Source organism: Escherichia sp. 10290, from assembly GCF_030295155.1.
GTDB classification, from domain to species: domain Bacteria; phylum Pseudomonadota; class Gammaproteobacteria; order Enterobacterales; family Enterobacteriaceae; genus Escherichia; species Escherichia coli_F.
This window is the reverse complement of the sequence record NZ_AP025741.1, coordinates 1,550,233-1,607,903: the sequence shown is the minus strand read 5'-3', so window position 1 is coordinate 1,607,903 and position 57,671 is coordinate 1,550,233. Positions and strand designations below refer to the sequence as shown.

Sequence of the window (57,671 nt, the reverse complement as noted above, 5' to 3'; positions counted from 1 at the left end):
GCCTGGACTCCTTTGCCAGTGGCAAACTGAGCGGCTTTGACATGGGTTACAGCGGTATCCAGTTTGGTGGGGATAAACGTCTCTCTGATGAAATGCCGTTGTATGTCGGTCTGTATATTGGCTCAACACATGCATCGCCGGACTATAGCGGAGGCGACGGTACCGCACGTTCAGACTACATGGGAATGTACGCCAGTTACATGGCACACAACGGTTTTTACAGCGATCTCGTTGTAAAAGCATCGCACCAGAAAAATAGTTTCCACGTACTGGACAGTCAGAACAACGGCGTTAACGCCAACGGCACTGCGAATGGATTGAGCATCTCCCTGGAAGCCGGGCAGAGGTTCAACCTGACCCCTACTGGTTATGGGTTCTATATAGAGCCGCAAACCCAGCTCACATACAGCCACCAGAATGGGATGGCTATGAAGGCGAGTAATGGTCTCAATATACATCTGAATCACTACGAATCGCTGCTGGGGCGTGCCAGCATGATACTGGGATATGACATCACCGCAGGCAACAGCCAGCTGAATGTCTATGTGAAGACTGGCGCTATCCGCGAGTTTTCAGGGGATACCGAATATCTGTTGAACAACTCCCGGGAGAAGTACAGTTTCAAAGGTAATGGCTGGAATAACGGCGTGGGAGTCAGTGCACAGTATAACAAACAGCACACATTCTATCTCGAAGCGGATTACACGCAGGGTAACCTCTTTGATCAGAAGCAAGTCAACGGAGGATATCGCTTCAGCTTTTAAGTGCGGGATAGACAAGCCCTTAAACGATGCTGAAAATTTTTAGCGTGCGCCGGAATGAAATACAGATCACTCTGATGTATCAGAAATCGTCTCTGTCTTTCATACCCGGCGCTTAAACTGCCCTGCATCAATGCCATGTTGCTTCATTTTCCGCCACAGCGTAGTGCGGCCGATTCCAAGTAAAGCCGACATTTCCTGAATGCGACCGCCTGTGACCTGGGCTGCGTTAATAATTGCCTCTTTTTCAACTTCCGCAAATGACAGACTGGTGGAAAGGCGAGTGGCGCTGACATCATCTGTCGCCTGCTCGGTAAACAGATGTTCAGGTAAATCACTGACGCGAATGCGCCCGTTATCACTACTCAGAGCAAGATTCTCGATGACGCTGTAAAGTTCAAAATCGTTGCCTGGCCATGCACAAGAAACCAGGCGAGCGAGGGCATCGTCATCAATTTTCAGACGCGTAGAGAAGCGTTTTTCAAGACTGCGTAATTTGTTATTCACCAGCGCCGGAATGCTGCCACGCCGCATACGCAGAGGCGGGATGGTAATTTCAAATGCATGCAGCGCGTAATACAGCTGGCGACTAAAGCGATTTTGTTCCACCAGCATTGCCAGGTCCGCGGTCGTTGTGGCAATCACTTTGACATCAATTGGTATTAAACGCCGCGCATCCAGTCGCGTGATAACACCCTGCTTGATAACCTGAAGCAAAGCAGACTGTAACTCCACCGCCAGATATTCAATCTTTTCAAGAAACAGCGTGCCGCCGTGCGCCAGTTCCAGTCGACTCAGACGACCATTTTCATTGTCCGTGCGATCGCCGCCAATAAATTCTTCCGCCAGCGCCGCATCACCATATAACTCACAATTGACGGCGATATAAGGCCCCGCTGCACGCTCACTTTCATTATGAATTGCCTGACTTAGCAGTGCCTTGCCCACGCCCTCTTCTCCACAAAGCAGGACAGGAAAGCTACTGCGCGCCGCCTGGCGACCAAAATGAATCAAGCGGCGGGTTTGCGGATCGTCCTGTGGCATATGAGCGAAAGTATGGCTGACTTTTCCTAATTGACTGGTCATTAACTGCCGCATCTGTTCCACAGGATGGAGCAACAAAATAAAGCTGGTTCCCTGCGTTTCTATTATCGGTTTAAGGGTTATCACCGCATCAATAAACTGGTGCTGACTTTCAAAGGTTGCTTCTACGTGTTTGAGCGGATGTGCCTGTTTTATTGCTTGTTGCAATACGGCGGGTAACGTTAAGAGTTCAGTGATCGCCCTTCCCTGACTTGCCGTCGCGTCAAGGCGCAAGGCCCGCGCCGCCTGGGCATTGATAAATTGCAAATTACCCTGCTCGTCCCAGCTAATCACGCCATCATCCATACTTTCTAACAGGGCATTAAGTTGATTTAAATGACGGTTAGTTTCAGCGAGCAAACTGTCCGTCAGCAGTAAATTTCCGACCTCGCGTGCGATTGCCAACGTCAACGGCAAATCAGCTGCGGTAGTTTGCTCAACCGGACACGCCAGCGCTATTGTTCCCGTCAATCGGCCCTTGCTGTCAAACAACGGTGTTGCACAAAAGGCCCAGTTCCAGAGTGCCTGTTTGAAATGTTGATCGGCCATCGTTTTCACGGCCTGACCAGAGATAGCCGCTAACGATAGCGCACAGGTACCAATAATTCCCTCTGCGCAATACGTGCCGTCATTGAATCCCAGGACACTAAGCTGGTGCAGCGTTTGTGGATCACCAAAACGACTAAGGATGCAGGCGGTTTCATCAAGGATGAACAGTCCGCACGCCCGCGATTCCATATATTCCCAGGCATCTTCCAGCGCAGCCTGCCCGAGCGTCAGCATCGCTTTCTTACGCCGATAGATAGTAGCAAATGTCACGCCCTGGGCCTGGTGCGGTACGCTCCATGTCTCCCGTTTCATCAGTTTATTGCATCGCTCCCAGGAGGCTGCAATTAAGGGAGATATGCCCCGTTCATCGTTGTTAAAAGCGCCACTCATATCCCGCATCCTTTGTGACAAAAGGTGTTCCGGCTCGCAATTTTTAGTATTAAAACGCGTAAAAGTTTCAATATGGAACATTCATTAAAACATATGTTTCACCATGAAACATAATTTGGGCTAATTTTCTTTTCCCTTACCTGATGCACAATGGATTTATCGGCAGTCAGTGGTCGCCGTGTCGTTGAACATCATCCATGCCCTACCGTAATTGCTGGAGCAAGATAATGAAAAAATTGATCAATGATGTGCAAGACGTTCTGGACGAACAACTGGCGGGTCTGGCGAAAGCACATTCATCGCTGACACTGCATCAGGATCCGGTGTATGTCACCCGAGCTGATGCCCCCGTTGCAGGAAAAGTCGCCCTGCTGTCGGGCGGCGGCAGCGGACACGAACCGATGCACTGCGGTTATATCGGTCAGGGGATGCTTTCGGGGGCCTGTCCGGGCGAAATATTCACCTCACCGACGCCCGATAAAATTTTTGAATGCGCCATGCAAGTTGATGGCGGCGAAGGTGTACTGCTGATTATCAAAAATTACACCGGCGATATTCTTAACTTTGAAACAGCAACAGAATTACTGCACGATAGCGGCGTAAAAGTGACCACCGTGGTCATTGATGACGACGTTGCAGTAAAAGACAGTCTTTATACCGCTGGGCGGCGCGGCGTTGCCAACACCGTATTAATCGAAAAACTCGTAGGCGCAGCGGCAGAACGTGGCGACTCGCTGGAGGCTTGTGCACAACTGGGGCGTAAGTTGAACAATCAGGGCCATTCTATTGGTATCGCCCTCAATGCCTGTACCGTTCCTGCCGCGGGAAAACCTTCTTTTACGCTGGCAGATAATGAGATGGAGTTTGGCGTCGGCATTCATGGTGAGCCGGGTATTGACCGCCGCCCCTTCTCCTCCCTTGACCAAACCGTCGATGAAATGTTCGACACCCTGCTGGAAAATGGCACATACCACCGCACGCTCCGCTTCTGGGATTATCGACAAGGTAGCTGGCAGGAAGAGACGCAAACTAAACAACCGCTTCAGTCTGGCGATCGAGTAATTGCACTCGTCAACAATCTTGGTGCAACTCCGCTTTCTGAACTGTATGGCGTCTATAACCGCCTGGCCACGCGTTGCCAGCAAGCGGGCTTGACTATCGAGCGCAATTTAATCGGCGCGTATTGTACCTCACTGGACATGACCGGTTTTTCCATCACCTTACTGAAAGTTGATGACGAAACGCTGGCGTTATGGGACGCCCCGGTCCACACCCCGGCGCTTAACTGGGGTAAATAAGGAGATAACCATGTCACTGAGCAGAACTCAAATTGTTAACTGGCTCACTCGCTGTGGAGAAATTTTCAGCAAAGAGAGCGAGTATCTTACCGGACTGGATCGCGAAATTGGCGACGCTGACCACGGGCTAAATATGAACCGTGGCTTTAGCAAGGTGGTAGAAAAACTCCCTGCTATCGCAGATAAAGATATCGGTTTCATTCTCAAGAATACCGGCATGACGCTGCTTTCCAGCGTCGGTGGTGCCAGTGGTCCGCTGTTCGGTACTTTCTTTATCCGCGCCGCACAGGCGACACAGGCACGGCAAAGCCTGACGCTGGAAGAACTGTATCAGATGTTCCGCGATGGTGTAGACGGCGTAATCAGCCGCGGGAAAGCCGAACCTGGCGATAAAACTATGTGTGATGTCTGGGTGCCGGTGGTGGAATCGTTACGTCAGTCCAGCGAGCAAAATCTCTCTGTTCCGGTGGCGCTCGAAGCCGCCAGTAGCGTCGCTGAATCCGCTGCACAAAGTACGATTACGATGCAAGCCCGCAAAGGCCGCGCCAGTTATCTCGGTGAACGCAGTATTGGTCACCAGGATCCCGGCGCGACCTCCGTGATGTTTATGATGCAAATGCTGGCGTTAGCCGCAAAAGAGTAAGGAAATGGTGATGGTAAACCTGGTCATAGTTTCACATAGCGCCCGACTGGGAGAAGGTGTCGGTGAATTAGCCCGTCAGATGTTAATGAGTGATAGCTGTAAAATCGCCATTGCCGCGGGAATTGACGATCCCCAAAATCCCATTGGTACCGATGCCGTCAAAGTGATGGAGGCCATCGAGTCCGTTGCCGATGCCGACCATGTGCTGGTGATGATGGATATGGGTAGCGCATTATTGAGTGCTGAAACTGCACTGGAGTTGCTGGCCCCCGAGATCGCCGCAAAAGTACGTTTGTGTGCGGCACCGTTAGTCGAAGGTACACTGGCAGCAACAGTCAGCGCGGCCTCGGGAGCAGATATCGACAAAGTTATCTATGACGCCATGCATGCGCTGGAAGCCAAACGTGAACAACTGGGTTTACCGTCCTCCGACACCGAAATCGCTGACACATGTCCTCCGTACGATGAAGAAGCCCATTCTCTGGCCGTGGTCATTAAAAACCGTAACGGCCTTCATGTACGTCCGGCCTCCCGGCTGGTTTATACCTTATCGACATTTAATGCCGATATGTTGCTGGAGAAAAACGGTAAATGCGTCACGCCGGAGAGTATTAACCAGATCGCGCTACTACAAGTCCGCTATAACGATACGCTGCGCCTGATTGCGAAAGGGCCAGAAGCTGAAGAGGCGCTGGTTGCTTTCCGTCAGCTGGCTGAAGATAACTTTGGTGAAACGGAAGAAGTTGCTCCGCCTACTCAGCGGCCCATTCCGCCTGTTTCGGGTAAAGCCTTTTATTATCAACCAGTTTTATGTACGGTACAGGCAAAATCAACTCTGACCGTGGAAGAAGAACAAGAACGATTACGTCAGGCAATTGACTTCACGTTATTAGATCTGATGACGTTAACAGCGAAAGCAGAAGCGAGCGGGCTTGACGATATTGCCGCAATCTTTTCTGGTCACCATACACTGTTAGATGATCCAGAACTGCTGGCGGCGGCAAACGAATTTCTTCAGCATGAGCATTGCACAGCAGAATATGCCTGGCAGCACGTTCTTAAAGAACTAAGCCAGCAATACCAACAACTGGATGATGAATATTTACAGGCTCGCTATATCGATGTGGACGATCTTCTACATCGCACCCTAATCCACCTGACGCAAACGAAAGAAGAACTCCCGCAATTTAACTCGCCAACCATTTTACTGGCGGAGAACATTTATCCGTCTACGGTTCTGCAACTGGATCCGGCGGTTGTAAAAGGGATCTGCCTTAGCGCCGGAAGTCCGGTATCCCACAGCGCCCTAATCGCCCACGAACTGGGGATTGGCTGGATTTGCCAGCAGGGTGAGAAACTGTATGCGATACAACCTGAAGAAACGTTAACGCTGGACGTTAAAACGCAACGTTTCAGCCATCAGGGATAAACCACCGTTCGGATGGCATCGTTCTGATGCCATCCGGCAATTTACTCTGCTCTGATATTTTTTAACTACCTGTTATATTTTTTACCAAATCATGATGATTTTTTCTGCGCTAATCGCAAACCAAACGTCGCTGGCTGGCTAATAAACAGACTTTATTTAATTACTCTATTTCACCCTTATTTATCCCTTTAATCTCCTTTTCCAAAATGCCTGACAGTTCGCAGAATGAGATTTCGATCATGCAGTTAGTGCGATCCTGAACTAAGGTTTTCTGATACTTGAATACCGTTTTGTTCGGTTTCGCCCAAGGAGAATGATTGATGAAAGCCACCGCCCCTCCTCGCCCGCAAAAAATAGCGTTAATTCCCGCCTGCGTTTTGTTGTGTTTCGCTGCGCTAGCGGTGCAGGCAGAAGAAACGCCAGTAACGCCACAGCCGCCTGATATTTTGTTAGGGCCGCTGTTTAACGATGTGCAAAACGCCAAACTTTTTCCGGACCAAAAGACCTTTGCTGATGCCGTGCCGAACAGCGATCCGCTAATGATCCTTGCAGATTATCGAATGCAGCAAAACCAGAGCGGCTTTGATCTGCGCCATTTCGTTAACGTCAATTTCACTCTGCCGAAAGAGGGAGAGAAATATGTTCCGCCAGAAGGGCAGTCGCTGCGCGAACATATTGACGGACTTTGGCCTGTATTAACGCGTTCTACCGAAAACACCGAAAAATGGGATTCTCTGTTACCGCTGCCGGAACCTTATGTCGTGCCGGGCGGACGTTTTCGCGAGGTATATTACTGGGACAGTTACTTCACCATGTTAGGGCTTGCCGAAAGCGGTCACTGGGATAAAGTCGCGGATATGGTGGCCAATTTTGCTCATGAAATAGACACTTACGGGCATATTCCCAACGGCAACCGCAGTTACTATTTAAGCCGCTCGCAACCGCCATTCTTTGCCCTGATGGTAGAGTTACTGGCGCAGCATGAAGGCGATGCCGCGTTGAAGCAATACCTGCCGCAAATGCAAAAAGAATATGCTTACTGGATGGACGGTGTTGAAAACCTGCAAGCCGGACAACAGGAAAAACGCGTTGTAAAACTTCAGGATGGTACCCTTCTCAACCGCTACTGGGACGATCGCGATACGCCACGACCAGAGTCATGGGTGGAAGATATTGCCACCGCCAAAAGCAACCCGAACCGGCCTGCCACTGAAATTTACCGCGACCTGCGCTCTGCCGCTGCGTCTGGCTGGGATTTCAGCTCGCGCTGGATGGACAATCCGCAGCAGTTAAATACCTTACGCACCACCAGCATCGTACCGGTCGATCTGAACAGCCTGATGTTCAAAATGGAAAAAATCCTCGCCCGCGCCAGCAAAGCTGCCGGAGATAACGCGATGGCAAACCAGTACGAAACGCTGGCGAATGCCCGTCAAAAAGGGATCGAAAAATATCTGTGGAACGATCAACAAGGCTGGTATGCCGATTACGATCTGAAAAGTCATAAAGTGCGCAATCAGTTAACCGCTGCCGCCCTGTTCCCGCTGTACGTCAATGCGGCAGCGAAAGATCGCGCCAACAAAATGGCGACGGCGACGAAAACACATCTGCTGCAACCAGGCGGCCTGAACACCACGTCGGTGAAAAGTGGGCAACAATGGGATGCGCCAAACGGCTGGGCACCGTTGCAGTGGGTCGCGACAGAAGGATTACAAAACTACGGGCAAAAAGAGGTGGCGATGGACATTAGCTGGCACTTCCTTACCAATGTTCAGCACACCTATGACCGGGAGAAAAAGCTGGTGGAAAAATATGATGTCAGCACCACCGGAACAGGGGGCGGCGGTGGCGAATATCCATTACAGGATGGCTTTGGCTGGACCAATGGCGTGACGCTGAAAATGCTGGATTTGATCTGCCCGAAAGAGCAACCGTGTGACAATGTTCCGGCGACGCGTCCACTCAGTGAATCAACAACACAGCCGCTAAAACAAAAAGAGGCGGAACCTACGCCTTAACTTTACTGTATATCGAGCAATGCCATTACGTGCATAAAATTGGCATTGCTCTTTCTTCATCACGAAATACCACTCTTTCTACAGTCTATGCCTTTATTTTCTTTTATTAGGGAAGATTTTAATTTTATTTTATCAACTTATTAATCATTACACCTCTATTTATATTTTTCCCCACTCCCCATTCTCCCTGACAATTTTCTTGTGGAACAAAGTGTTATTTAAGAAACAAGCAAATCATTCTGTCTCTTTAGACAAATTTTGACATCAAACATGATCTTTTTCGCTATATATGTAAGTATATATCGGTTTTAATTATCAGGATATTACTTATGTCACTAACCAGACGGAGGTTTACACAGATTCTTGCGTCGACATTGTTCCTGCATCATCTGCCGTCCTTTGCACAATCAGTCAAATTCTGGGCCTCACTGACGCTTCCCGAAGCCCAAAACATTACACGCATCGTCAGCGCAGGCGCGCCCGCCGATTTACTATTGCTGGCTGTCGCGCCAGAAAAAATGGTCGGTTTTTCCTCTTTTGATTTTGCCCGTCAGGCATTAATTCCATTGCCAGAGCACATTCGCCAGTTCCCCAGGCTGGGACGACTCGCCGGGCGCGCCAGCACACTCTCGCTGGAAGGGCTTATGGCATTACATCCCGATTTGGTCGTTGATTGCGGCAATACGGATGAAACCTGGATCTCCCAGGCACGGCAGGTTAGCGAACAGACACAAATACCCTGGTTATTGCTTAACGGGAAACTGGAACAATCAGCAGAACAGTTAACAACGCTTGGCAAAACGTTAGGCGAAGAGCACCGCGCCGCAGAACAAGCCAATCTCGCCAGCCGCTTCGTTGGTGAAGCTAAGGCATTCGCCACCTCACCCGCCGCTAACCTCAGCTTTTATGCTGCGCGCGGTCCTCGAGGGCTGGAAACGGGCTTACAGGGTTCGTTGCATACCGAGGCGGCGGAATTATTAGGTTTGCACAACGTCGCGCAAATAGCCGATCGCCACGGTCTGACACAGGTTTCCATGGAAAATCTCCTGCGCTGGCAGCCGGATATTATTCTGGTTCAGGAGGCCGTTACTGCAGATTTTATTCGTCGTGATCCTCTCTGGCAGGGCGTGAAAGCGGTTGCGGAACAACGCATCTTATTTTTAAGTGGCCTGCCCTTTGGCTGGCTGGGTGCCCCGCCGGGAATCAACCGTCTTCTGGGATTACGCAGACTTCACGCCTGGCTGGATCCCGCCATCAATCGCCAGTTTAAAAGTGACATGCAGCATTACGCCCAACTGTTCTGGCATTGCCCATTAAGTGACGCTGACTATCAAAAATTGGTGGCGAGCTAATGAGAACCGTAAACGGATGTATTTTGCTGCTGGCAGCTATCAGTATCACTTTTGCCGCCGTAAGTGGGGCTTATCATCTCGATATACAGCAACTGCTGGCGCTCATTCTGCGTCAAGAAAATGTTCCTGTGCAGGAACAAATTGTCTTCTGGCAAATCCGCGTGCCGCGTATTCTTGCTGCGCTGTTTCTGGGCGCGGCGCTGGCAGGGGCCGGAACCACCTATCAGGGAATGTTCCGTAATCCCTTAGTGTCACCGGATATTTTAGGCGTCTCCGCCGGTGCCGGACTTGGTGCCTGCGCGGCAATCCTGTGGGGATTATCCATTGTTTACATCCAGCTGTACGCATTTTGCGGCGGGCTGATGGTGGTCGCGGGCGTCTGGTTGATTACGCGTCGGGTGACCCGCCACGATCCGATCTTAACCCTGGTGCTGGTAGGCATTGCGTTAGGAACGTTGTGCGGAGCGGGGATATCGCTAATAAAAACGCTGGCCGATCCTTACACCCAGTTACCGTCAATTACCTTCTGGTTGCTGGGGGGGCTGTCCACCGTGACCTTACGCGATCTCTGCTATGCTGCACCGATCATTCTCATAGGCTCCTTGCCCCTGTTTTTTCTCCGCTGGCGCATGAATTTACTCACGCTTTCCGACGACGAAGCCCATTCGCTGGGACTGAACGTGACACGTCTGCGCTTTGGATTGATTGTCTGCGCCACACTCATCACCGCCAGCACGGTAGCAATAGCGGGCATAATTGGTTGGGTCGGCCTGGTCGTTCCGCACATTGCCCGCTTGTTGACCGGTCATAACCATCAGCAGCTATTGCCCATGGCAATGTGTACTGGCGCGATTCTGCTCCTGCTTACCGATACGCTGGCACGCAGCATTGGAACAACAGAAATCCCACTTGGCATTCTGACCGCTTTTGTTGGTGCACCGTTTTTCCTGTTTTTGTTGTTACGCGGAGGTCGCCAGTGACTTTGCTTGCCGTCCGTCATGCGTCTCTGGGTTACTCCCGCCATCCGATGCTACGCGACGTGTCCTTCACCCTGTCGCAAGGAACAATTTGTTGTCTGTTAGGAGCCAATGGTTGCGGCAAAACCACACTCATGCGCTCCATTCTTGGCGTTATACCGTTATTAAAAGGCGAGATCTTACTGGATAGCCTCCCTGTGCAGACACTCAGCCATCGCCAGCGCGCGCAGGCTATTGCCTGGGTGCCGCAGGCGCACGACGGCATTTTTGCTTTTAGTGTGCTGGATATGGTGTTGATGGGCCTGGCCCCCACCATAGGCGCTTTTTCCGTTCCCGGTAAGCAAGAACGCCTGAAAGCAACGGAGCAACTGGAAAAGCTGGGCATTTTGCATCTGGCGACACGACGCTGGAATACACTTAGCGGCGGTGAACGTCAGCTGGCTTTAATCGCCCGTGCACTCGTCCAGCAACCGCGCTTGTTATTACTGGATGAGCCTGCCTCCAGCCTCGATTTCGGTCATCAGATCCAACTACTGGACACGCTGGCGCAGCTCAAAAATAACGGCATGACAATGCTAATGTCGACTCATCATCCGCTCCATGCCAACGCCATTGCCGACAGCATTATCCAGGTAGAGCCAGATGGACGAGTAACACAAGGCTTACCGACCGAACAGTTAACAACGAACAAACTGGCTGCCCTGTATCGGGTTTCTGCCGACCAGATTCATCATCACCTCTCTGCAATTAGCCACTAAGGAACAATCATGCTCATTGATGATATTGATTTTGCGGACCTTTACCTGCAGCAACTCAAGCTGGCCCACCGCACAGAAAAAACGCCGGATCACTGGGATCAACGGGCGGAAAAAATGGCGGAAAATTGCGCCTCGCCTACGGACAGCTACCTGCAACAACTGACCGCTAAAATTGATCTGCAAGGCGCGCAGACCTTATTCGATATGGGCTGCGGACCGGGTACCGTATCGCTGGCGCTGGCTGACAAACTCACGACGATTTATGGCATTGATTACAGTCAGGGGATGCTGAAGGTTGCCGCCCGTCGCGCCGCCGCGCTAAAGGCAGACAATGTCCACTGGATCCAGCGCGCATGGGAAGAGGACTGGAGTGACCTGCCACGCTGCGATATTGCCGTGGCTTCCCGCTCCACTCTGGTGGCTGATATGCGCCAGGCAATGAGCAAACTGAATAATCAGGCACGGCTTCGCGTCTATACGACTCATCTGGTCAGCACCTCGTTCGTCTCTCCAGCCATTCAGCGGGCGGCTGGTCGGGAAGTGATCGAATTACCCAACTATATCTTTGCGCTCAACGTCCTGTATCAGATGGGAATTTATGCTCACGTTGATTTTATCCGCGGACAAAATTGCCCACAGGATAACAGCACCTGGGAACGTTTTGAGCAGAACGTCAGCTGGAGTCTGGGCGCGCTTAACGACGATGAGCGTGAGCGGTTATATCGCTGGTATCAACAACAAGATGCTCGTGCCCTCGCCCCTGCCAGCCGCGACTGGGCGCTCATCTGGTGGGATAGCGTACCGCAAGAGGCACTGCGATGATTTTCCTTTCTCAGGCACAAATCGATGCGTTACTGCTGGAAGATATCCAGGGCGGTGACCTGACCACGCGAGCATTAAATATTGGACACCAGCATGGCTATATAGAGTTTTTTCTCCGTCAGGGCGGCTGCGTCAGCGGCATTTCTGTCGCGTGTAAGATGTTAACTACGCTGGGATTAACTATTGATGACGCGGTCAGCGACGGTTCACAAGCGAACGCGGGTCAGCGGCTAATCCGTGCGCAAGGTAATGCCGCAGCACTTCATCAGGGATGGAAGGCAGTCCAGAATGTGCTGGAGTGGAGTTGCGGTGTTTCTGATTATCTCGCTCAAATGCTGGCGTTACTTCGTGAACGTTACCCTGATGGCAATATCGCCTGCACCCGAAAAGCAATTCCGGGTACCCGCTTACTGGCCTCGCAGGCAATTCTGGCTGCCGGAGGACTGATTCATCGTGCCGGATGTGCGGAAACCATATTATTGTTTGCCAACCACCGCCATTTTCTTCATGACAATCAGGACTGGTCAGGCGCAATCAATCAGTTACGTCGCCACGCACCCGAGAAGAAAATAGTTGTTGAAGCCGACACGCCGAAAGAGGCAATCGCCGCGTTACGCGCGCAACCAGACGTACTTCAGCTCGACAAATTTAGTCCGCAACAGGCAACTGAAATTGCGCAAATAGCACCGTCGCTGGCTCCCCACTGCACGCTGGCTCTGACCGGCGGAATTAATCTGACAACACTCAAAAATTACCTCGACTGCGGCATTCGCCTTTTTATTACCTCCACGCCTTACTACGCGGCACCTGCTGACATTAAAGTCAGTCTGCAACCCGCAGCCTCTATTTAATTCTTTGTTAAACGGAATTTATTCTATGAGACTCAAAAAACGTTATCTCTGCACAGTATTATCACTTGCCTTTACCCAGCAGGCCGTAGCAGCTCAAGAGAGCGACACGCTGACCGTATGGTCCAGTCCGGTATCATCAACGACGACCACCGTTCTCGATCAACCCACCATGAAGGCCCTGGATAAACAGAATGTCGCTCAGGCATTAAGTGTCGTCCCCGGCGTGGTACTGCAAAAGTCAGGTAGCCGCAACGAAGAACAGGTCAAAGTTCGTGGCTTTGATAGTCGTCAGGTGCCGGTCTATTTCGACGGTGTGCCCATTTATGTTCCCTATGACGGCAACCTCGATCTGGCGCGGATTCTGACCAACAATTTGGGGGCAGTTGAAGTTTCCAAAGGGTATTCGTCGCTGCTTCAGGGGCCTAATCAGATGGGCGGAGCCATTAATATCACCCCCCAGAAGCCAACAAAACCTCTGGAAGCAAGTCTGGGATATCGCCAGGGATGGAGCCGTAGCCAGGACAATGCCTACGATATGCATGCTTCATTTGCCGCCAGCAGCGATCTGGGGTATTTGCAAGTCAGCGGTAGCCAGCTAAAGCAGGATTTTCTCGGCCTGCCGCATGGTGTAAATAATGATATTGCAGGCAAACACGGCAAGATGATTAATTCATCGGCTGATGATAAACGCGGCATTGTGAAGCTCGGTTTTACACCACGCGAAAACGAGGAATACACATTGACTTACATTAAGCAGGATGGTGAAAAAGATAACCCGCCATACAGTGGAAATAGTGGTCAGAAATCACGCTACTGGCAGTGGCCAGAGTATGACAAAGAAAGTTTTTATTATCAGGGAACGACCCAACTAAACGATCGTTTTACCCTGAAAAGTCGGCTGTATCGCGACACCTTTGAAAATACGCTAATGATGTACAACTCGCTGGCTGATTTGAAAAATAAAAAAGGCAGCTACAGCCATTATTCCGATTACAGCGACGGTGCCGGGTTACAACTGGCAGCCGATGTGCGTGAAAACGATCTGCTGTCGTTTGCCGTTAACTGGAAAGATGACGTACACCGGGAAAAAGGTGCGCCGCACGCCGCTTACGATCGCTATGAAGATCGTACCTGGTCGCTCGCCAGTGAATATCAATGGGCTGCTGCCGATAATGTCGATGTCGTGGCTGGAATCAGCTATGACTGGCGCGATAGCGTAGAAGCGAAAAAACATGAGAAAGATGGCAGTATCACCCATTATGACGACAACAATCAGTCAGCTTTTAACTGGCAGGTGATGGGGAAATACCACTTTGCCAATGAAGACACGCTGGCGCTTTCGTACTATGACCGCACACGCTTTCCGACGCTGAAAGAACGCTATACCACGTCCAAACCTGCGTATAACCAGATAGCGATTGTTAACCCGCAGCTCAAGCCGGAACGCGCGCGCGGGGTGGATTTAACCTGGAATGGTGCCTTCACGCACGACTGGGGATTTGAGGTCAGCGTTTACTATAACCGGGTGAGTGATGCCATCCTCTCGCACAATATCGATGCCGATACCATTCAAAATCAGAACAGCGGCACGGTGGATTACAGCGGTCTGGATGCCGGTATTAAGGGGAAAATCAGCAATATACTGGATGTAGGATTGAGCTACGCCCTGATCCACGCTGATGCCAAACGTAAAGACATCGGCAAGATAACCGATCTGCCAACGCAGACAATGACCGCATGGATGACTCTCAAACCGTGGGAGCCGTTAAGCGTAACGCTGTCGGAAGAGGCGCGTTCCTCCAGCTACAGCAACAGTGACGGTTCACAAAAAGCCGCCGGTTTTGCGGTGACCCACATTCGAGCCGATTACACCTTAGGTCATGGCTTCAGCGTTAATGCCTCGGTCAATAACCTGTTTGATACCAAATATGCCTACAGTGAAGGGTTTATTGAAGAAGGTCGCAATTTCTGGGCAGGTGTCGAATATACGTTCTGATGTGAAAGCGGATAGCAACATCTGTATCGCTATCCGCCTTATGAAAATCTTATTCTCTTCGCAGGAGGCGGAAAACACCCAGCACCAGGATAGCGCCCACTACCGCCACCAGGAAGCTGTGCAAATTAAAACCGCTGATGGAGCCGCCAATGCCAAACATGGTCGCCAGCCAGCCGCCGACCACCGCACCGACTATCCCAAGAATACAGGTCAGGAAAAATCCACCACCATCACGCCCCGGCATGATTAGCTTGGCGATAATGCCGGCTATCAGGCCAAAAATAATCCAGGCAATAATTCCCATGTTCAGGCCCTCGTTTCGATGAATCGGACGCAAGAAATGCTTACGTCAACGCTCTAAGTATAGGCAAGGGCGGGATCGATGCTGGGCGTATGTCGGCTGATTTAAGAACGACATGTAAAAAATATTCACGCATTTGTATTAAGTTTTGTTAACTGTGACCGATAAACCTAAGACAGTTTGTCAGTCAGGAGTTTTTCCGCGTGAGTCATTACCATGAGCAGTTCCTGAAACAAAATCCGTTAGCCGTCCTGGGCGTGTTACGCGATTTGAACAAAGCCGCAATTCCTTTGCGTATCAGCTGGAATGGCGGGCAGCTGATCAGCAAAATACTGGTAATAACCCCGGATAAACTGGTGCTGGATTTCGGCAGCCAGGCCGAAGATAACAACGCCGTGCTAAAGGCGCAGCACATTACCATTACCGCCGAAACTCAGGGTGCGAAAGTCGAGTTTACTGTTGAACAACTACAGCAGAGTGAATACTTGCAGCTTCCGGCATTTATTACCGTACCACCTCCCACCTTGTGGTTTGTACAACGACGCCGATATTTCCGCATCTCCGCCCCACTCCATCCGCCTTATTTTTGCCAGACCAAACTGGCGGATAACAGTACATTACGTTTCCGCCTGTATGATTTGTCGTTAGGCGGCATGGGCGCATTACTGGAAACGGCAAAGCCTGCCGGATTGCACGAAGGCATGCGCTTCGCTCAGATTGAAGTCAACATGGGGCAATGGGGTGTTTTTCACTTTGACGCCCAGTTAATCTCAATCAGCGAGCGCAAAGTGATTGATGGCAAGAATGAAACCATCACCACTCCCCGTCTGAGCTTCCGTTTTCTTAACGTCAGCCCGACGGTGGAGCGGCAATTACAGCGGATTATTTTCTCTCTCGAGCGGGAAGCCCGGGAGAAAGCGGCCAAAGTGCGCGACTGATTTACATCGCGTCCAGTGCCTGCTCAAGTTTGTAGATATAGCGCGGTGCCTGCGGCGCAGGATGATTTCGTGCTACATGGTCGAGGAACTCGTCAGCATCCAGATCGTTGATTTTGCTGATCGCCTTTTTCCGATCTGACGAGAAAGTCCGTAACAACGCACCTGCCCCGTTAGCGTATGACACCACCAGCGCATATTGCAGTACCTTCGGATCTTCAATGCCTGCTAGCGGGCCGGTTTCCAGGATATTCAGGTAAGCCGCCCCCATTGAAATATTACGTTCTGGATTCTTCAGCTCGCTGGTCGTCGGCTCACCACTCCAGCCCATACGGCGATAGACATCACGTCCGGAGGTTGAAGCTTTCAACTGCATCAAACCAATGGCATTCGATTTACTCACCGCGTTCGGATTACCACCCGATTCGATAGCGATAATCGCCGTAATTAATTGTGGATCGACGCCCCAGGCTGCACCGGCTTTCTGGCTTATTGGCATCCACTGCATCGCACGTTGCACCGGAACTTTCGCGTTCCACGGCGGGTTCGTGTAGTCATGCTTTGATGAACAACCCGCTAATAACACAATCAAAAAGGCAAACCATCTTAATTTCACTTCTTCTATCCTTATAGCCTGGAATCGCCGTTGAGGTGACAACGGCACACCTAAGCGGCATGATATACATTTCGTTTCTGTTGTCAGCAAGGAATTGCCATGTCTCTGTTTCACTTAATAGCCCCATCGGGTTACTGCATAAAACAACACGATGCGCTGCGTGGTATCCAGCGCCTTACCGACGCGGGGCATCAGGTCAATAACGTCGAGGTTATTGCCCGTCGTTGTGAGCGTTTTGCGGGTACGGAAACGGAGCGTCTGGAAGATCTCAATTCCCTTGCCAGACTGACTACCCCCAACACTATCGTGCTGGCTGTACGCGGTGGTTACGGTGCCAGTCGTTTACTGGCAGATATTGACTGGCAGGCACTGGCGGCTCGCCAACAACATGACCCGTTACTCATTTGCGGTCATAGCGATTTTACGGCCATTCAGTGCGGTCTACTGGCACAAGGCAATGTCATCACCTTTAGCGGCCCGATGCTGGTGGCAAACTTTGGCGCGGATGAGCTGAACGCCTTTACCGAACACCACTTCTGGCTGGCGTTACGCAATGAAACGTTCACCCTTGAATGGCAAGGGGAAGGCCCGACATGTCAGACTGAAGGCATGTTGTGGGGAGGCAATCTTGCGATGCTCATTTCACTGATCGGCACACCATGGATGCCACAAATTGAGAATGGTATTCTGGTGCTGGAAGATATTAACGAGCACCCTTTCCGCGTCGAACGTATGCTATTGCAGCTCTATCATGCGGGAATTTTGCCCCGTCAGAAGGCGATTATTCTCGGTAGCTTTAGCGGCAGCACGCCCAATGATTATGACGCAGGTTACAACCTGGAGTCTGTGTACGCGTTTTTGCGTTCCCACCTGTCGATTCCACTTATCACCGGCCTCGATTTTGGTCATGAACAACGAACGGTTACGCTGCCATTGGGCGCACATGCCATACTTAATAACACCCAGGAAGGCACTCAGTTGACGATTAGCGGTCATCCTGTTCTTAAAATGTAAAAAAATCACGCTTCAGGGCTAAGTAAAACGCTGTCTCTGCCGCTAATATGGTAGGGTTTATATAAGAGACAGCGTAATCAGGAGTAACCGACCGTTGGATGCCACAACAATAATTAGCCTTTTCATCTTAGGATCCATCCTTGTCACCAGCAGTATTTTACTTAGTTCATTTTCTTCCCGTCTTGGCATTCCTATTCTGGTTATTTTCCTGGCGATCGGCATGCTGGCAGGAGTCGATGGCGTCGGCGGTATCCCGTTTGATAATTATCCCTTCGCCTACATGGTAAGTAACCTGGCGCTGGCGATTATTTTGCTCGACGGCGGGATGCGCACTCAGGCCAGTTCCTTTCGTGTGGCGTTAGGACCGGCGCTGTCGCTGGCGACGCTGGGCGTGCTTATCACCTCTGGTTTAACCGGCATGATGGCGGCGTGGCTGTTTAATCTTGATTTGATCGAAGGTTTATTAATCGGCGCTATCGTCGGCTCCACCGATGCTGCGGCGGTCTTTTCTTTACTGGGTGGTAAGGGGCTTAATGAACGTGTTGGCTCGACGCTGGAGATAGAGTCCGGCAGTAATGACCCAATGGCGGTCTTTCTGACGATAACCCTGATTGCGATGATCCAGCATCATGAAAGCAGTATCAGCTGGATGTTCGTGGTCGATATTCTGCAGCAATTTGGCCTCGGGATTGTCATCGGTCTTGGCGGTGGTTATTTACTGCTGCAAATGATTAATCGCATCGCCCTGCCCGCCGGTTTATATCCATTGCTGGCATTAAGCGGCGGTATTTTAATTTTTGCTTTAACCACGGCGCTGGAAGGCAGCGGTATTCTGGCTGTTTATCTGTGCGGTTTTCTGCTGGGTAATCGTCCAATTCGCAACCGCTACGGCATTCTGCAAAATTTCGACGGCCTCGCCTGGCTGGCACAAATTGCCATGTTCCTGGTGCTGGGGCTGTTGGTTAACCCAAGCGATCTACTGCCTATCGCCATTCCGGCGCTCATTTTGTCTGCATGGATGATTTTCTTCGCCCGTCCCCTTTCGGTATTTGCCGGATTGCTACCGTTCCGCGGTTTTAATCTACGTGAGCGCGTGTTTATCAGTTGGGTGGGATTACGCGGCGCGGTGCCAATCATCCTGGCCGTATTCCCGATGATGGCAGGGCTGGAGAATGCGCGACTGTTCTTTAATGTCGCCTTCTTTGTGGTTCTGGTTTCACTGCTATTGCAGGGAACATCACTCTCGTGGGCGGCGAAAAAGGCCAAAGTGGTGGTTCCGCCCGTCGGACGTCCGGTGTCGCGCGTTGGCCTGGATATTCACCCGGAAAATCCGTGGGAGCAGTTTGTTTATCAGTTGAGTGCCGATAAATGGTGTGTAGGTGCGGCACTGCGCGATCTGCATATGCCAAAAGAGACGCGTATTGCGGCACTGTTTCGTGATAATCAATTGCTTCATCCCACCGGCAGCACCCGACTACGCGAAGGTGATGTGTTGTGTGTAATTGGTCGGGAACGCGATCTCCCGGCACTCGGTAAACTGTTTAGCCAGTCGCCGCCGGTCGCGTTGGATCAACGCTTCTTTGGTGACTTCATTCTCGAAGCCAGTGCCAAATATGCTGATGTGGCGCTGATATATGGCCTGGAAGATGGGCGAGAATATCGCGATAAGCAGCAAACGCTGGGTGAAATTGTCCAGCAGTTGTTAGGCGCGGCACCGGTTGTCGGCGACCAGGTAGAGTTTGCCGGGATGATCTGGACGGTGGCCGAGAAAGAAGATAATGAAGTGTTGAAGATTGGTGTACGGGTAGCAGAAGAGGACACTGAATCTTAAATAAAATGCTGCATCTATCACCGGATACAATGCTTTGCTGAACGCAGCCTGAGCCTGTACATAACCTTGTCATTTCCTGACTTTAATATGCTCATTCCAACATCGGAAGAAAGTTAAATTATGGACGACAAACCATGCAGGCTCTGGCTAATGAACTAGCCAATAAACTCAAAACACTAAAAATCTCGGCCAGCTCAAAAAAGTCAGTGTAATGACTTCTTCTGACAGCAACAGGTGATGAAAAACTAGTCCCGCATTACCGGCATTCCCGTCAACCACCAGGGGTTCCGGCCTGGCATCGCCCGAAAATATTCCCCCACACATTCTGCCGCGCTGAAATAGCCCATAGAGAACCAATACGCGTATCAGGCTGCCCTGTATCTGCAGTGGCGTTTCATCCGCCTGTAGCACCGGATGCATGAGCGATTTCTTATAGTTATTACTTTGCTTAATAACGATTATTTCCGGGTCGTTCGCTTTCGTATTTTCACTAATACGTCAGAGCTGCCTGGGCCGTAATAAAACTGATTCAGGTCTGTTACGCATGTACCAGACCCGACACGGCATTTCTGACCAGGGAAAAAGTCAACGATGAGTCGTTATATCAGCGCAAATGACGTCCTGTGGCACCTTTGCGGTGACCACATTCACGTCTCCGGCGCTGCCAGAGGATATTTATTTCAAGGATACGTAGCATTATGGCCAGCATTAAAGACATACGCCTATTCGCCCCATCTTCCTATAACACAGGCGTACACCCGTCAGGGCGGCGCTTACTGACGGTGGAATTCAAGAATCATCTTTTGCGGAACATGCAGTATCTCGGCCCGCAAAAATTTCGCTGGGGTGATGCCCCCCAGAGGATCATTGACCTCAGTAACGCGGACAAAGTGAAAATACAGATGGAAAACAATATTACCATCACGTTGGAGGCCCCTCCGGATCCGCAATATAACGAGTTCAGGTTGGTCGCCGAATGGTGCACATGGGCTATACAGCAAGATGGTCTGCAAGAAAACCTGCAAGAAACTCTGAAAGAAACCCAGCAAGAAATCCTGCAAAAAAAAGTGCCAGAAATATCACAAGAAGACGTGAAAGAAATCCTGAAAAATATCCTGGAAGAAAACCTGCCAGCAATCCGAACTGAAAACCGGGCAGAGGCATTGCGCAGAATGAAGGAATGTCTCATAAATAGACAAATTATGCTCAATCTTAGCGATCTTGGATTGACCTCACTCCCTGAAAATTTGCCTCCACTTCTGATGAAATTTTACTGCAATAATAACGTGTTGTCCGCGTTACCGAAGGTGTTGCCGAAGGAACTGAGGGTGCTTGAGTGTATGGATAACGTTTTGATCTTGTTACCAAAGGTGCAGCCCCCGAAACTGATGATACTGAAGTGCTGTGAAAACTATATTATCTGGCTACCTGAGCTGTCGACTAACCTGAGAGTGATTAACTGTTCTGAAAACTTCTTGCAATTTTTACCGCCGTCGATGCCCCAGTACCTGTATAAACTATCCTGTGCCGGCAACAATATTAACTCAATACCTGATGAGATGCTGGAGAACTTGACTCGCCTGAAAGTATTTGATTGTTCTAGTAACGATTTGATCTCTGCACCACGGCTGCCGCCCAAGCTAATAATATACTACTGTGGTCACAACCAGTTTAAAACGATATCGGTGCCGCAGCCCCATAGCCTGAAGTTGTTTGACTGTAACAGTAACCCTTGGGACAAAGACAATTTACCGACGCTGCTCAAAGCCGTCGAGGGCCTGAAAAACCAGGAGGGCCTGGTGGACCTTTTAGACTTTTTGCGCAAGGAAGGCCAGTTTGACCTGGAGGGACTCGAGGAGCTGGAGGACCTGGAGGACCTGATGGCTCTGGAGCACCTGGAGGATCCGGTACTCCTGGAGCGCGTGAAGGTACAGGAGGACCTGGAGCTCCTGGATCAGCAGTTGGGCCTGTTGAGTCTGGAAAGACAACAGGACTCGCAGCCTGTTAATCAACATTCTGAACATGAACCCGAATCTGCATTAAGGGTAAAGCGTGATTTATCTGAAGTCGAGTTCGAGTCAACAATGAAGCGTAAGCGTTTTATGTAGAACGCCTGTGCGGTGAGCTCAGGTTCCGGGGAAATAGTGTCCATCATTTTAATGGGCACTATCATGGAAAATGGCTCTGTCACATTAACAGCGAAAGTTGCTGACCAGCCGGATGGATGATTTTTTTGCAACCAGAAGACACTGCCTCCGATCCGGCTTACAACAAGTTACACCGTCACAACCGGGACCCGTAACGCCAGCGCGCACATCAACTCATAACCCACGGTTCCGGCAGCGGCGGCAACATCATCAATTTTGATCTCCTTGCCCCACAGCTCAACCGGTGTACCAATACCCGCCTGCGGGCAAGGCGTTAAATCGACCGCCAGCATATCCATCGAGACTGTCCCCACCGTCATGGTACGCACGCCGTCGACTAAAACAGGTGTACCGGTAGGCGCGTGGCGCGGATAACCGTCGGCGTATCCTGCGGCAACAATGCCGATTCGTTGCTCATCGCGCGCAGCATAGCGACCGCCATAGCCCACACGCTCACCCGCTTTTAGCGTCTGGACACCAATAATCTCACTGCTTAGCGTCATTACCGGACGTAATCCGGTATTGGCGATATCGCGCCACTGACCCGACGGCGAAGCACCATACAAAATAATGCCAGGCCGAACCCAGTCAAAATGCGCTTCCGGATGCCACAGAGTCGCCGCCGAATTGGACAATGAACGCCGACATTCCAGCCCTTCCGCCGCCTGCTCAATACGCGCCATTGCGCCGGCAATCCCATCAGGATGCTCCGCCTCGGCAAAATGCGACATCAGAGTCATTTCGCCAACATTCGCCATCGCCCGCAGCTGCTGCCAGACGGTAAGCACACGATCGGGCTGGAAGCCCAACCGATTCATCCCACTGTTCACTTTAAGATAAATATCCAACGGCGCTTTTAGCCGCGCATTTTGCAGTGCTTTGAGCTGCCAGTTGCTGTGGACGCAGGTGGTCAGGCGGTACTGGTCATAAATCTCCAGATCCTGTGCATGGAAAAAACCCTCCAGCATCAGGATCGGTCCTTTCCAGCCGCGCTCACGTAACGTTATTGCCTCTTCCAGATTAAGTAATGCAAAGCCATCGGTGGCCCCTAGCGCGCTCCAGATACGCTCAATACCGTGCCCGTAAGCATTCGCTTTTACCACCGACCAGACACGCGCGTGCGGCGCGGCTTGCCGGACAATGGAAAGATTCTGTTTTAATGCCTGCAGATCGAGGCTGGCCTGTATCGGACGGGTCATCTCGTTTCCTTAGCTGTGCGCGCCATGTAAATGGCCCGGGCGTGATGGCGTAAATCCACGGCTGTAGCGTGCTACGCTTAAATCCTCATACGGGATCGCTGGCGTACGGCCAGAGAGCAGATCGCTTAACAACTGACCGGAACCGCAAGCCATCGTCCAGCCGAGCGTACCGTGACCGGTATTCAGCCACAGATTTTTAAAGCGTGTACGCCCCACAACCGGCGTACCGTCTGGCGTCATCGGGCGCAGACCAGTCCAGAATGTGGCCTGCTCGACATGACCGCCGCGTGGATAGAGATCGCGAACCACCATTTCCAGCGTTTCACGACGTGGCTGCAACAGCTCGGTGTTAAAGCCAACAATTTCCGCCATTCCACCAACGCGAATGCGGTTATCGAAACGAGTAATGGCGATTTTATAGGTTTCATCAAGAATGGTGGACACCGGCGCGCCATCTTCTTGCGCAATCGGAATGGTCAGCGAGTAGCCTTTCAGCGGATAGACCGGAATATCAACAATGCCTTTAAGCATCGCCGTCGAGTAAGAACCAAACGCCATCACATACGCATCGGCCTTAATCACTTCATCACCACACTTCACGCCATAGATCTGCTCGCCGTCGCAAAGCAGTTGGTCAACAGGCGTATTAAAGCGGAATTTAACCCCCGCCTGCTCTGCCATCCGCGCCAGATTCTGGGTAAACAGCTGGCAGTCTCCGGTTTCGTCATTGGGTAACTGCAGGCCGCCCGTCAGTTTGTGCGCCACTTCCGCCAACGCGGGCTCTACTTCCGCCAGGCGGCTGGATTCCAGCAGTTGATACGGTACGCCTGCATCCTCCAGCACGGCGATATCGCGGGTCGCATTTTCATACTGTTGTTCGGTACGGAACAGTTGCAGCGTCCCACCCTGACGCCCTTCATACTGAATATTGGTTTCGGCGCGCAATGCTTTCAGGCAATCACGGCTGTATTCCGCCAGACGCACCATCCGTCCTTTGTTTTCCATGTAGTGGCTGGTGTCGCAGTTACGTAACATTTGCCACATCCATTTCAACTGGAACTGCGTACCGTCGAGACGAACCGCCAGCGGCGCATGGCGCTGGAACATCCATTTAATCGCTTTTAAAGGCACACCTGGTGCCGCCCACGGCGCAGCATAGCCGGGGGAAATTTGCCCGGCATTCGCAGCACTGGTTTCCAGGGCGGCTCCTGACTCCCGATCAATGACGGTGACCTCATGTCCTGCCTGATTTAAGTACCAGGCGCTGGCAACGCCTACCACACCACTTCCCAGTATGACAACTCGCATAGCCACTCCGATAACGGTAGATACAGTAAAAGAATAATAATCTAATTACATCTTGATAACTCAGTTGAAAATATTATTCAACATACGGCTTTTTTATGGTGAGCTGGCTCACATCTCCCTGACTCTGCAGCAATATGGCATCTTTAGTATCTCCTGCTGAACACCCTTTTTAACCAGCATAAAATTCCGCTCAGAAGCGAATTACTGGCACTCTGATAATAAGAAATCGCAAAGAAAAAAATTCTTCGGCGACGCGGTTTTTAACAGGTGTTCTATGCTTGAAATGAGGTGTTCCACACAGAGAGCACCGACAACAATGAGGTGCGCGTATGGCGACGATCGATTCTATGAATAAGGACACCACACGTTTGAGCGATGGACCCGACTGGACGTTTGACCTGCTGGATGTTTATCTGGCAGAGATAGACCGGGTAGCGAAACTCTATCGGCTGGATACCTACCCGCACCAGATTGAAGTGATCACCTCAGAACAGATGATGGATGCCTACTCCAGCGTCGGCATGCCAATTAACTATCCACACTGGTCATTCGGTAAAAAGTTTATCGAGACTGAACGGCTGTATAAGCACGGTCAGCAAGGACTGGCCTATGAAATCGTCATTAACTCTAACCCGTGTATCGCTTACCTGATGGAAGAGAACACTATCACCATGCAGGCACTTGTGATGGCCCACGCCTGCTATGGGCATAACTCTTTCTTCAAAAACAATTACTTATTCCGTAGCTGGACCGACGCCGGTTCGATTGTCGATTATCTGATTTTTGCCCGTAAATATATTACCGAGTGCGAAGAACGTTATGGCGTAGATGAAGTAGAGCGGCTTCTTGACTCCTGTCATGCGCTGATGAACTACGGTGTGGATCGGTACAAACGCCCGCAAAAAATCTCGCTGCAAGAAGAAAAAGCCCGGCAGAAAAGTCGCGAAGAGTATCTGCAAAGTCAGGTTAATATGCTCTGGCGTACCCTGCCGAAGCGCGAGGAAGAGAAAACGGTTGCTGAAGCGCGCCGCTATCCGTCCGAGCCACAAGAAAACCTGCTCTATTTTATGGAGAAAAATGCACCCCTGCTGGAATCATGGCAGCGTGAAATTCTGCGTATTGTGCGTAAGGTGAGCCAGTATTTTTATCCGCAAAAACAGACTCAGGTAATGAACGAAGGCTGGGCGACCTTCTGGCACTACACCATCCTTAACCATCTGTATGATGAAGGGAAAGTGACGGAACGTTTTATGCTGGAGTTTTTGCACAGCCACACCAATGTGGTTTTCCAGCCGCCCTATAACAGCCCGTGGTACAGCGGAATAAACCCGTATGCGCTTGGTTTCGCCATGTTCCAGGATATTAAACGGATTTGTCAGTCGCCAACGGAAGAAGACAAATACTGGTTCCCGGATATCGCCGGTTCTGACTGGCTGGACACATTACATTTTGCGATGCGTGATTTCAAAGATGAGAGCTTTATCAGTCAGTTCCTGTCACCGAAAGTGATGCGTGATTTCCGCTTCTTCACCGTGCTGGACGACGATCGGCATAATTATCTGGAGATTTCCGCTATTCATAATGAAGAAGGTTATCGGGAGATCCGTAACCGGTTATCGTCGCAATATAATTTAAGTAATCTGGAGCCGAATATTCAGATCTGGAACGTGGATTTGCGCGGCGACCGTTCGCTGACGCTGCGTTACATTCCACATAATCGCGCACCGCTGGATCGGGGGCGCAAAGAAGTGCTGAAGCATGTGCATCGCCTGTGGGGATTTGATGTGATGCTGGAACAGCAAAACGAAGACGGCAGCGTCGAGTTGCTGGAACGTTGCCCGCCGAGAATGGGAAATCTGTAAAAACAACAGAAAACCCCTCGTTTGAGGGGTTTGCTTTTTAAACGGAAGGGATTATCGCCCCTGAATGGCTAAATCACCCGGCAGATTTTTCTGCATCCGGTGCCAAATCTCGCCGCTCTCATGCCCATAGTGACGCACTGTTTCGTATACCTGATCGTGTGCGCCTTCACTGCACAACGCCGACAGTTTGTGGTAGAAGCCCAGCGCCAGACTGCGCGCTTCCGGATTGGCGAAATAGTGACGACCAATGCGCGTATACAGCCCTTTCATCCCGTTAAGGATCAGACCGTAAATCGGGTTGCCGGAAGCAAACGCCAGACCGCGGAATATGTTGTAATCCAGCTCGGCAAAGGCATCGGCGTGATCGGCCACTTCATTAGCGGTAGCCAGCACTTCCTGCGCTTTATCGGGATGTTGACGAAACGCGGTGCGAATAAAAATCGTTGAAATATTGGTACGCACCGACAGCAAATTATCAATAAGCTGCGGCACACTTTCGTGATCCAGTCGCGCCAGTGTTTCAAGGATATTTAAACCGGAGGTTTCCCAGAAATTATTCACCTTCGTCGGCTTGCCATGTTGAATGGTCAACCAGCCATCTCGTGCCAGGCGCTGTAACACTTCACGTAACGTAGTACGCGTCACGCCAATTAATTCTGAAAGTTCACGTTCTGCGGGCAAAATAGTCCCGGGAGGGAAGCGGTTATTCCAGATACTTTCAATAATGTACTCTTCCGCGAAACCCGCCGGGCTTTGCGCCTTAATGACCATAGTGAGATTTCCATAACACAGCAAAACAAAGTTGGACTCATCATACCAGAGGGCTATCTACGCTGATAGCACACAAAAAGAAGAAAAAAGGGATCAAGGCTTCATTTTCTACATCTCTTTTCTCCAGACCATCAACACTTGCCTCGATCCCCTCCTGACCGTTAAGCTTTGCGTTCTAAGATAAAAACATCATTGATTATTTCTAAGGTAAGGGAAACCATCATGGAGATCTCCTGGGGCCGAGCCCTATGGCGCAACTTTTTGGGCCAGTCCCCCGACTGGTACAAACTCGCCCTCATTATTTTCTTAATTCTTAATCCGTTAATTTTCATCATCAGCCCCTTTGTTGCCGGTTGGCTGCTGGTGGCGGAATTTATTTTCACTCTGGCGATGGCCCTCAAATGCTATCCGCTGCTCCCCGGTGGTCTGTTGGCTATCGAAGCGGTATTCATCGGCATGACCAGCGCGGAACATGTTCGTGAAGAGGTGGCGGCAAATCTTGAAGTCTTGCTGTTACTGATGTTTATGGTGGCGGGTATCTATTTTATGAAACAGCTGTTGCTGTTCATATTTACCCGTTTGCTGCTAAGCATTCGCTCCAAAATGCTGCTGTCGCTCTCTTTTTGCATGGCGGCGGCGTTCCTCTCCGCGTTCCTCGATGCCTTAACCGTCGTGGCGGTGGTGATCAGCGTCGCAGTCGGTTTTTATGGTATTTATCATCGCGTTGCCTCTTCCCGTACCGAAGATACCGACCTGCAAGACGATAGTCATATCGACAAGCATTACAAAGTGGTTCTGGAACAGTTCCGTGGCTTTCTGCGCAGCCTGATGATGCATGCAGGTGTCGGCACCGCATTAGGCGGCGTGATGACCATGGTGGGCGAACCACAGAACTTGATCATCGCTAAAGCGGCTGGCTGGCATTTTGGCGATTTCTTCCTGCGCATGTCGCCGGTGACCGTTCCAGTTCTGATTTGTGGCCTGTTGACCTGCCTGCTGGTGGAGAAGCTACGTTGGTTTGGCTACGGCGAAACGCTGCCGGAGAAAGTCCGCGAAGTGCTGCAACAGTTTGACGATCACAGTCGCCACCAGCGTACCCGTCAGGATAAAATTCGTCTGATTGTCCAGGCGATTATCGGCGTCTGGCTGGTCACCGCGCTGGCGTTGCATCTGGCGGAGGTTGGCCTGATTGGTTTGTCGGTCATTATTCTGGCGACATCATTGACTGGTGTCACTGATGAACATGCTATCGGTAAAGCCTTCACCGAATCTCTGCCATTCACCGCACTGTTGACTGTCTTTTTCTCGGTCGTCGCGGTAATTATTGATCAGCAACTGTTCTCACCAATCATTCATTTTGTCCTACAGGCATCGGAACACGCCCAGCTGTCGTTGTTCTATATTTTTAACGGCCTGCTGTCATCCATTTCGGATAATGTCTTCGTGGGAACGATCTATATCAACGAAGCAAAGGCAGCCATGGAGAGTGGCGTTATCACACTGAAGCAATATGAACTTCTGGCCGTCGCCATTAACACCGGGACCAACCTCCCCTCCGTCGCGACGCCGAATGGCCAGGCGGCGTTCTTGTTCCTGCTAACCTCCGCACTCGCGCCATTGATTCGTCTCTCTTATGGTCGCATGGTATGGATGGCTCTTCCCTACACCCTCGTACTAACGGTTGTCGGGTTACTCTGTGTTGAGTTTACGCTTGCCCCTGTAACCGAATGGTTTATGCAAATGGGCTGGATAGCAACGCTTTGATAACAACTTACCGGGCATATAAATGCCCGGTTTGCCTTTTCGCCCGATAATTGTCCAATTACCTCCTATTTTTGCTGCCTCCTGGTGGCGCAGCGAATGAATTGGTTTAAACTGCGCACTCTATGCATATTGCAGGGAAATGATTATGTTGCGATTTTTGAATCAATGTTCACAAGGTCGGGGCGCGTGGCTGTTGATGGCGTTTACCGCTCTGGCACTGGAACTGACGGCGCTGTGGTTCCAGCATGTGATGTTACTGAAACCTTGCGTGCTCTGTATTTATGAACGCTGCGCATTATTCGGCATTCTGGGTGCTGCGCTGATTGGCGCGATCGCCCCGAAAACTCCGCTGCGTTATGTAGCGATGATTATCTGGTTGTATAGTGCGTTCCGCGGTGTGCAGTTAACTTACGAGCACACCATGCTTCAGCTCTATCCTTCGCCGTTTGCGACCTGTGATTTTATGGTTCGTTTCCCTGACTGGCTGCCGCTGGATAAATGGGTGCCGCAAGTGTTTGTCGCCTCTGGCGATTGCGCCGAGCGTCAGTGGGATTTTTTAGGTCTGGAAATGCCGCAGTGGTTGCTCGGTATTTTTATCGCTTACCTGATTGTCGCGGTGCTGGTGGTGATTTCCCAGCCGTTTAAAGCGAAAAAACGTGACCTGTTCGGTCGCTAATCCATTTGGCGCTCCTGCGGGAGCGCTTTTTGCTACCGCTATGTTCATTTGACCCGCAGTAAATCCGTACTTCGTGTTGTATAACGTGGTGAAAGCATGGCACGCTTCATCTGCCATTGTTGCTGGATCCCCTGCCCGGCAAAATAGAGTGTTCCTCTGCCCTCTTTAGCATTTAGCGTATCCATTACCGCCATCAATTGCTCACTCCCGGGGCGCGGTGCGTTGTCATCGAATAAATTGAGCTGCGCGACTCCCTGACTGAAGAAATCCCCCAGCATCACGCCCGCTTTTTGGTAGCGATGGCCCGCTTGCCAGATGGCATCCAGAGATCGCGTAGCGGCGTTAATAATATCCCTGCTATCCTGAGTGGGCGTCAGTAGTTTTACCGACGCACTATTGCCGTAATAAGGTTCATTGAGCGCGAATGGCGACGTCTTAATAAACGTGGAGATAAACCGACAATATTGATGCTCGCTGCGAAGTTTTTCCGCCGCCCGGGCAGCGTAACTACAAATGGCCTGCCGCATCGACGTATAATCCGTGATGCGTTCACCAAACGAACGGGAACAGATAATTTCCTGCTTTGTCGGTGCAAACTCTTCCAGTTGCAAACAGGGTTCACCGCGCAGTTCACGCACCGTTCTTTCGAGCACGACATTAAAATGTTTACGGATAAACCGGATATCTGTATCCGCCAAATCGAGAACGGTTTTGATCCCCATCGCGTCCAGTTTTTTGCTGATCCGCCGTCCAATCCCCCAGACTTCATCCACGGGGAGAGCAGACATTAATTTACGCTGGCGTTCCAGATTTGATAAATCCACCACCCCACCCGTCTGCCGCTGCCATTTTTTTGCCGCATGATTGGCAAGCTTAGCCAGCGTTTTGGTCTGGGCGATACCCACACCAACAGTAAGATGGGTACGTTGTAGCACCTTTGCGCGAATTTCTCTGCCAAAATCAGTCAGATCGCGACAATTACGCACACCGGTCAGATCGCAGAATGCCTCATCAATACTGTAAATCTCGACGCGGGGCGATAGCTCTTCCAGCGTCGACATCACCCGATTGCTCATATCGGCGTAAAGCTCATAGTTACTGCTAAAGCAAACCACGCCACAGCGGCGAAACAGATCTTTTTGTTTGAACCAGGGATCGCCCATTTTAACGCCCAGCGCCTTTGCCTCAGCGTTTCGGGCGATAACGCAACCGTCATTATTCGATAGCACAACCACCGGTTTACCCCATAAATCAGGGCGAAACACCGTCTCACAGCTGGCATAAAAAGCGTTTACATCACAGAGGGCAAACATCAGCGCATCGCCTTAACGACGTGGATCACCACACCAAAGACATCCAGCGTATCTTCGCTACTGATGGTAATGGGTGAATATGCACTGTTCATGGGAATAAGCTGCACAGTCGGGCGTAGTTGCAATTTTTTCACCGTAAACTCGCCGTCAACAGCAGCGATGACAATATCACCATGGCTGGCGGTAATAGCGCTATCGACAATCAGTAAATCACCGTCACTAATCCCACCGTCAATCATAGAATCACCACTTGCTTTGACGAAGTAAGTCGCGCTGGGATGCTGGATCAACAGTTGATTCAGATCGATGCGCTGTTCAACGTAATCTGCGGCCGGTGAAGGAAAGCCACACTGAACAAGATCGCTAAATAGCGGAAAAGTCACAATTTCGCGGAGATCCGCAGGCTTGATAAACAACATAATAATCTGCCTGAAGTTATACTGTTTTTATATACAGTAGTCTGTTCTTGCCAGCAGATCAATACTGATTCAGGCTATCAATATTTGTCGCTACATAGACTGCTGATTTTTCGTTCTCTTATCCTGTGCTCACGCGGCCTTCTGGCGACGACGCTCATCCAGCAGAAATGAAAAATATCACCCGGCTAAAAATAGAATAGAAGCATTCGCCATAATGACATTAAACATTGTTTGATATTTATCATATTAATATAAATAAAGACATTGACGCATCTCACCCGGCTAACTATGAATTAGATGAAGTAAAATTCATTAATAGTTGTAAAACAGGAGTTTCATTACAATTTATATATTTAAAGAGGCGAATGATTATGACTGAAATCGTTGCAGATAAAACGGTAGAGGTAGTTAAAAACGCAATCGAAACCGCAGATGGAGCATTAGACCTTTATAATAAATATCTCGATCAGGTCATCCCCTGGCAGACCTTCGATGAAACCATAAAAGAGCTAAGTCGCTTTAAACAGGAGTATTCACAGGCAGCCTCCGTTTTAGTTGGCGATATTAAAACCTTACTTATGGATAGCCAGGATAAGTATTTTGAAGCAACCCAAACGGTGTATGAATGGTGTGGTGTTGCGACGCAATTGCTCGCAGCATATATTTTGCTATTTGATGAGTACAATGAGAAGAAAGCATCCGCCCAGAAAGACATTCTCATTAAGGTACTGGATGACGGCATCACGAAGCTGAATGAAGCGCAAAAATCTCTGCTGGTAAGCTCACAAAGTTTCAACAACGCTTCCGGAAAACTGCTGGCGTTAGATAGCCAGTTAACCAATGATTTTTCAGAAAAAAGCAGCTATTTCCAGTCACAGGTGGATAAAATTCGGAAAGAAGCGTATGCCGGTGCCGCAGCCGGTGTCGTCGCCGGTCCATTTGGATTAATCATTTCCTATTCTATTGCTGCGGGCGTAGTTGAAGGGAAACTGATTCCAGAATTGAAGAACAAGTTAAAATCTGTGCAGAGTTTCTTTACCACCCTGTCTAACACGGTTAAACAAGCGAATAAAGATATCGATGCTGCCAAATTGAAATTAACCACCGAAATAGCCGCCATCGGGGAGATAAAAACGGAAACTGAAACAACCAGATTCTACGTTGATTATGATGATTTAATGCTTTCTTTGCTAAAAGAAGCGGCAAAAAAAATGATTAACACCTGTAATGAGTATCAGAAAAGACACGGTAAGAAGACACTCTTTGAGGTACCTGAAGCCTGATAAGCGATTATTCTCTCCATGTACTCAAGGTATAAAGTTTATCACATTTAAAAATACAGACGTTTTTTAAAGATTGAGAGTTACCTGTTAATAATAAGGTATCGGGTAACTCTCATTATGATAGAGCGCTTTCAAAAACAGGGCTACGAAATGGCGAGCATCCAGACGTATATTAAGAAAGCCCCCATCAACATCTATTAAATTTATCACTGCGCCCAGTCAGGTTTATTTAAGATATGATCCTGCCAGTCAATCACTTCTGATTCTTTCACTGCGATATGACGCACAGAGATACGTTCGCCATGCATTGCCGCTTTCGAACCAGTAAGCAGCGGATGCCACGCAGGTAAATCTTTACCTTCCGCCAGCAAGCGATAAGCGCAAGTCATTGGCAACCATTCGAATGTTGGCAGATTTTCACGGGTTAGTTTAATGCAGTCGGGTTCAAACTCGAAACGACGCTCGTAGTTCCGACATTGACAGGTTTTAATATTGAGCTGGCGACAGGCGACGTTAGTGAAGTAGATTTCGTCGGTGTCTTCGTCCATTAGTTTATGCAGACAACACTGACCGCAACCATCACACAACGACTCCCATTCCGCATCGCTCATTTCGTCCAGGGTTTTACTTTGCCAGAAAGGTACATCGCTCATCAGGTGTTCCGCCATTACGTTAAAACGCACCTTATAACCAGTCTGGCACAGCGATGCAAGTTTTGCCGCCGCTTTCAGGCGGCAAAAAGTATTACAAAACGCGAGTTGTCAAAGAATGTCCATCGAAAGTAACCGTCAGCTCATCACCGCTTTGCAAGGGGCCGACGCCATCAGGCGTGCCTGTCAGCACAACGTCACCGGCCTTGAGGGTAAAAAACTTGCTCATATAAGCGATCAGCGGAACGATTTTATGGATCATGTCCGCAGTCGTACCTTGCTGGCGTTGTTCGCCGTTGACGCTCAGGCCCAGCACTGTATTTTGCGGATCGCCGGTGAATTCCGCCGCTGGAATAAACCCGGATAGCGGACAAGAGTTATCAAACGCTTTGGCCTTTTCCCACGGCTGCCCGGCTTTCTTCATTTTTCCCTGAACATCACGCAATGTCAGATCGAGCGCCACGCCGTAACCGGCAATTGCTTTGCGGACATGCTCTTCCGTAGCCTGACGTAGCGTCGCGCCAATCAACACCGCTAGTTCGACTTCATGATGAACTGAACCGAAATCGGATGGGATCGCCAATGGCTGCCGCAGATCGCACAGTGCCGTCTCTGGTTTAATAAACAGCACTGGCTCTTCGGGCACTGCACTGCCCATCTCTTTAATATGTTTGGCATAGTTACTGCCAACACAGACTACTTTACTCACCGGATAATCCAGCAGCGCACCTTGCCAGTTGTGATGTTGATACATAACGTTCCCCTCACTTATCGTGGATATGAAAACCCGCGCCGACAAAGATAATGCCACCGCCGGATATCGGTTATTTGTTAGTGTCGTCTGTTTTCTGCCCCATTATGGAAAGATGTTGCTTCAGCAAATCTTCGGGGGGTGGCGGTAACTGCAGATAGTAACCTTGCTCGGTTAATGCCAGTTTAACCTTCTCAATATCGGCATTGACCAATTTCTTCCGCCCATCCAGCGGCAGAATCATCGCTAACTGAGGCTGACCAAAACCTTTCATCAGTTCCTCAGGAACACGCGAAAAATCGTCTTTTTTTTCGACATATAAATAGGTCTGGTCACGCTTGCTGCTTCGATAAATCACACAAAACATACATTTACTCTTTAAAATGCCAGGTTTTGGCATAAGCTAACATCAATGAAACCCGCGCCACAAGCCAGCCAGCTGTAGATTTCTGCGGTTTGTTCAATCCATGCGCCCTTTATAAGTAATCCCCGGCAAGAATACCGCACCAGGATTTTACCGAATACAGGAAAGCCACTGGAATTCCCCCGTAAGGAATTGTTATATTATAACAGTTCATCGTACTCATTCTGAACAGGAGACTACCTATGAAAATCAAGAGCATCAGTAAGGGTGTATTGCTGCTTGCACTGCTAACCTCTACGAGCTTTGCTGCAGGTAAGAATGTCAATGTTGAGTTCAGAAAAGGTCATAGCAGCGCTCAGTACTCCGGCGAAATAAAGGGATATGATTACGATACATATACCTTCTATGCCAAAAAAGGCCAGAAAGTGCATGTGAGTATCTCTAATGAAGGCGCTGATACTTACCTCTTCGGACCAGGGATCGATGATTCTGTTGATTTATCCAGATATTCCCCAGAACTCGATAGTCACGGACAATACGCACTCCCAGCTTCTGGCAAATATGAGCTGCGTGTGCTGCAAACTCGAAATGACGCCCGTAAAAACAAAACTAAAAAATATAACGTTGATATTCAAATTAAGTAAATGTCAATCGACGGGGACTCTCCCCGTCATAAACGTTATCGCCCCCACGCCTCTCTGTCGCTCAAGAGGTTAATGACGAATATAAAGAAGGCTATGCGACGACGAGCGGAAAATACAGAATAGAACATAATGTAAACAAGACATCACTCACGACACATAAATAACATCTTTGTGGTGGTTTGATTGATTTTCCCACTCCGCTGACCATCCATACCAAAATAACGATCATCACGACATAATTTTTCTTTAACATCGCAAAATACACCGTTAGAGAATGTAAATTGGCTGGGATCGTAGCCTTCTACTGATTGCAAGTTATCCGCAGCTTTTTCACCGAGATATTTCCTTGTTAACTCAGGGGAAATGCCATCTAAGTCAACACAAATATACGGGTCGCAAACAACGCCACACGCCGGCGATTGAAGTCCGCCGGCGTCATTTCCAGACGCCATTGATGAGAACATCATCCCCACACCTGACAATCCAATATAAAAAATACGCCTCATATTCATAGCACATCCTGAGAAACCAACCGTACAACACTTATGCTCATTTCATCATCAACTCATAATCAAAACCGCTGACCTGGACGAGTTACGATGACCTGACAGAAGCATCAGACATCTTCTGCGGATTCTATGATAGAGCAATTCTTCAGCTGATATTAAGATAAAGGTGGCCGTCTTTTAATGGCGTTGAAAGAAATGGAAAGTTAAGAAAGCTTAGCGATGGTGAAAAAATATGCTTGCCTCAACACTGGATATTTAAACAGTTCTCATGAGATTGTCACGATTAGAGTGCAGAAAAAGGAAGGGTAATTAAGAACAATCAAAAGTACGACGGCAATAGGTTGATTGACAAGGGTATTTTTTAAGCTATGAATCAGCGCCATTTATCACAGAATAGACTTTTACTCTGAATAAATGGGAGGGTGACTTGCCTCAATATAATCCAGACTATAACATGCCTTATAGTCTTCGGAACATCATCGCGCGCTGGCGATGATTAATAGCTAATTGAGTAAGGCCAGGATGTCAAACACGCCAATCGAGCTTAAAGGCAGTAGCTTCACTTTATCTGTGGTTCATCTGCATGAGGCAGAACCTAAGGTTATTCATCAGGCGCTGGAAGACAAAATCGCTCAGGCCCCCGCATTTTTAAAACATGCCCCTGTTGTACTCAACGTCAGTGCACTTGAAGACCCGGTAAACTGGTCAGCGATGCATAAGGCTGTTTCGGCAACCGGTTTGCGGGTTATTGGCGTAAGTGGCTGCAAAGATGCGCAACTTAAAGCCGAAATTGAAAAGATGGGGCTGCCTATCCTGACGGAAGGAAAGGAAAAAGCGCCGCGTCCAGCTCCCGCACCGCAGGCTCCAGCGCAAAATACAACGTCGGTCACAAAAACGCGTTTAATAGATACCCCGGTGCGTTCCGGTCAGCGTATTTATGCTCCACAATGTGATCTGATTGTTACAAGCCACGTTAGCGCTGGGGCCGAATTGATTGCCGATGGTAACATTCATGTTTATGGCATGATGCGCGGTCGTGCGCTGGCAGGGGCAAGTGGTGACCGGGAAACGCAAATATTTTGTACGAACCTGATGGCGGAACTGGTGTCCATCGCAGGTGAATACTGGCTGAGTGATCAAATCCCAGCAGAATTTTATGGCAAAGCAGCGCGACTACAGTTAGTCGAAAACGCTTTGACCGTTCAACCGTTAAATTGATCCCTTTTTAACAAGGAATTTCTATGGCACGCATTATTGTTGTTACTTCGGGCAAAGGGGGTGTTGGTAAGACAACCTCCAGCGCGGCCATCGCCACTGGTTTGGCCCAGAAGGGAAAGAAAACTGTCGTGATAGATTTTGATATCGGCCTGCGTAATCTCGACCTGATTATGGGTTGTGAACGCCGGGTCGTTTACGATTTCGTCAACGTCATTCAGGGCGATGCAACGCTAAATCAGGCGTTAATTAAAGATAAGCGTACTGAAAATCTCTATATTCTTCCGGCATCGCAAACACGCGATAAAGATGCCCTTACCCGTGAAGGGGTCGCCAAAGTTCTTGATGATCTGAAAGCGATGGACTTTGAATTTATCGTTTGTGACTCCCCGGCAGGGATTGAAACCGGTGCGTTAATGGCACTCTATTTTGCAGACGAAGCCATTATTACCACCAACCCGGAAGTCTCCTCAGTACGCGACTCTGACCGTATTTTAGGCATTCTGGCGTCGAAATCACGCCGCGCAGAAAATGGCGAAGAGCCTATTAAAGAGCATCTGCTGTTAACGCGCTATAACCCAGGCCGCGTGAGCAGAGGTGACATGTTGAGCATGGAAGATGTGCTGGAGATCCTGCGCATCAAACTCGTCGGCGTGATTCCTGAGGATCAATCAGTATTGCGCGCCTCTAACCAGGGTGAACCGGTCATTCTCGACATTAACGCCGATGCGGGTAAAGCCTACGCAGATACCGTAGAACGTCTGTTGGGAGAAGAACGTCCTTTCCGCTTCATTGAAGAAGAGAAGAAAGGCTTCCTCAAACGCTTGTTCGGAGGATAAGTTATGGCATTACTCGATTTCTTTCTCTCGCGGAAGAAAAACACGGCCAACATTGCAAAAGAACGGCTGCAGATTATTGTTGCTGAACGCCGTCGCAGCGATGCTGAACCGCATTATCTACCGCAGTTGCGTAAAGATATTCTTGAGGTCATTTGTAAATACGTACAAATTGATCCTGAGATGGTAACCGTACAGCTTGAGCAAAAAGATGGCGATATTTCTATTCTTGAGCTGAACGTGACTTTACCGGAAGCTGAAGAGCTGAAATAAGCCCGCTGTAAAAGCGCATTTATCTTCAAGGCAGAGTCATCTCTGCCTTGAGTTTTTCATTCCTCTCATCCACGTTTAGTAAGCGCGGCGAGCATTCTTGCTGATGCGACGCATTGCTATTTCTCCCTCCCCCTTTACACCTTAATGCTGTTCCCATATACAGAACAAAATGTTTATGCCTGGTTGAGTAGATAACCTTATTGTTAGCATGGGTATACTGGGCGATGATAACCCCGCAATTTCATTATTCATTGTTCTCCCATAGGATGAGGTTTCCCGCCGTAACTGGCGGGCTTTTTTTGCCTCAGCATTTTCCCTTGTAACACCCTGTAAATGAAAACTGCGCCGAAGCGCAGTTTAATTACTGATTGTCAGAACGACCAGTTCACACCAGCCACCGCGTTCCACGGGGATTCCACACTGGCACCATGGCTATACCCCACCCCGAGATGCCCGCTTAACGAACTGCTGAATGAGGCTTTAATACCTGCCTGGTATATTCCACGTCTGCCCGACAAATCATTGACAAAATTACCGTCATTATTCACTTTCACCCGGTTATCATCGACAAATTCTTTGCGCACAGCCGCCTTCAGCCACGGCTCTACTTCCATGCCGTTCCCCAGACGCATGTTGTAACTCAGCGTTGCGCCCAGTTCACGATATATACTGCGGGTATCGACTGATTTCGATTCCATACCATTGGATAAATGATATTCGGGGTTGTCAGCGGTTAACCCCGTTAACGATGCATACGGCGTCAGGTTCCAGTTACCATCGGTAAATCGCATCCCGGTTTCAATGTGACCGCCCAGCCCGTTGCTGCGATAACTGCCGTTGGCGGCTCCACCGCTGCTCATTTTACCGGCTACGTTACTTTCAAAGCGGTTCAGCTTCACGATACCGTCCAGATAGAAACCACTTTCATGTTCCCAGCTGACATAGCCCCCCAGAGAATAACTGCCCACACTGCCATGTCCTCCACGATCAAAACCGATATGTGAATGGGAATAACCCATAAAAGCGCCCAGCGTCGCAATCCCCTCAGGAATATCATTACGGCTATCGATCCCCACCGTCATTCCGGTCAGCGTCTGCTCAAACCCGGCACCCGCATCGGTGGTGACATTATTACGGGTGTTATACGTCGTCCCCCAGACATTATTGTTGTGTGGACTCGCTTTCATTATGTTCAACCGCTCGCGAATACTGTTTAGCTCAGCATCAAAGACCAACGGTAATGTTGCTGCCATATTGAGTACGGCTGCCGTAGAAGGCGTGATGCGTTTCTCCGGGACGGGTGTCGGCGTTGGATCGGGAGTCGGGTCTGGTTTCGGATCCGGTTTTGGGTCTGGTTTTGGATCCGGTTTCGGATTTGGGTTGGGGTCCGGGTTGGGTTTGACATCATTGGTCAGGTTCCAGTTGCTGTTGCCGTCGCTTTTCAGGACATACTCATAGGTCCCAAGATCAACGAAACCGCCGGTATTACCCAGCGTAAACGAAGCACCCCCTCCCCCTGTTTTCACCAGCGTCATCGCGTCGTCAGACTGAGGGCTGACGCCGGTATCCTGAACAAAGATTTTAAAATTGCCAGTGGCGTTGTTGTTGACGACCAGTTGATCGCCCCGGGAGCCTGCAACGTTGGTATGCAGGTAGAAATTACCGCTGCCGGAAAGTTCACTGGTGGTCAGCGTATTGTAGATACCGTTAGTTGTGGCAGGCGCTGCTGTTTGTGCTGATAAATAAACATCACCGTCGTTGAGGAGCAAACTGTTTACTCTATATTCGCAGTTGCTGGTGCCTGCACAGGAATTATTGCTGTTAAGCCAGACACTGCCCCGGCTGGCAGCCGTCAGGTCGGCAAGCGTCGTATCGACGCCATTTCCGATAGTTAATGTCGCGCTATCGGTAATCCGGACCACCCCTTCAAGTTTAACTGGCGTAACATTATCCCGTGGCGTCATTAACGACAGGCTTCCTGTCGCGCCACTGACCGATGCATCCGCCAGCGTACCTGCATAGACGATTGCCGTCCCGCCAGCGACCTGTAGATCTTCTGCCCGGGCCAGAGCCTGAAACTCATCTTTTGACCGACCAAGGGTATATTGCCCACCGGAATTAACCTTTGTGGCGAAGTCCTGACCCAGGTTTTGCATTGCCCCACCGTTGCCAACCGTGGAATCGCGAGCTTCGGTACCTGCTAATACCAATAAATTACCGCCATTTTCCAGCAGCACATTGGTCGCTAAATTTCCGGCAATGGAAAAGGTGCCGTACTGGTGAGTACCGCTGATTTCAATACCGTTAGCCGTGCTCGTCTGGAGAGCGGCACCGCTGTTCTGGATGATATCTGTCGCTTTGCCATTATCGTTGACTGTCAGCGTACCGCCTTCATTAATCGTTGTTTTTACTGCCTCACCGTTAGCCGAAACTGTTTGTATTCCGCCGTCGTTAATCGTTGTCTCAGTCGCCACACCCTCGACGATTTGTTCACCGCCGGTAAGCATCGTGCCAGTCGCAGTGGCTTTTGTTTTGACGATCTCCCGTCCGCCCGCATTGACCTGTGTTTTGGCGGAAGTGGTGTCTGACTCCACGGTTAACACGCCGCCATTTGCCAGCAGGATATTGTTCGCCGCATCCTGCTCGATGCTGAACGCGACGCCATCAGCGCGTGTCCCTGTGACCCGCGTCGCCCTGGTGGTTGCCACCAGCGCGCCCTGGCTACTCTGCTGTATCCCCGTAGCGCTGCCTTTCTCCCGCACATCGAGTGTGCCGCCGTCATTAAGTACCGAGTTTTCAGCCAGACCGCCCTCATTAACTACCTGTGAACCGCCATTAATAATGGAACCTTCCGCTGTCCCGTTTGCCATAATTTGTTGTAGGCCAGAGACGATATCGGTATTGATCGCCTTACCATAATTCTGAACGGTTTGCGTGCCGCCTTTGATGTGCGTTTTATCTGTTGACCCACCATCAACAATTTGTTCACCACTTTCGATATTTGCCTCAGTGGCTAAACCATATACCGTTTGCTTGCCACCTTTGATATTTGCTTTATCAGAAGTGGCACTGGCATATATTGTTTGGGTGCCCGCACTATTGAGTACAGTGCCAACATCTTTTCCATAAACATCCATTTTGCCGTTGGCATTAATAATCGTATCAACTGCCCGGGAACCAGTAACGACTGTTAATGAGCCAGCGTTTTCCAGCACTACATTTTTAGCTTCTGAATTCCTGATGTAGAAAGCATCACCATAACTGTTGGTTCCTTCGATAAGTGTTCCGGAAGTCGTGGAAGCAATCAATGCGCCGCCGGATTGTTGCTCAACATGCTTAGCCTCACCACCGTCCTGAACCTCCAGAACGCCACCATTATTAAGTCTGGTGGTATCTGTTTTAGCCTCCTTCTGGACAATCAGCTTACCGCCAGCATCAACGGTAGTATTTTTCGCCGTGGTTTTAGCCACTACCGTCAGTTCGCCGGTATTTTCCAGCACAACATAATTAGCCTCCCCTCCGGTAATAGTGAAGTGAGAGAGCTTGTTGTATCCTTCAATATCAGTCCCTGCGCCCGTGTTGGCAACTAAAGCACTGCCCGTCTCCTGGTTAACCCCATGTGCGATACCACCGGTATAGACAATCAGCGAGCCTCCGGCGCTAATATTGCTGCCAGTTGCCGTACCATCTTTCTCAACAACCTGCCGGCTCCCGGAGGAGATATTTGTCGTGTCAGCTTTCCCGCCGCTCTTGATATTTTGTGTTCCGCTGTTGATATTGGTTCCCGTGGCAATACCATGATTATTAATATTCTGTGTGCCACCATTAATTATGGTATTTGTCGCGTTTCCGGCAACATCCATAACCCCGCCATTATCTATTCGGGTCGCATCAGCTTTAGCATTCGTTAAAACTGACATTGTTCCTTTATCTTTAATAACCGTCTTGTTTGCCGAACCATATGCGTTTATGTCTAAATGACCACCGTTTTCCAGCAACACATTGTCTGCCACGTGATTGTGGATGGAGAATGCCCCTTCACTATTCGTACCGCTCACCGTCGACCTGTCAGTCATTGCTTTTAAAGCCGCGCCATCGTGCTGGGTAACATTCGTTGCCGTACCCTCTCTAACATCAAGCACGCCACCGGAATATATTTCAATAACATTCGAGGTGCTCCTGCTATCAACAATTTGCGTCCCACCAGAATAGATCGTGGTAGTGTGCGCCGTTGACGTGTTTTGCAGCGTCTGCATTCCTCCATTTTTAATGGTGGTTATTTGTGCAGTGCTTGAATCAACATCCTGTCGACCACCATCTATTGTGGTGTCCAGCGCATGGCTCTTAATTGTTCTTTGGTCACCTCCATTTTTAATGATAGTGTTTTCTACAATACTCGAATCTACATACTGTCGGCCCCCATCTATTGTTGTGTTCGTTGCCAGACTTCCTTGTGTGATGTTCTGAGAACCAGATGTATTTATCGTCGTACCGTCAACATGCCCCTGAGCTGTTACTGTTTGTTTACCACCATCAATGACAGTCCCGTTTGCTCTCCCTCCTTCGACGTATGAATTACCATTCTTAATTATCGTGCCATTGCTGGTACCATCCTTATAAATGTACTGATTGCCACTCTCGATTAACGTGCCATTGCTGGTACCACCGTTATAAACTTGCTGATTGCCACTCGCGATTATCGTACCGCTAGAATTCCCACCATTATAAATTACCTGTGTACCCCCATGAAGGATTGTATTATTAGCTTGCCCCTGATAATTGTTATGGTTTGCTACATCTTGTTGTCCACCCATTTCAATAATACTTCCATTAGACACCCCACCAAATACAGTCTGGTGGCCGTGATTAATGATATGAGTATCATTAGTTGTCCCCCGTTCATCTACTATTTGCTCGCCATCCACAGTTTCACCATTTACGATACCAGTAACGATTGATGTGAAAGCAGCCTCTCCAGGCTGGGCATATATCAAGGCAGATATCAATAAGGAAAGTACTGAACGGCGAAAATAATAGCGACTGGTCCTGTTCATAAATTTCATCCTCTGAAAAGTGAATACTGAGTAGCGGGTAAGCGACCTTAGCTCTGCTGCAACATCGGCCCACAGGCACCAGACCAGGGGATTCATCCTTAAGAGACAGCGCAAGTGTATTGTGTTCACCGCTCATCAAAGACATCATGATGAAATGATGATATTCCGCATAAGAAAGAGGCATTTTTAGACGCATCGCGCTGAAGTGTGGTTGAATAAAAATCAATCTTTTCAGATAAGACTGTCGTACTCTTATTTTGCGGAAATAAGGCCGTCGGCAAAGTAAAATGACTCACATAATTGTTTCTGATGAATATCTTCTACTCACATGAATATTACACAATAATATTGATGCATCAGATTATCTTACCTTTACAACATCACGTTAACAGCCAATGACACTTCTTGAATAAAAATATTGTCAATCAAAGAGTTATTTTTTATTTAAGATTATTCTCATTCAAGTAAAAGACATAATTCCTATCATCACAGCCACGCTCATTTTGAATTATCTGAATAATAGCGAGCGTTCTTTAGTTAAGCAGGTCTTAATTGAAGACGAAATTATTGTGTGTGCAACTTACTTAATACCGGACATCTAAGTTGAAGAAAAAAATACTCGCCTTCGGGCTTATCTCAGCATTGCTCTGCTCCGCGCCAGCGATGGCGGATATGAATCGCACCACAAAAGGTGCACTACTTGGTGCAGGCGTTGGTTTACTTACTGGCAATGGCGTTAATGGCGTACTGAAAGGTGCAGCTGTTGGCGCTGGCGTTGGTGCAGTAACAGAAAAAGGCCGCGACGGCAAAAATGCGCGCAAAGGTGCAAAAGTGGGTGCCGCCGTTGGTGCTGTCACTGGCGTTCTGACCGGCAATGGCCTTGAAGGGGCGATTAAAGGTGCCGTAATTGGCGGTACGGGTGGTGCAATTCTGGGTAAAATGAAATAAGGAATGATGATGAAAAAATTTGCTTTACTGGCGGGTCTGTTTGTTTTCGCACCAATGACCTGGGCGCAGGACTACAATATTAAGAACGGTTTGCCGTCAGAAACCTATATTACTTGCGCAGAAGCCAACGAAATGGCAAAAACTGACAGCGCACAGGTTGCAGAAATTGTTGCGGTAATGGGTAATGCCAGCGTTGCCAGCCGTGATTTAAAAATTGAGCAATCTCCGGAACTGAGCGCCAAAGTGGTAGAAAAACTGAACCAGGTTTGCGCTAAAGACCCGCAAATGCTGTTGATCACGGCAATTGATGACACCATGCGTGCTATCGGCAAAAAATAATATTTCGTCTGTTACCGCGTCGATTGATTCGACGCGGTGGTTGTATATAGTTCTACAATGAAACATCACACCCGCCAATACGCCCTCACAACAACAAGCAAAGCAATTTAATCGGCATTAAACCACAAGTACAACAATACTTATTACTATATAGCGGCTATAGCATAAAGAAAGATTAGTGCTGATCCCTGTGGCTAACGAGTTTTTCCCTTACTCGATTAACCAGATTGATCGCCAGCCAAACAAGGGCATTCAGCAAATTTATCGTCACAAGCACTTCTCCAAGCCCAGTACTGGGTTTTGCGATAAGGATGACCAGCAAGGTGATCAGCATAAATGCAATGGAAAAGATGATATAGAGAGTGAAATAATCCAGATTATTACTATTGTTCATGCTACTAATGGCAATCCTGTCAAAACTTTCAAACAATTATAGCAAACAAAATAATGAACAATAGTAACAAGACGCAACGAGCTAATTAGCTGTCTATAATTACACCGCACCATGGTCTTAATGATCAATTTTTACTCAATCATAACCTTCACCTTCGGTTTAGAAAGGATAATTTTAACCAGGTCGATGTAGGTTACCGGTTTATAGAAATAATAACCCTGCTGAAATGTGATGTTGTTTTGATTCAGATAATCAAGCTGTTCTTTTGTTTCGACACCTTCAGCGACGATACTGATCGAAAGTTTACGCGCCAGATCCAGTACACAATCCAGAATCCTGGTTGATTCTGGGTCTGCATTGACACGACCAACAAAACTGTGATCAATTTTAATATAATCAATATGCAGATCATGCAGATAAGAAAGCCCTGAATAGCCAGTACCAAAATCATCCAGTGCGATGACAAAACCATTTTCATGCAGAATGTTCAACCGCTGAACCAGACTTTCATCAACATCTAATGATTCACGCTCGGTCACTTCCAGAACGAGGTTTAAATCGCGGCGGGTAAAACTGTCACGGAAAATTAAGCACTCGTCGACAAACGTCGGCGAAATAATATGCGAGGCACTAAAATTAATTCCGATATGAAAACCTTCCGGCAATTTACTCGCGATAGTGTTCATCTGTGTGACAACCTGATTCATCAGACTTTGTGTAAGCGGAACAATTAATCCAGATTTTTCAGCAAGTGGAATAAATGCCGCGGGTGAGATATATTTGCCGTGAGGTTGTTTCCAGCGGGCTAATACCTCAACTCCCCGCAATGACCCTTCCCGACCATTTACCACAGGTTGGTAAAAAGGGACAATCTCACCATTACTTATGGCCCGTCGCAGGACCTCTTCAGGCGTTGCGCTTTTATTAAAATACTTATCAAGCAGGTAGGCTGCGGCGCAGGCAATTAACAGAATGAATATCAAAACCCCTACGCCATTATCGATAAGTCTGTAGAAGCTAAAGAATGGTGGTGGGTTAAAGATAATAGTGAAATGATATCTTGTGGAGTGAACCTTCTCAGTATAAGGATAGTGTCCATTAAGCGTCATCACGTCACCGGTAGGTCCAATAATGTCATCCGCTACGCGTAATGCATACCTTACCCCTTTCAAGGGCACATTAAGCGCTCCACGAATATGCTGATCACTTATCGTGACCAAAATACGCGTGTCTGCAAATTGGCTCTGATAGAGCAGGATAGGCAATCTATTGACGGTGTCGATTGCCGGAGCCAACAGTAAATTACTGTCAGGGAAAGCAGGAATACGAGACAGCAGGACTCGATTCCCCGGCAAGGATGTACACCAGACCATTCCGCGTTTGAGAATGATGATTGTGCGCAAGTGAGGTTTCAGAGCTGCTTCAGTGCCAAGCTGATATTGCTCCTCGAGGTCGCATTCCTTCCCGGCAATGTTAACCGCCGCTTGAGTCGCCTGTGACGCTTCTTCAAGTATGTGATTGATATTGTTGACAGCATATCTCGCTCCCGCCGTATATGCTGCTTTTGCGGAATACCAAAGCTGGATATTCAAAATAGCGACACCGGTTATAAACAAGCATATCGCAACGAGGATGGGTATGAGTGTATTGCGCATTCGCTTGTCCCGGACTAAGGATTTTAATACATAAAATGATGTTCATTCGCTCGTGCTGGCGTCTAAAGAGAGCATGGTAGAGAGCATAAGAAATATCCACGCCGAAGATAAAATTTTCTCCATCGTCATCTAACCTATTAATTATTGTGCTTAATGTGGGTAAAATTAAGCAAATCTGGCAGGATGTCAGACGTCAAGAATGGAGAACAATAGTTCTCCATTCTTGTTTAAACCCTGATATTCCGGATATATTAAGAAACATAACGACTTAAATTATTACTTTGCAACAGAATATGATACAGCTGATGGTAATTTTAAAACCTTACTCAGTTCTAAGAGAGCTCGGCTTCCCTGTCATTAATAATGACATCCGTTAGTGTTGTCTTATGCAATTCAATGTACTGCAAAATTTGCAGGTAGAGATCAGAAAGAATCACACTCGTTTCATCTTTTAAACGCAAGCGTAAAGCCTGATCAATAATATGACTATTAACATACCCATGCGCCATGAACACCTCCCTCTCGAGATTTTTAAATAAAGCACATTGAAAAATAAATCTCTCGGGAATTGAATTATTCATGTCAGCCTCGTAAAAATATCAATCCAATAGAATTATGCTGTGTATAGTCTAAGCGACAGACAAAAATAAGATGAATGAGTTTTCTATAAACTTATGCTAGTTATACTAAACAATAAAAAGTCACATATCATCAGCTGTGTATCGCAACACGATTTCCAGTGTTTTTCTAATCACATCAGCTTTGAGAATATCATTCGTTGTTTCCAGGGAGTGTATCAGACTTAAGATAATATTTTTATTATTAACATTATCTCCTGAAAGCATTAAATTGGTCACCGCCTGCCCTAATACAGCAGACTCTTCTTCTAACAAATTCCCCGAACTGCGAAAGTAACTTGATAACGCCTTATCAGTTATTGCGTTATGAATAGTAGTATCTTCAAGCATGGTAACCTCTCATCTTACTTATGAAATTTTAATGTATTCTGTTTATTTTCTTACCATTGAATATACTTTTATTGTCAGCTATTGCTGCTCTTCTGTTAGGCCCTCCTGTATCACAGTTGCTAAAATCACGAATTATGCTATCAATTAAATCTCGTCGGAAGGCATTTTGTTCAACAGATTTCATTACGAGTAATTGCTTAATAAGAGTCTGCAACGAAAAATTTATCTTCATGCGTAATATCTGGAGCACCGCCTGGCCAGTAATTTCATGTTTTATACTTTCATTATCAGATGTCTTCATAACGACTTCATAGTTAATCTGTCAAATAATCAGGCTGTCACATTATTCAAAAAGCAACCCAATTAGTGAATTGTAGTGTTTCTGTTCCTCTTCCCCTGTCGCTTGCTCCAGTCGACAAAGAAGTTTGGTACAAAGCGACTTTCGACTCAGATTACGTCCATCTTTCAAAATTTCAGTCACAATTTCCCCGAGGGTTTCCTGCTGAGTAGGCAAGTTAGCTTTTGCAAAGTAACGAGTAATTGCCCCCGCAGAATCTGAAATCACTGAATTTTGCTGCATGCTACGCCTCTATTAAAAATGTTAAACGTTGTTAAGTGCAGTAACAATAGCAAACTTGTACGAAATATGTGTACAGAATGATAAATTATTTTTTTGCAATTAGTGCTAACACCTATAAAACAATGAGATACGTAAAAATTATTTGCATCATTTGACTGACAACCTATACAAGATTCCAAACGAACTCATCTTCAAATTTTTCCATCTTTCATCAATGTAAATAAATAGTTATGTTTTAGTATTAAAAGCAAGACACCAGAAGATATGTCTGTTACCGTCATACTCTCGCCTCGCCCATTACCCTGGACTATTAATGCTTACTACCCTTATTTATCGTAGCCATATACGTGACGACGAACCTGTCAAAAAAATCGAAGAAATGGTTTCGATAGCAAATCGCAGAAACATGCGGTCTGACGTAACAGGGATTTTACTGTTTAATGGTTCACATTTTTTTCAACTTCTTGAAGGTCCGGAAGAACAGGTTCAAATGATTTATCGGGCCATATGCCAGGATCCACGGCACTATAATATCGTTGAACTGCTGTGCGATTACGCACCTGCTCGCCGTTTTGGCAAAGCAGGAATGGAATTATTTGATTTGCGCCTCCACGAGCGCAATGACGTTTTACAGGCCGTACTCGACAAAGGCACCTCAAAATTTCAGCTAACTTATGATGACAGAGCGCTGCAATTTTTTCGTACTTTTGTTCTTTCAACTGAAAAATCAACCTATTTCGAGATTCCTGCCGAAGACTCCTGGCGTTTTATCGCTGACGGACCTGATAAAGAACTTGATTCCTGTACCCTTTCACCAAATATAAACGACCACTTTGCCTTTCATCCTATTGTCGATCCTTTATCGCGGCGGATAATCGCTTTTGAAGCAATTGTTAAAGATAGGGAAGACAGCCCATCAGCCAGAGTGGTTGGGCAAAGCAATGACGGGGAAATCTACACAGCGGATCTCAAAAGTAAGGCACTTGCATTCGCGATGGCACACGCACTTGAGCTCGGTGATAAAATGATTTCAATCAATCTATTACCTATGACCCTGGTTAACGAGCCTGACGCGGTCTCTTTTTTACTTGATGAAATAAAGGCCAATGGTTTGGTGCCTGAACAAATTATCGTGGAATTTACTGAAAGTGAGGTCATATCTCGGTTTGATGAATTTGCCGATGCTGTTAAATCACTTAAGGCTACCGGTATGAGTGTAGCAATTGACCATTTTGGCACAGGTTTTGCCGGTTTGTTACTCCTGTCACGCTTCCAGCCTGACAGAATTAAAATCAGTCAGGAATTGATTACCAATGTTCATAAAAGCGGGCCTCGGCAGGCAATTATTCAGGCGATCATAAAATGCTGTACATCACTTGAAATTCAAGTCTCTGCTATGGGTGTGGCAACACCAGAAGAGTGGATGTGGCTTGAATCTGCAGGAATTGAGATGTTTCAGGGAGATCTGTTTGCCAAAGCTAAATTGAATGGTATCCCTTCAGTTGCGTGGCCGGAGAAAAAATAATTTTCAGCACATTATTTCACATGATTTCTGGAAATCATCGTGAAAATGAATACGTTATGTTTTAATTTAATCCACATTAAAAATAATGTTTTATCCAATTTAGCTGAAATCTTATTTATACTTTGTACAATTTTAGCGTATATTGTACAAAGTATTATTGGGTCGTGTACAGGCGACGGAGATTTATGAGCGCAAGGAGGAATTGTGGCTTATTACAGCATTGGTGATGTTGCTGAACGTTGCGGGATTAATCCTGTCACTCTCCGGGCTTGGCAACGCCGCTACGGTTTGTTAAAACCACAGCGCAGTGAAGGCGGACACCGACTCTTTGATGAAGAAGACATACAACGCATCGAAGAGATCAAGCGTTGGATAAGTAATGGCGTCCCTGTAGGCAAAGTTAAAGCATTACTGGAAACCACCAGCCAGGATACGGAAGATGACTGGAGCCGCCTGCAAGAAGAGATGATGTCAATTCTTCGTATGGCTAATCCTGCCAAACTACGCGCGAGAATTATTTCACTGGGTCGAGAGTACCCGGTAGATCAATTGATTAATCATGTTTACCTTCCTGTTCGTCAGCGTCTCGTGCTTGATCACAACACCTCCCGCATTATGAGCAGTATATTTGACGGCGCATTAATTGAATACGCAGCAGCCTCACTTTTCGAAATGCGCCGTAAGCCCGGTAAAGAAGCCATTCTAATGGCGTGGAATGTTGAAGAGAGAGCACGATTGTGGCTGGAAGCATGGCGTTTATCATTGTCAGGATGGCATATTTCTGTCCTTGCTGATCCCATTGAATCGCCGCGCCCGGAACTGTTCCCGACGCAAACATTGATTGTCTGGACTGGCATGGCACCAACGAGAAGGCAAAACGAACTATTACAACACTGGGGTGAGCAAGGTTATAACGTCATCTTTCATGCCCCCTAATTTCACCTTTATCCCGCCCCTTAGACAGAATCTTATAATCTGAACCCACAACAGCGTTTGTACCGGAGCTGATCCGTTGCAAAATGCTCACCGGGAGAATTCAGGTAATCCCCCTTTCACACTTTGTACATATCACAGCCAAAGGACAGACCAGCTTGAAGTGAGAAAACCGATCGTGCACACTACGCACTCTCACAACTAACAAAAGGTTATTATCCTGATGGATCAGGTCGTTGTTTTTCAAAAGATGTTTGAAAAAGTGAGAAAAGAGCAAAACTTCTCCTGGTTTTATTCAGAATTAAAACATCACCGTATTGCACATTACATTTATTATCTGGCTACGGATAACATCAGAATTATTACTCACGATGAAACAGTTTTGTTATTAAGAGGAAACCGTAGCCTGTTAAAAGTCAGTACAACCAAAAATCCAGAAAAAATTAAAGAGGCGGCATTGCTTCATATTTCTGGGAACTCTACATTTTGGGAGTATTGTACAACACTGGCAAGTGCTGGCGTTTTCCGCTGGGTAACCGATGTTAATAACAATAAACGCGGCTACTACGCTATTGATAATACGCTGTTGTATGTTGAAGATGTGGAAAATAACAAGCCATTAATCTAGCAAAGTTTTAACACATAAGAGAACTATCATAATTCAGTAAAATAACAAAAAAGAGGTCTTTCTATGACTTATCAGAACTCCCTTTTTATTGTTATCCATAATTGTTCAGCCGACCAATACTATAAATCTGACATTTGACATGCCTCCTTTGCCGTTCTGATACGTTACTTGTATTACAGTTATCAAACCCACAAATACAACGGGCGTGTTATATGCCCGTTCAATACTTAATAGGTATAGCGTTAACATATTCTTGATAGCATGTATTGCATACCTCCAGCCTTAGAGTTATCTCCGGCTAACTCCACCAAACATGGCTGCACACAGCCAGATAAGAACGCTTGCGCGCATCTGGATATCATACCGCTGCTGGAACTGTTTCTTAATCATCCTACCTTATTAGACCTATTCGATACTGGCCATTATGAAGGACGCAAAGTAAGCGCTTTTTATGCGTTTTTGCTGAGTTATCATCACGTTACCTTAATATTATCAGGAACGAGTTAACGCTGCTCATAACGGTCAAACCGATACTATAAAGCCCAATAATTGAAACCTTTTCATCATGTCAGGAAGATAGTCATCCTTATGATCTTTATATAAAAAAGCCAACCATGGGGTTGGCAAAGTGGCACAAACCAGCATAAAAGCTATGCTTTGTTTACAAATCTTCTTTGAATTAAATATATATCGTCCTGACTAAACAGAACTAAAACGGAATGAATTATTTAATCATGTTACTAAATTTCATTTTGTTTAGCCTCTGTTGAGATCCCTTGTTTTAAATTTCATTTAGATAAAATTCTTAATTAAATCCTTGGGAGTCAATTATGTCTATGCAAAGTCAAGGAATGAACTTTGAAATGAACCTATACGCATATTTGAATAAATATGATAGTCGGCTTTCAGAAGAAAAACTTGCAATTGATAAGGCAGTTAGAGATTTATATCTTTGCAACGAACACGTGGATAACAAGAGCATTATACTGAAATTGCTCTCATTTTTATCATCTGCTGATGACATTGTTGAAAAAGATATTATCAGGAATGCTTTGGAAGTGGTGCTTCTTTTTACATTAGACGATATTTAAGTCATCTCAGGAGTTTTAATACACGAAGAGTGCCCGGATACTAGCGATTATATTCATATTTAATTATTAGTGCGGGGAAAGAGATTATGCATTGGCATATTTCTCTAACGTCCGTGATAGAAAAAAACTTTAAATATAAATAAAGAACAAACCACCTTTGCATTCAACCTCATCTGAGCTGACTATAGTACAAATTATATTGATATTCTTTATCAACATCATTGGAACAGAAGAATAAGGCGAAGAAATGAAGTGTATAGTAATTGATACTGTAATACAACCTTCGTGTGGTATATATTTTTCAGTCATATGGAGCGATATGAAAATGATCATTTGGTATCGTTCAAATATATTTCTCCCACCTGGCAGCATATTTACAGTTATTAAGTCAGGTATTATACTCGAGGATAAAGAATATCCGATCAGTATTTTTAACGTGGCGCTATTCAACAAAAATTTATGGAATTTAATCAAAAATAGTCAAGAGTGTCCTACAGAATCAAACAAAATTACGAATAAATGCATGCATAAGCATTGCATTATGCAAATATGTCCACATGGTCTCAAGTAATGGGGGTTATTTAACCTTCCCTATATGCTATAGATAAATCTACCAAAAACTGCCCCTTCGTAGAGGGGCGCTATGATTTTGTTTTATTTGAAGGCATGGTGCTGAATGTATTCGTTGAATCCAGATTCAACACCTGAAGCTGCACTTAACCCATAATACTTGTTTCTGGTTCCTCTACCGAGTGGTCAAACAATGATATGTATGTGACGTCAGAGTTTATTTTTTTAGTGTTTAATGCTATTAATTTAACGTAGTTACCTATCTTTTTTCTACCTTCTGAACTAACCTTAGGTTTCAACGTAACCGGCAGGAGGGGCTATCCCCAATCTTAAATTTTGCTGCCCGATTTGCTCAAGCCAAAGTTTTAATTTTACAACCTATAAACCTGAGTTAAATCAACCTCATGGTGCTGTCTGTTCCCGCTGTGGAACAAGACTCACTGCAACATCTTGCATTCCTAAACTTCGCAGAAGGCGATGGGCAAAAACTGTACTGTAATGTTATTTCGATGTCTCTTATGGTAAATAGGAGGCATCGAGGCTAAGTGAGCAGCCTGCTTGCTTCTCAATCCTGGATACTATCAGCATTCACGCAGATGAAATGATGATATTTCGCGTAAGAAAGAGGCATTTTTTTATCAACTTCACATCGGAGATGGTAATAATCCTATGGGTCCAGTCCATATGAGGGGGCAACATACTATAAAATTCACAATCATAAATTAACTATATATCAAGAACGCCAAAAAAATCCTGAAAATAGTATAATAACAGGGTAAATTTCAAGTCGACCAAGAATCATAGCAATACACATGAGATATTTTGCAATATCATTAAGAACACCGAATGAGGATGCGGTAGCCCCAAAACCCAGCCCCATATTATTAATGCATGCAGCGACTGTCGCAAATGATGTAAGGAAATCATATCCCATACCATTTAGCACCAGTATAAAAAACACTGTAAAGAAAGTATAAAGAAAAAAGAAACTCCATACAGACCTCATTACGCGGTCTGTAACAATCTTCCCTCCTACATTTACACTAAGCAATGCTCTGGGATGAGAAAGCTGATTTATTTCGTGTTTACTTTGTTTAAAAAGTATAAGAAATCTAAGTGATTTAATTCCGCCGCACGTTGAGCCTATACATCCCCCAAAAAAACTTGACAGCAGCAAAAAAACTATCGTATGTGTGGGCCAGTTTGAATAATCCTGCGTAGCTAAACCATTATCAGTGAGCATGGAGCTAGCAAGAAAAAACGAATGAACAACACTTCCAGTTAAGTCATACATACCTATATGCCAGACCTGGAAAGAGGTAACAATGATAACACCTGAAGCTATTAACAAAAAGAAACGAAGTTCAACATCTCTGAGTAAGGGTTTTATTGTTTTCCTGCTTATAACAACATACCAAAGAGTGAAGTTGAAAGCCGATAACAGAGAAAAAGAGCCCGCCACCAGTTCAATCAAATAATTATTGAAATAGCCGATACTCTCACTATGAGTTGAAAAACCGCCAAGAGAAACTGTAGAAAGTCCATGACAAATAGCATCAAACAAAGGCATTCCTGCAAGTCGATAACAAACAATACAAGCAATGCCTAATAAAGAATAAGTTATCCAAAGTGTCCGCGACGTATCAGCCAAGCGTGGAGTCAGTTTGTCATCCTTAAATGGCCCTGGCATTTCTGACTGATAAAGTTTTGCACCACCAATACCCAATAATGGCAACACAGCAACTGCCAGAACAATAACCCCTAAACCGCCTATAAAATTTAATTGTGACCGGTAGAACAAATATGCCCGAGATAATGAACTGACATCATCAATTACTGTTGCTCCTGTTGTTGTTATTCCGGAAACCCCTTCAAACAGCGCGTCAGCAAACGTTAAATTAAGCTCTGAATCAATCCATAATGGAAATGCGCTAATAATAGAAAATAAAATCCAAAACATTACAATTATAATAAACCCATCACGGGTGCGTAATTGAATGCCAGATTTTTTAGTGGTATACCACGCTCCGCCACCAATACAAAAAAATATAACAAAAGTAATAAAAAAAACGAACAAGCTTTTTTCTTTATAAAACAATGCTACAACCATTGGTGGTAACATTGAAAGACTATAGAGCCAGACCAAGAACCCACACATATGAGTTACAACTCTTACATGAGATGTATTCATATCCAAATGTTCTTTCAATTATAACCACCTTACTGCAATGTCATGATTATACTGTATAAATTTTAACTCTTCTTAGATCTTACTTCACTGGTCCTTATGAAACAATCAGCAAAATGAATCTTATTATAACACTGTTCGGTTATGTATTGTTGAGCCTTCCCGCTGGGCCTGCATCATTACAAGTCGCTCCCTATGGGGCTTTGTCGAATAAATAATTTTTCGGTAAGTATCCCCCTGAGCAGGTTGTATCTTCAGGCAGTATGAACACTTTCTGGCATACCTACCTTCGTCATTATGTTCAGCGTATGCACCATGACCAAAGCCTCTGCAACCGGCCTATCATAATCTAGCAGCATCAGAGAACCTCAGAATAACTGTTTTACCCTGTTCATTGCCGTTTCCGCTATTGAGCGACGATTGTAATCTTTTGTCCATTTTCACCGGGAATTACCCTCGGTCAATCGCTGATACGCGACTGCACAGTTACGGTCGGCATACTCACCGGGCCAGTAACCCGCTCCTTTTTGGGGTGGGATGAGCGCGCTGATTTTCACACGGCGCAGCTGCTCGTAACAGAGCCGAGAGGCGTAAACTCCGTCTGCTGCTGTCCTGATTTTTTGATGGGTTTGCCGGATTAATCCGGCTACACCTCTACATCCGTTACGCTGAATGCTGAGGTCGCCCTTGGGAAGAAGGCATTGCTGACTTATACCAATCCGAAATCACCTCCTCGAGCAACCAGACAGGGAGGGGCCTCGGTTGATAAGAGCTCTGTTATTGATGTGCCAGTTGGTGATTCTAACTTTTGCTTTGTAACGGGACGAGCCGTGTTGGCAGATGATGTGTGGTCTGATCCTTAAACTCAGTAAAAGTACGATTTATTCAAAAAAGCCCCTCCACTATGATTTCGATTTAAGGGGCTGATGATTATGTAACGCGAATTTACCGGATCCTTACGAACCTTTCTTTATCCTGCTCTTGCCCCTTTCGGTAAGCCCATTCTCTGTCATGTATTTTCTGGCAGTGAATATATTAATGCTGTGGTCAGTACAAAACCCCTTAACACCCTTGATCTTTTCCCGCTGAACCTGGGGCATCTTCGACCATTCCCGGACGAGATTTTTGGTAACTCTGTTCCATTTCTCTGGTTTGTTCAGCTTCGCTCGGCCCACCCAGGTTAATCCGTCCTTGCTCAAATTCAGGTAATGACGTGCTGTGCACGGCCGGATGTTGTGGCTCTCACACCACTTATTGAAATCGACGTTGCGCCGCTCATCCGAGGTCATCATCGACCATTTCCGGATAACCTCGTAGGGAATGGGGAGCTTTATGGCAACTTTCGACCTTACCCTGACGCGACGTTGCGGGACTGTCTCATGTTTCGCACTCAGGTTTTCTTCCGACAGTGCGGAGAGGGAGGACCTGAAATCAAGTGATTCTGGCTGGTTATGTGACAACAGTGTCGCGGCAATGGCGTGAAATCGGGCACTATCCACACTTCCACAGACCTTCACACTGCCATCACTGACATCAATATTCACTAATTTGCTATTACTAATAGTTTTCGTGAAGGTGATGGTGTGGCCGGAAAAACAGAAACTAAACTTGAACGGCTCAGTGAAAAGCTTAGTGAGTTGCGGGTCAGCCCCCACCTCCGCCCGGTACGTAAACAGTGCATTCGTCATGGCAACTACCAGTTCGTTAGCCTCGTCCGTATTCTCGATGATTAAATTTTTCATCTGATTCAGAATTTTCTCGCTGCTCTGGAGCAGCAGCGGGGGCCGGGGCAATGTCGCGCCCATGGCGAGGTTGGAGTAGCATGGCGTTAGCATGTAATTCACTCCTTCCCGTTGTTTTTCTTCTGTGATAGAAGGGCTGAAATCATCTATTCCGGGCTGGCGACTGCGTGAGACCAGTGTTGTGACAAAGGCGTTAAACAGATAACAATCAGCATAGCCACAGGCACTCCTCCCATCCTTGCTGACCATAATATTCACGCAATTGTCCCCATTAAAATCCATATGCGTGTTGGTGAAGGTAATGGTGTGGTCGGAAAAACTAAAACTGAACGACTCAGGAATTTGCAGACCACGCGCCCTAGGCATGTCTGGATTATCCGGCAGTTTAGCCATCTGATTTGGCTGCAGTGCGGTCGCCATGACATCCGCCAGTTCGTTAATCTGGTCAGAACTCATCGTGCTACAGTCCGTATTTCTGTGAATTAAATTTATCATCTCCCGCAGATGAGTCCTGCAACTTTCCTGGCTCTGCAGGAGCTGGGACAGTGTCACAGCCGCGTTAATGCGGCATGGTGTTACCATATAATACAATCCTTTTTCTCAGGGGGGTTGATATTCCGGATCGTGCCGTGTTTGCCCACGGCTCCCCCTGGAGAGCTGCAGACCTGTTTATTTAACTCGCACAGCGCCGGGGCCTGTCAGCAAACAGGGAGCATAACCGTCGTGCCATTAAACGCCAGACGGGAGATCATTATTATTTTATTAATACAGATCCGTTGCATTCCGGTCTTTACCGCAGTTTAAAAGAAAAGAGAATAGGGACTTAGGCAGTAGAGCAGTCATTGGACAGACCACACTACCCCAAACTAGCAGGGGAGTTTTGATAAAATTTTGATAACCGTTAGCAGGCTAACAAAACACAACGGGCGTGTTATACGCCCGTTACAGTTTTTAACACATGCAGAAATTACATATTCTTGATGATCGCATCACCAAACTCTGAACATTTCAGCAGCTTAGCGCCTTCCATCAGGCGTTCGAAATCATAGGTTACGGTCTTCGCATTGATTGCGCCTTCCATACCTTTAACAATCAGATCTGCGGCTTCAGTCCAGCCCATATGGCGCAGCATCATCTCAGCGGAGAGGATGATAGAGCCTGGGTTAACTTTGTCCTGACCAGCGTACTTCGGCGCAGTACCGTGGGTGGCTTCAAACAGCGCGCATTCGTCACCGATGTTTGCGCCTGGGGCGATACCGATACCGCCAACCTGCGCTGCCAGAGCATCAGAAATGTAGTCACCGTTGAGGTTCATACAGGCGATAACGTCGTATTCAGCCGGACGCAGCAGGATCTGTTGCAGGAATGCGTCAGCAATCACGTCTTTAATGACGATCTCTTTGCCGGTGTTCGGGTTTTTGACTTTCAGCCACGGGCCGCCGTCGATC

The 57,671-nt window shown here is 47.6% G+C and carries 52 protein-coding genes and 5 pseudogenes (2 of these 57 only partly in view); 31 read left to right on the top strand and 26 right to left on the bottom strand.

The genetic code is table 11. From position 1 onward, the window contains the following. Positions 1-764, top strand: the 3' end of a protein-coding gene (locus tag QUE74_RS08025) for an autotransporter outer membrane beta-barrel domain-containing protein (RefSeq protein WP_001353264.1). 2,104 nt of this gene lie to the left of the window's left edge; the window shows 764 of its 2,868 coding nt (coding positions 2,105-2,868); the start codon falls outside the window, past its left edge; it ends in the stop codon at positions 762-764. A gap of 99 nt (positions 765-863) precedes the next feature. Here QUE74_RS08025 and dhaR read toward each other — a convergent pair whose 3' ends face one another. Beyond that, complete coding sequence (gene dhaR / locus QUE74_RS08020) at positions 864-2,783, bottom strand: dihydroxyacetone kinase operon transcriptional regulator DhaR (RefSeq protein WP_001355241.1); 1,920 nt, start codon at positions 2,781-2,783, stop codon at positions 864-866. Positions 2,784-3,010: 227 nt separating this feature from the next. Here dhaR and dhaK point away from each other — a divergent pair, with 227 nt between their 5' ends. The 10 genes from dhaK (at position 3,011) to QUE74_RS07970 (ending at position 14,927) form a co-directional block, all read left to right on the top strand. Beyond that, the gene (gene dhaK, locus QUE74_RS08015; RefSeq protein ID WP_000733741.1) at positions 3,011-4,081 is read left to right on the top strand and encodes a dihydroxyacetone kinase subunit DhaK; all 1,071 of its coding nucleotides are present in this window, start codon (positions 3,011-3,013) and stop codon (positions 4,079-4,081) included. 10 nt (positions 4,082-4,091) lie between these two features. Then, positions 4,092-4,724, top strand: a complete 633-nt coding sequence (gene dhaL, locus QUE74_RS08010) for a dihydroxyacetone kinase subunit DhaL (protein ID WP_001353268.1) — start codon at positions 4,092-4,094, stop codon at positions 4,722-4,724. A 10-nt stretch (positions 4,725-4,734) separates the two neighbouring features. After that, positions 4,735-6,153: a dihydroxyacetone kinase phosphoryl donor subunit DhaM gene (dhaM, locus tag QUE74_RS08005; protein ID WP_001355240.1), complete on the top strand. Its 1,419-nt coding sequence runs from the start codon at positions 4,735-4,737 to the stop codon at positions 6,151-6,153. 320 nt (positions 6,154-6,473) lie between these two features. Beyond that, the gene (gene treA / locus QUE74_RS08000) at positions 6,474-8,171 is read left to right on the top strand and encodes an alpha,alpha-trehalase (protein ID WP_000648203.1); all 1,698 of its coding nucleotides are present in this window, start codon (positions 6,474-6,476) and stop codon (positions 8,169-8,171) included. 329 nt (positions 8,172-8,500) lie between these two features. Beyond that, positions 8,501-9,523 (top strand): iron ABC transporter substrate-binding protein, encoded by a 1,023-nt coding sequence (locus QUE74_RS07995; RefSeq protein ID WP_000060132.1) that lies wholly within the window; start codon positions 8,501-8,503, stop codon positions 9,521-9,523. Beyond that, positions 9,523-10,503: a FecCD family ABC transporter permease gene (locus QUE74_RS07990; RefSeq protein WP_001261252.1), complete on the top strand. Its 981-nt coding sequence runs from the start codon at positions 9,523-9,525 to the stop codon at positions 10,501-10,503. Before QUE74_RS07995 ends, QUE74_RS07990 begins: the two co-directional genes overlap by 1 nt. Beyond that, positions 10,500-11,258: an ABC transporter ATP-binding protein gene (locus QUE74_RS07985; protein ID WP_000173305.1), complete on the top strand. Its 759-nt coding sequence runs from the start codon at positions 10,500-10,502 to the stop codon at positions 11,256-11,258. Before QUE74_RS07990 ends, QUE74_RS07985 begins: the two co-directional genes overlap by 4 nt. 9 nt (positions 11,259-11,267) lie before the next feature. Then, the gene (locus tag QUE74_RS07980; protein WP_000904000.1) at positions 11,268-12,080 is read left to right on the top strand and encodes a class I SAM-dependent methyltransferase; all 813 of its coding nucleotides are present in this window, start codon (positions 11,268-11,270) and stop codon (positions 12,078-12,080) included. Next, positions 12,077-12,931: a ModD protein gene (gene modD, locus QUE74_RS07975; protein ID WP_000576829.1), complete on the top strand. Its 855-nt coding sequence runs from the start codon at positions 12,077-12,079 to the stop codon at positions 12,929-12,931. The genes QUE74_RS07980 and modD overlap by 4 nt, the downstream gene beginning before the upstream one ends. 25 nt (positions 12,932-12,956) lie before the next feature. Then, positions 12,957-14,927 (top strand): TonB-dependent receptor plug domain-containing protein, encoded by a 1,971-nt coding sequence (locus QUE74_RS07970; protein ID WP_001355238.1) that lies wholly within the window; start codon positions 12,957-12,959, stop codon positions 14,925-14,927. Between the two features lie 49 nt (positions 14,928-14,976). On the opposite strand, the gene QUE74_RS07965 is transcribed toward QUE74_RS07970, so the two are convergent. Continuing rightward, complete coding sequence (locus tag QUE74_RS07965) at positions 14,977-15,231, bottom strand: GlsB/YeaQ/YmgE family stress response membrane protein (protein ID WP_000511315.1); 255 nt, start codon at positions 15,229-15,231, stop codon at positions 14,977-14,979. Between the two features lie 200 nt (positions 15,232-15,431). On the opposite strand from QUE74_RS07965, the gene ycgR reads away from it, so the two are divergent. Further along, entirely contained in the window at positions 15,432-16,166 is a 735-nt protein-coding gene (gene ycgR, locus QUE74_RS07960; RefSeq protein WP_000020179.1) for a flagellar brake protein YcgR, read from the top strand. 1 nt (position 16,167) lies between these two features. Here the strand turns inward: ycgR and emtA are convergent, their stop codons facing one another. Continuing rightward, entirely contained in the window at positions 16,168-16,779 is a 612-nt protein-coding gene (gene emtA / locus QUE74_RS07955; RefSeq protein WP_001295616.1) for a membrane-bound lytic murein transglycosylase EmtA, read from the bottom strand. A gap of 99 nt (positions 16,780-16,878) precedes the next feature. On the opposite strand from emtA, the gene ldcA reads away from it, so the two are divergent. Both ldcA and QUE74_RS07945 read left to right on the top strand, forming a co-directional pair. Then, positions 16,879-17,793 carry a muramoyltetrapeptide carboxypeptidase gene (ldcA, locus tag QUE74_RS07950; RefSeq protein WP_000051584.1) on the top strand — a complete coding sequence of 305 codons (915 nt, stop codon included), beginning with the start codon at positions 16,879-16,881 and terminating at the stop codon, positions 17,791-17,793. Between the two features lie 94 nt (positions 17,794-17,887). Continuing rightward, positions 17,888-19,558 (top strand): annotated as a pseudogene (locus QUE74_RS07945) (potassium/proton antiporter); the annotation flags it as partial. Here the strand turns inward: QUE74_RS07945 and QUE74_RS29565 are convergent. Continuing rightward, entirely contained in the window at positions 19,496-19,654 is a 159-nt protein-coding gene (locus QUE74_RS29565) for a hypothetical protein (RefSeq protein WP_420056244.1), read from the bottom strand. The pseudogene QUE74_RS07945 and the gene QUE74_RS29565 sit on opposite strands and share 63 nt — an antisense overlap. 668 nt (positions 19,655-20,322) lie before the next feature. Between QUE74_RS29565 and QUE74_RS07940 the strand changes: the two genes are divergently transcribed. Then, positions 20,323-21,732 carry a leucine-rich repeat domain-containing protein gene (locus QUE74_RS07940; protein WP_001363897.1) on the top strand — a complete coding sequence of 470 codons (1,410 nt, stop codon included), beginning with the start codon at positions 20,323-20,325 and terminating at the stop codon, positions 21,730-21,732. Positions 21,733-21,899: 167 nt separating this feature from the next. Here the strand turns inward: QUE74_RS07940 and dadX are convergent, their stop codons facing one another. Further along, positions 21,900-22,970 carry a catabolic alanine racemase DadX gene (gene dadX, locus QUE74_RS07935; RefSeq protein WP_000197855.1) on the bottom strand — a complete coding sequence of 357 codons (1,071 nt, stop codon included), beginning with the start codon at positions 22,968-22,970 and terminating at the stop codon, positions 21,900-21,902. 9 nt (positions 22,971-22,979) lie between these two features. Beyond that, positions 22,980-24,278 (bottom strand): D-amino acid dehydrogenase, encoded by a 1,299-nt coding sequence (gene dadA, locus QUE74_RS07930; RefSeq protein WP_001266926.1) that lies wholly within the window; start codon positions 24,276-24,278, stop codon positions 22,980-22,982. Between the two features lie 329 nt (positions 24,279-24,607). Here dadA and QUE74_RS07925 point away from each other — a divergent pair, with 329 nt between their 5' ends. Then, a complete protein-coding gene (locus tag QUE74_RS07925; protein WP_000190843.1) occupies positions 24,608-26,140 on the top strand; it encodes a SpoVR family protein in 1,533 nt (510 codons plus the stop codon). 51 nt (positions 26,141-26,191) lie between these two features. On the opposite strand, the gene fadR is transcribed toward QUE74_RS07925, so the two are convergent. Beyond that, a complete protein-coding gene (gene fadR / locus QUE74_RS07920) occupies positions 26,192-26,911 on the bottom strand; it encodes a fatty acid metabolism transcriptional regulator FadR (RefSeq protein ID WP_001355236.1) in 720 nt (239 codons plus the stop codon). Positions 26,912-27,133: 222 nt separating this feature from the next. Here fadR and nhaB point away from each other — a divergent pair, with 222 nt between their 5' ends. Together nhaB and dsbB are read left to right on the top strand one after the other, a co-directional pair. Continuing rightward, on the top strand, positions 27,134-28,675 hold the full coding sequence (gene nhaB, locus QUE74_RS07915; RefSeq protein WP_000406369.1) for a Na(+)/H(+) antiporter NhaB: 1,542 nt from the start codon (positions 27,134-27,136) through the stop codon (positions 28,673-28,675). Positions 28,676-28,820: 145 nt separating this feature from the next. Beyond that, positions 28,821-29,351: a disulfide bond formation protein DsbB gene (dsbB, locus tag QUE74_RS07910; RefSeq protein ID WP_000943443.1), complete on the top strand. Its 531-nt coding sequence runs from the start codon at positions 28,821-28,823 to the stop codon at positions 29,349-29,351. Between the two features lie 44 nt (positions 29,352-29,395). On the opposite strand, the gene umuC is transcribed toward dsbB, so the two are convergent. Together umuC and QUE74_RS07900 are read right to left on the bottom strand one after the other, a co-directional pair. Beyond that, complete coding sequence (umuC, locus tag QUE74_RS07905) at positions 29,396-30,664, bottom strand: DNA polymerase V catalytic protein (protein WP_000457603.1); 1,269 nt, start codon at positions 30,662-30,664, stop codon at positions 29,396-29,398. Next, entirely contained in the window at positions 30,664-31,083 is a 420-nt protein-coding gene (locus QUE74_RS07900; RefSeq protein WP_000897378.1) for a translesion error-prone DNA polymerase V autoproteolytic subunit, read from the bottom strand. The genes umuC and QUE74_RS07900 overlap by 1 nt, the downstream gene beginning before the upstream one ends. Positions 31,084-31,454: 371 nt before the next feature. Here QUE74_RS07900 and hlyE point away from each other — a divergent pair, with 371 nt between their 5' ends. Then, complete coding sequence (gene hlyE / locus QUE74_RS07895) at positions 31,455-32,366, top strand: hemolysin HlyE (protein WP_001360589.1); 912 nt, start codon at positions 31,455-31,457, stop codon at positions 32,364-32,366. Positions 32,367-32,572: 206 nt separating this feature from the next. Here hlyE and ycgN read toward each other — a convergent pair whose 3' ends face one another. The 3 genes from ycgN to QUE74_RS07880 form a co-directional block, all read right to left on the bottom strand. Next, complete coding sequence (gene ycgN, locus QUE74_RS07890) at positions 32,573-33,019, bottom strand: cysteine cluster protein YcgN (RefSeq protein WP_001306825.1); 447 nt, start codon at positions 33,017-33,019, stop codon at positions 32,573-32,575. A 91-nt stretch (positions 33,020-33,110) separates the two neighbouring features. Next, positions 33,111-33,770 (bottom strand): fumarylacetoacetate hydrolase family protein, encoded by a 660-nt coding sequence (locus QUE74_RS07885; protein WP_000284282.1) that lies wholly within the window; start codon positions 33,768-33,770, stop codon positions 33,111-33,113. A gap of 70 nt (positions 33,771-33,840) precedes the next feature. Next, entirely contained in the window at positions 33,841-34,134 is a 294-nt protein-coding gene (locus QUE74_RS07880; protein WP_001355235.1) for a YcgL domain-containing protein, read from the bottom strand. A 239-nt stretch (positions 34,135-34,373) separates the two neighbouring features. On the opposite strand from QUE74_RS07880, the gene pliG reads away from it, so the two are divergent. Then, entirely contained in the window at positions 34,374-34,775 is a 402-nt protein-coding gene (gene pliG, locus QUE74_RS07875) for a g-type lysoyme inhibitor PliG (RefSeq protein ID WP_000695225.1), read from the top strand. A 143-nt stretch (positions 34,776-34,918) separates the two neighbouring features. Here pliG and QUE74_RS07870 read toward each other — a convergent pair whose 3' ends face one another. Beyond that, complete coding sequence (locus QUE74_RS07870; protein ID WP_001057310.1) at positions 34,919-35,287, bottom strand: YcgJ family protein; 369 nt, start codon at positions 35,285-35,287, stop codon at positions 34,919-34,921. A 519-nt stretch (positions 35,288-35,806) separates the two neighbouring features. Here QUE74_RS07870 and minC point away from each other — a divergent pair. Genes minC through minE form a run of 3 tightly spaced genes read left to right on the top strand, consistent with a single transcriptional unit; the run spans position 35,807 to position 37,608 of the window. After that, positions 35,807-36,502, top strand: coding sequence for a septum site-determining protein MinC (gene minC / locus QUE74_RS07865; RefSeq protein ID WP_001355234.1), 696 nt, complete (start codon positions 35,807-35,809; stop codon positions 36,500-36,502). Between the two features lie 23 nt (positions 36,503-36,525). Beyond that, positions 36,526-37,338 carry a septum site-determining protein MinD gene (gene minD / locus QUE74_RS07860; protein ID WP_000101055.1) on the top strand — a complete coding sequence of 271 codons (813 nt, stop codon included), beginning with the start codon at positions 36,526-36,528 and terminating at the stop codon, positions 37,336-37,338. A 3-nt stretch (positions 37,339-37,341) separates the two neighbouring features. After that, entirely contained in the window at positions 37,342-37,608 is a 267-nt protein-coding gene (gene minE, locus QUE74_RS07855; protein ID WP_001185665.1) for a cell division topological specificity factor MinE, read from the top strand. A gap of 371 nt (positions 37,609-37,979) precedes the next feature. On the opposite strand, the gene QUE74_RS07850 is transcribed toward minE, so the two are convergent. The 3 genes and pseudogenes from QUE74_RS07850 to QUE74_RS29560 all read right to left on the bottom strand — a co-directional run. Then, positions 37,980-42,662, bottom strand: coding sequence for an AIDA repeat-containing protein (locus QUE74_RS07850; RefSeq protein ID WP_286331919.1), 4,683 nt, complete (start codon positions 42,660-42,662; stop codon positions 37,980-37,982). Positions 42,663-42,729: 67 nt separating this feature from the next. After that, positions 42,730-42,846 (bottom strand): annotated as a pseudogene (locus QUE74_RS07845) (ATPase); the annotation flags it as partial. A gap of 42 nt (positions 42,847-42,888) precedes the next feature. Beyond that, positions 42,889-42,951: pseudogene (locus tag QUE74_RS29560) on the bottom strand (hypothetical protein); the annotation flags it as partial. Positions 42,952-43,093: 142 nt separating this feature from the next. On the opposite strand from QUE74_RS29560, the pseudogene QUE74_RS07840 reads away from it, so the two are divergent. From QUE74_RS07840 to QUE74_RS07830, 3 genes and pseudogenes are all read left to right on the top strand, one after another. Then, a pseudogene (locus QUE74_RS07840) lies at positions 43,094-43,264 on the top strand (hypothetical protein); the annotation flags it as partial. 1 nt (position 43,265) lies between these two features. Next, positions 43,266-43,610 carry a YMGG-like glycine zipper-containing protein gene (locus QUE74_RS07835; RefSeq protein ID WP_000726978.1) on the top strand — a complete coding sequence of 115 codons (345 nt, stop codon included), beginning with the start codon at positions 43,266-43,268 and terminating at the stop codon, positions 43,608-43,610. A gap of 3 nt (positions 43,611-43,613) precedes the next feature. Next, the gene (locus QUE74_RS07830) at positions 43,614-43,949 is read left to right on the top strand and encodes a YmgD family protein (RefSeq protein WP_000979977.1); all 336 of its coding nucleotides are present in this window, start codon (positions 43,614-43,616) and stop codon (positions 43,947-43,949) included. A gap of 175 nt (positions 43,950-44,124) precedes the next feature. On the opposite strand, the gene ymgF is transcribed toward QUE74_RS07830, so the two are convergent. The 6 genes from ymgF to ycgZ all read right to left on the bottom strand — a co-directional run bounded on the left by ymgF (position 44,125) and on the right by ycgZ (position 47,546). Beyond that, a complete protein-coding gene (ymgF, locus tag QUE74_RS07825; RefSeq protein ID WP_001065863.1) occupies positions 44,125-44,343 on the bottom strand; it encodes a cell division-associated protein YmgF in 219 nt (72 codons plus the stop codon). Positions 44,344-44,474: 131 nt separating this feature from the next. Next, positions 44,475-45,998: a cyclic di-3',5'-guanosine monophosphate phosphodiesterase PdeG gene (gene pdeG / locus QUE74_RS07820; RefSeq protein ID WP_024210570.1), complete on the bottom strand. Its 1,524-nt coding sequence runs from the start codon at positions 45,996-45,998 to the stop codon at positions 44,475-44,477. Between the two features lie 332 nt (positions 45,999-46,330). Further along, positions 46,331-46,579 (bottom strand): hypothetical protein, encoded by a 249-nt coding sequence (locus QUE74_RS07815; RefSeq protein WP_001065747.1) that lies wholly within the window; start codon positions 46,577-46,579, stop codon positions 46,331-46,333. Positions 46,580-46,699: 120 nt separating this feature from the next. After that, positions 46,700-46,966: a biofilm/acid-resistance regulator AriR gene (gene ariR, locus QUE74_RS07810; RefSeq protein WP_000888777.1), complete on the bottom strand. Its 267-nt coding sequence runs from the start codon at positions 46,964-46,966 to the stop codon at positions 46,700-46,702. A 28-nt stretch (positions 46,967-46,994) separates the two neighbouring features. After that, the gene (locus QUE74_RS07805; RefSeq protein WP_000858009.1) at positions 46,995-47,267 is read right to left on the bottom strand and encodes a hypothetical protein; all 273 of its coding nucleotides are present in this window, start codon (positions 47,265-47,267) and stop codon (positions 46,995-46,997) included. A gap of 42 nt (positions 47,268-47,309) precedes the next feature. Continuing rightward, positions 47,310-47,546, bottom strand: coding sequence for a regulatory protein YcgZ (gene ycgZ, locus QUE74_RS07800; RefSeq protein ID WP_001186982.1), 237 nt, complete (start codon positions 47,544-47,546; stop codon positions 47,310-47,312). 313 nt (positions 47,547-47,859) lie between these two features. On the opposite strand from ycgZ, the gene QUE74_RS07795 reads away from it, so the two are divergent. From QUE74_RS07795 to iraM, 5 genes are all read left to right on the top strand, one after another. Next, positions 47,860-49,071 (top strand): diguanylate phosphodiesterase, encoded by a 1,212-nt coding sequence (locus tag QUE74_RS07795; RefSeq protein WP_000958306.1) that lies wholly within the window; start codon positions 47,860-47,862, stop codon positions 49,069-49,071. A gap of 204 nt (positions 49,072-49,275) precedes the next feature. Beyond that, positions 49,276-50,007, top strand: a complete 732-nt coding sequence (bluR, locus tag QUE74_RS07790) for a DNA-binding transcriptional repressor BluR (RefSeq protein WP_000332295.1) — start codon at positions 49,276-49,278, stop codon at positions 50,005-50,007. 220 nt (positions 50,008-50,227) lie between these two features. Next, on the top strand, positions 50,228-50,632 hold the full coding sequence (locus QUE74_RS07785; protein WP_000373091.1) for a DUF1398 domain-containing protein: 405 nt from the start codon (positions 50,228-50,230) through the stop codon (positions 50,630-50,632). 830 nt (positions 50,633-51,462) lie between these two features. Beyond that, positions 51,463-51,723: a biofilm development regulator YmgB/AriR family protein gene (locus QUE74_RS07780; protein ID WP_001354918.1), complete on the top strand. Its 261-nt coding sequence runs from the start codon at positions 51,463-51,465 to the stop codon at positions 51,721-51,723. 247 nt (positions 51,724-51,970) lie between these two features. Beyond that, positions 51,971-52,294: an anti-adapter protein IraM gene (iraM, locus tag QUE74_RS07775; protein WP_000649798.1), complete on the top strand. Its 324-nt coding sequence runs from the start codon at positions 51,971-51,973 to the stop codon at positions 52,292-52,294. A gap of 732 nt (positions 52,295-53,026) precedes the next feature. Here the strand turns inward: iraM and trkG are convergent. The 4 genes and pseudogenes from trkG to icd all read right to left on the bottom strand — a co-directional run. Further along, on the bottom strand, positions 53,027-54,484 hold the full coding sequence (gene trkG, locus QUE74_RS07770) for a Trk system potassium transporter TrkG (protein ID WP_001360580.1): 1,458 nt from the start codon (positions 54,482-54,484) through the stop codon (positions 53,027-53,029). Positions 54,485-54,735: 251 nt separating this feature from the next. Continuing rightward, positions 54,736-55,125: pseudogene (locus QUE74_RS07765) on the bottom strand (transposase); the annotation flags it as partial. Positions 55,126-55,437: 312 nt separating this feature from the next. Beyond that, entirely contained in the window at positions 55,438-56,805 is a 1,368-nt protein-coding gene (locus tag QUE74_RS07760; RefSeq protein ID WP_000258475.1) for a hypothetical protein, read from the bottom strand. Between the two features lie 385 nt (positions 56,806-57,190). Further along, a protein-coding gene (gene icd / locus QUE74_RS07755) for an NADP-dependent isocitrate dehydrogenase (protein WP_000444487.1) crosses the window boundary here: on the bottom strand, positions 57,191-57,671 show its end. It continues 770 nt past the right edge of the window; the window shows 481 of its 1,251 coding nt (coding positions 771-1,251); its start codon lies off the right edge, out of view; the stop codon is at positions 57,191-57,193.

Excerpts from the sequence above, each read along its gene's own strand:
- dsbB (WP_000943443.1), top strand. The coding sequence starts at position 28,821 with ATGTTGCGATTTTTGAATCAATGTTCACAAGGTCGGGGCGCGTGGCTG.
- QUE74_RS07880 (WP_001355235.1), bottom strand. The coding sequence starts at position 34,134 with ATGTTTTGTGTGATTTATCGAAGCAGCAAGCGTGACCAGACCTATTTA.
- fadR (WP_001355236.1), bottom strand. The coding sequence starts at position 26,911 with ATGGTCATTAAGGCGCAAAGCCCGGCGGGTTTCGCGGAAGAGTACATT.
- dadX (WP_000197855.1), bottom strand. The coding sequence starts at position 22,970 with ATGACCCGTCCGATACAGGCCAGCCTCGATCTGCAGGCATTAAAACAG.
- pdeG (WP_024210570.1), bottom strand. The coding sequence starts at position 45,998 with ATGCGCAATACACTCATACCCATCCTCGTTGCGATATGCTTGTTTATA.
- QUE74_RS07995 (WP_000060132.1), top strand. The coding sequence starts at position 8,501 with ATGTCACTAACCAGACGGAGGTTTACACAGATTCTTGCGTCGACATTG.
- iraM (WP_000649798.1), top strand. The coding sequence starts at position 51,971 with ATGAAGTGTATAGTAATTGATACTGTAATACAACCTTCGTGTGGTATA.
- minE (WP_001185665.1), top strand. The coding sequence starts at position 37,342 with ATGGCATTACTCGATTTCTTTCTCTCGCGGAAGAAAAACACGGCCAAC.
- umuC (WP_000457603.1), bottom strand. The coding sequence starts at position 30,664 with ATGTTTGCCCTCTGTGATGTAAACGCTTTTTATGCCAGCTGTGAGACG.
- dhaL (WP_001353268.1), top strand. The coding sequence starts at position 4,092 with ATGTCACTGAGCAGAACTCAAATTGTTAACTGGCTCACTCGCTGTGGA.
- trkG (WP_001360580.1), bottom strand. The coding sequence starts at position 54,484 with ATGAATACATCTCATGTAAGAGTTGTAACTCATATGTGTGGGTTCTTG.
- minC (WP_001355234.1), top strand. The coding sequence starts at position 35,807 with ATGTCAAACACGCCAATCGAGCTTAAAGGCAGTAGCTTCACTTTATCT.
- dadA (WP_001266926.1), bottom strand. The coding sequence starts at position 24,278 with ATGCGAGTTGTCATACTGGGAAGTGGTGTGGTAGGCGTTGCCAGCGCC.
- QUE74_RS07925 (WP_000190843.1), top strand. The coding sequence starts at position 24,608 with ATGGCGACGATCGATTCTATGAATAAGGACACCACACGTTTGAGCGAT.
- dhaR (WP_001355241.1), bottom strand. The coding sequence starts at position 2,783 with ATGAGTGGCGCTTTTAACAACGATGAACGGGGCATATCTCCCTTAATT.
- QUE74_RS07870 (WP_001057310.1), bottom strand. The coding sequence starts at position 35,287 with ATGAATATGAGGCGTATTTTTTATATTGGATTGTCAGGTGTGGGGATG.
- QUE74_RS07795 (WP_000958306.1), top strand. The coding sequence starts at position 47,860 with ATGCTTACTACCCTTATTTATCGTAGCCATATACGTGACGACGAACCT.
- QUE74_RS07990 (WP_001261252.1), top strand. The coding sequence starts at position 9,523 with ATGAGAACCGTAAACGGATGTATTTTGCTGCTGGCAGCTATCAGTATC.
- ldcA (WP_000051584.1), top strand. The coding sequence starts at position 16,879 with ATGTCTCTGTTTCACTTAATAGCCCCATCGGGTTACTGCATAAAACAA.
- dhaK (WP_000733741.1), top strand. The coding sequence starts at position 3,011 with ATGAAAAAATTGATCAATGATGTGCAAGACGTTCTGGACGAACAACTG.
- QUE74_RS07780 (WP_001354918.1), top strand. The coding sequence starts at position 51,463 with ATGTCTATGCAAAGTCAAGGAATGAACTTTGAAATGAACCTATACGCA.
- nhaB (WP_000406369.1), top strand. The coding sequence starts at position 27,134 with ATGGAGATCTCCTGGGGCCGAGCCCTATGGCGCAACTTTTTGGGCCAG.
- hlyE (WP_001360589.1), top strand. The coding sequence starts at position 31,455 with ATGACTGAAATCGTTGCAGATAAAACGGTAGAGGTAGTTAAAAACGCA.
- QUE74_RS07785 (WP_000373091.1), top strand. The coding sequence starts at position 50,228 with ATGGATCAGGTCGTTGTTTTTCAAAAGATGTTTGAAAAAGTGAGAAAA.
- QUE74_RS07815 (WP_001065747.1), bottom strand. The coding sequence starts at position 46,579 with ATGAATAATTCAATTCCCGAGAGATTTATTTTTCAATGTGCTTTATTT.
- QUE74_RS07970 (WP_001355238.1), top strand. The coding sequence starts at position 12,957 with ATGAGACTCAAAAAACGTTATCTCTGCACAGTATTATCACTTGCCTTT.
- ymgF (WP_001065863.1), bottom strand. The coding sequence starts at position 44,343 with ATGAACAATAGTAATAATCTGGATTATTTCACTCTCTATATCATCTTT.
- modD (WP_000576829.1), top strand. The coding sequence starts at position 12,077 with ATGATTTTCCTTTCTCAGGCACAAATCGATGCGTTACTGCTGGAAGAT.
- QUE74_RS07900 (WP_000897378.1), bottom strand. The coding sequence starts at position 31,083 with ATGTTGTTTATCAAGCCTGCGGATCTCCGCGAAATTGTGACTTTTCCG.
- QUE74_RS07760 (WP_000258475.1), bottom strand. The coding sequence starts at position 56,805 with ATGGTAACACCATGCCGCATTAACGCGGCTGTGACACTGTCCCAGCTC.
- dhaM (WP_001355240.1), top strand. The coding sequence starts at position 4,735 with ATGGTAAACCTGGTCATAGTTTCACATAGCGCCCGACTGGGAGAAGGT.
- QUE74_RS07850 (WP_286331919.1), bottom strand. The coding sequence starts at position 42,662 with ATGAACAGGACCAGTCGCTATTATTTTCGCCGTTCAGTACTTTCCTTA.
- pliG (WP_000695225.1), top strand. The coding sequence starts at position 34,374 with ATGAAAATCAAGAGCATCAGTAAGGGTGTATTGCTGCTTGCACTGCTA.
- treA (WP_000648203.1), top strand. The coding sequence starts at position 6,474 with ATGAAAGCCACCGCCCCTCCTCGCCCGCAAAAAATAGCGTTAATTCCC.
- QUE74_RS07980 (WP_000904000.1), top strand. The coding sequence starts at position 11,268 with ATGCTCATTGATGATATTGATTTTGCGGACCTTTACCTGCAGCAACTC.
- ycgN (WP_001306825.1), bottom strand. The coding sequence starts at position 33,019 with ATGAGCGATGTACCTTTCTGGCAAAGTAAAACCCTGGACGAAATGAGC.
- QUE74_RS07965 (WP_000511315.1), bottom strand. The coding sequence starts at position 15,231 with ATGGGAATTATTGCCTGGATTATTTTTGGCCTGATAGCCGGCATTATC.
- ycgZ (WP_001186982.1), bottom strand. The coding sequence starts at position 47,546 with ATGCAGCAAAATTCAGTGATTTCAGATTCTGCGGGGGCAATTACTCGT.
- ariR (WP_000888777.1), bottom strand. The coding sequence starts at position 46,966 with ATGCTTGAAGATACTACTATTCATAACGCAATAACTGATAAGGCGTTA.
- QUE74_RS07885 (WP_000284282.1), bottom strand. The coding sequence starts at position 33,770 with ATGTATCAACATCACAACTGGCAAGGTGCGCTGCTGGATTATCCGGTG.
- QUE74_RS07940 (WP_001363897.1), top strand. The coding sequence starts at position 20,323 with ATGGCCAGCATTAAAGACATACGCCTATTCGCCCCATCTTCCTATAAC.
- QUE74_RS07830 (WP_000979977.1), top strand. The coding sequence starts at position 43,614 with ATGATGATGAAAAAATTTGCTTTACTGGCGGGTCTGTTTGTTTTCGCA.
- QUE74_RS07805 (WP_000858009.1), bottom strand. The coding sequence starts at position 47,267 with ATGAAGACATCTGATAATGAAAGTATAAAACATGAAATTACTGGCCAG.
- minD (WP_000101055.1), top strand. The coding sequence starts at position 36,526 with ATGGCACGCATTATTGTTGTTACTTCGGGCAAAGGGGGTGTTGGTAAG.